The 57,035-nt window shown below is 62.9% G+C and carries 54 protein-coding genes and 1 tRNA gene (1 of these 55 running past the window's edge); 17 read left to right on the top strand and 38 right to left on the bottom strand.

Features of this window, described 5'->3' with window-relative positions; all coding sequences use genetic code 11:
* The 16 genes from ABIV12_RS00375 to tpiA all read right to left on the bottom strand — a co-directional run.
* Positions 1-1,470: the 5' portion of an NADH-quinone oxidoreductase subunit M gene (locus tag ABIV12_RS00375; RefSeq protein ID WP_348055064.1), read on the bottom strand. Its footprint begins 39 nt before the window's first position; the window shows 1,470 of its 1,509 coding nt (coding positions 1-1,470); the start codon lies at positions 1,468-1,470; the stop codon falls past the left edge of the window.
* A gap of 21 nt (positions 1,471-1,491) precedes the next feature.
* Positions 1,492-3,531: an NADH-quinone oxidoreductase subunit L gene (gene nuoL / locus ABIV12_RS00370; RefSeq protein WP_348055062.1), complete on the bottom strand. Its 2,040-nt coding sequence runs from the start codon at positions 3,529-3,531 to the stop codon at positions 1,492-1,494.
* Positions 3,532-3,535: 4 nt separating this feature from the next.
* Positions 3,536-3,841: an NADH-quinone oxidoreductase subunit NuoK gene (gene nuoK, locus ABIV12_RS00365; RefSeq protein WP_348055060.1), complete on the bottom strand. Its 306-nt coding sequence runs from the start codon at positions 3,839-3,841 to the stop codon at positions 3,536-3,538.
* Positions 3,838-4,461, bottom strand: coding sequence for an NADH-quinone oxidoreductase subunit J (locus ABIV12_RS00360; protein ID WP_348055058.1), 624 nt, complete (start codon positions 4,459-4,461; stop codon positions 3,838-3,840). The genes nuoK and ABIV12_RS00360 overlap by 4 nt, the downstream gene beginning before the upstream one ends.
* A gap of 88 nt (positions 4,462-4,549) precedes the next feature.
* The gene (gene nuoI / locus ABIV12_RS00355; RefSeq protein WP_348055054.1) at positions 4,550-5,038 is read right to left on the bottom strand and encodes an NADH-quinone oxidoreductase subunit NuoI; all 489 of its coding nucleotides are present in this window, start codon (positions 5,036-5,038) and stop codon (positions 4,550-4,552) included.
* Between the two features lie 13 nt (positions 5,039-5,051).
* Entirely contained in the window at positions 5,052-6,044 is a 993-nt protein-coding gene (gene nuoH, locus ABIV12_RS00350; RefSeq protein ID WP_348055079.1) for an NADH-quinone oxidoreductase subunit NuoH, read from the bottom strand.
* 64 nt (positions 6,045-6,108) lie between these two features.
* Positions 6,109-8,493, bottom strand: coding sequence for an NADH-quinone oxidoreductase subunit NuoG (gene nuoG / locus ABIV12_RS00345; RefSeq protein ID WP_348055052.1), 2,385 nt, complete (start codon positions 8,491-8,493; stop codon positions 6,109-6,111).
* Positions 8,490-9,800 carry an NADH-quinone oxidoreductase subunit NuoF gene (gene nuoF, locus ABIV12_RS00340; protein WP_348055050.1) on the bottom strand — a complete coding sequence of 437 codons (1,311 nt, stop codon included), beginning with the start codon at positions 9,798-9,800 and terminating at the stop codon, positions 8,490-8,492. Before nuoF ends, nuoG begins: the two co-directional genes overlap by 4 nt.
* A 102-nt stretch (positions 9,801-9,902) precedes the next feature.
* On the bottom strand, positions 9,903-10,430 hold the full coding sequence (nuoE, locus tag ABIV12_RS00335) for an NADH-quinone oxidoreductase subunit NuoE (RefSeq protein WP_348055048.1): 528 nt from the start codon (positions 10,428-10,430) through the stop codon (positions 9,903-9,905).
* Positions 10,427-11,680 (bottom strand): NADH-quinone oxidoreductase subunit D, encoded by a 1,254-nt coding sequence (locus ABIV12_RS00330; protein WP_348055046.1) that lies wholly within the window; start codon positions 11,678-11,680, stop codon positions 10,427-10,429. The genes nuoE and ABIV12_RS00330 overlap by 4 nt, the downstream gene beginning before the upstream one ends.
* Positions 11,681-11,683: 3 nt before the next feature.
* The gene (locus tag ABIV12_RS00325; protein ID WP_348055044.1) at positions 11,684-12,406 is read right to left on the bottom strand and encodes an NADH-quinone oxidoreductase subunit C; all 723 of its coding nucleotides are present in this window, start codon (positions 12,404-12,406) and stop codon (positions 11,684-11,686) included.
* A 72-nt stretch (positions 12,407-12,478) separates the two neighbouring features.
* A complete protein-coding gene (locus ABIV12_RS00320) occupies positions 12,479-13,033 on the bottom strand; it encodes an NADH-quinone oxidoreductase subunit B family protein (protein ID WP_348055042.1) in 555 nt (184 codons plus the stop codon).
* The gene (locus ABIV12_RS00315) at positions 13,024-13,380 is read right to left on the bottom strand and encodes an NADH-quinone oxidoreductase subunit A (RefSeq protein ID WP_348055040.1); all 357 of its coding nucleotides are present in this window, start codon (positions 13,378-13,380) and stop codon (positions 13,024-13,026) included. Before ABIV12_RS00315 ends, ABIV12_RS00320 begins: the two co-directional genes overlap by 10 nt.
* A 124-nt stretch (positions 13,381-13,504) precedes the next feature.
* Positions 13,505-13,589, bottom strand: a tRNA-Leu gene (locus tag ABIV12_RS00310).
* A gap of 5 nt (positions 13,590-13,594) precedes the next feature.
* Entirely contained in the window at positions 13,595-14,065 is a 471-nt protein-coding gene (gene secG, locus ABIV12_RS00305; RefSeq protein ID WP_348055038.1) for a preprotein translocase subunit SecG, read from the bottom strand.
* 12 nt (positions 14,066-14,077) lie between these two features.
* The gene (tpiA, locus tag ABIV12_RS00300) at positions 14,078-14,827 is read right to left on the bottom strand and encodes a triose-phosphate isomerase (protein ID WP_348055036.1); all 750 of its coding nucleotides are present in this window, start codon (positions 14,825-14,827) and stop codon (positions 14,078-14,080) included.
* A 165-nt stretch (positions 14,828-14,992) separates the two neighbouring features.
* Here tpiA and ABIV12_RS00295 point away from each other — a divergent pair, with 165 nt between their 5' ends.
* Positions 14,993-15,823, top strand: coding sequence for an SDR family oxidoreductase (locus ABIV12_RS00295; RefSeq protein ID WP_348055034.1), 831 nt, complete (start codon positions 14,993-14,995; stop codon positions 15,821-15,823).
* A 33-nt stretch (positions 15,824-15,856) separates the two neighbouring features.
* Here the strand turns inward: ABIV12_RS00295 and ABIV12_RS00290 are convergent, their stop codons facing one another.
* The 4 genes from ABIV12_RS00290 to dksA form a co-directional block, all read right to left on the bottom strand.
* Positions 15,857-17,539, bottom strand: a complete 1,683-nt coding sequence (locus ABIV12_RS00290) for a hypothetical protein (protein ID WP_348055032.1) — start codon at positions 17,537-17,539, stop codon at positions 15,857-15,859.
* Between the two features lie 131 nt (positions 17,540-17,670).
* Positions 17,671-18,609 (bottom strand): 2-oxoglutarate and iron-dependent oxygenase domain-containing protein, encoded by a 939-nt coding sequence (locus ABIV12_RS00285; RefSeq protein ID WP_348055030.1) that lies wholly within the window; start codon positions 18,607-18,609, stop codon positions 17,671-17,673.
* A 4-nt stretch (positions 18,610-18,613) separates the two neighbouring features.
* Positions 18,614-19,969: a phosphoglucosamine mutase gene (gene glmM / locus ABIV12_RS00280; protein WP_348055028.1), complete on the bottom strand. Its 1,356-nt coding sequence runs from the start codon at positions 19,967-19,969 to the stop codon at positions 18,614-18,616.
* Between the two features lie 144 nt (positions 19,970-20,113).
* The gene (gene dksA, locus ABIV12_RS00275) at positions 20,114-20,560 is read right to left on the bottom strand and encodes an RNA polymerase-binding protein DksA (RefSeq protein WP_348055077.1); all 447 of its coding nucleotides are present in this window, start codon (positions 20,558-20,560) and stop codon (positions 20,114-20,116) included.
* A gap of 34 nt (positions 20,561-20,594) precedes the next feature.
* On the opposite strand from dksA, the gene ABIV12_RS00270 reads away from it, so the two are divergent.
* From ABIV12_RS00270 to ABIV12_RS00260, 3 genes are all read left to right on the top strand, one after another.
* Entirely contained in the window at positions 20,595-21,044 is a 450-nt protein-coding gene (locus tag ABIV12_RS00270) for a hypothetical protein (protein WP_348055026.1), read from the top strand.
* A 97-nt stretch (positions 21,045-21,141) separates the two neighbouring features.
* Positions 21,142-21,417, top strand: coding sequence for a membrane protein insertion efficiency factor YidD (yidD, locus tag ABIV12_RS00265; protein ID WP_348055024.1), 276 nt, complete (start codon positions 21,142-21,144; stop codon positions 21,415-21,417).
* Positions 21,418-21,599: 182 nt separating this feature from the next.
* A complete protein-coding gene (locus ABIV12_RS00260) occupies positions 21,600-22,376 on the top strand; it encodes a M23 family metallopeptidase (protein ID WP_348055075.1) in 777 nt (258 codons plus the stop codon).
* A 76-nt stretch (positions 22,377-22,452) separates the two neighbouring features.
* Here ABIV12_RS00260 and folE2 read toward each other — a convergent pair whose 3' ends face one another.
* From folE2 to efp, 6 genes are all read right to left on the bottom strand, one after another.
* A complete protein-coding gene (gene folE2 / locus ABIV12_RS00255) occupies positions 22,453-23,454 on the bottom strand; it encodes a GTP cyclohydrolase FolE2 (protein WP_348055022.1) in 1,002 nt (333 codons plus the stop codon).
* A 94-nt stretch (positions 23,455-23,548) separates the two neighbouring features.
* A complete protein-coding gene (locus ABIV12_RS00250) occupies positions 23,549-24,379 on the bottom strand; it encodes a squalene/phytoene synthase family protein (RefSeq protein ID WP_348055020.1) in 831 nt (276 codons plus the stop codon).
* 1 nt (position 24,380) lies between these two features.
* Positions 24,381-25,061, bottom strand: a complete 681-nt coding sequence (locus ABIV12_RS00245; protein WP_348055018.1) for an HAD-IA family hydrolase — start codon at positions 25,059-25,061, stop codon at positions 24,381-24,383.
* Positions 25,037-25,762, bottom strand: a complete 726-nt coding sequence (ubiG, locus tag ABIV12_RS00240; protein WP_348055017.1) for a bifunctional 2-polyprenyl-6-hydroxyphenol methylase/3-demethylubiquinol 3-O-methyltransferase UbiG — start codon at positions 25,760-25,762, stop codon at positions 25,037-25,039. The genes ABIV12_RS00245 and ubiG overlap by 25 nt, the downstream gene beginning before the upstream one ends.
* Positions 25,763-25,870: 108 nt before the next feature.
* Positions 25,871-27,190, bottom strand: coding sequence for a TRZ/ATZ family hydrolase (locus tag ABIV12_RS00235; RefSeq protein WP_348055015.1), 1,320 nt, complete (start codon positions 27,188-27,190; stop codon positions 25,871-25,873).
* 111 nt (positions 27,191-27,301) lie between these two features.
* Positions 27,302-27,868: an elongation factor P gene (gene efp / locus ABIV12_RS00230; RefSeq protein WP_348055013.1), complete on the bottom strand. Its 567-nt coding sequence runs from the start codon at positions 27,866-27,868 to the stop codon at positions 27,302-27,304.
* Positions 27,869-28,015: 147 nt separating this feature from the next.
* On the opposite strand from efp, the gene epmB reads away from it, so the two are divergent.
* A complete protein-coding gene (epmB, locus tag ABIV12_RS00225; RefSeq protein ID WP_348055011.1) occupies positions 28,016-29,035 on the top strand; it encodes an EF-P beta-lysylation protein EpmB in 1,020 nt (339 codons plus the stop codon).
* Between the two features lie 194 nt (positions 29,036-29,229).
* The gene (locus tag ABIV12_RS00220; RefSeq protein WP_348055009.1) at positions 29,230-31,296 is read left to right on the top strand and encodes an EAL domain-containing protein; all 2,067 of its coding nucleotides are present in this window, start codon (positions 29,230-29,232) and stop codon (positions 31,294-31,296) included.
* A gap of 39 nt (positions 31,297-31,335) precedes the next feature.
* On the opposite strand, the gene htpX is transcribed toward ABIV12_RS00220, so the two are convergent.
* Positions 31,336-32,220 carry a protease HtpX gene (gene htpX, locus ABIV12_RS00215; RefSeq protein ID WP_348055007.1) on the bottom strand — a complete coding sequence of 295 codons (885 nt, stop codon included), beginning with the start codon at positions 32,218-32,220 and terminating at the stop codon, positions 31,336-31,338.
* 132 nt (positions 32,221-32,352) lie between these two features.
* On the opposite strand from htpX, the gene gluQRS reads away from it, so the two are divergent.
* From gluQRS to phbB (ABIV12_RS00195), 4 genes are all read left to right on the top strand, one after another.
* Positions 32,353-33,231, top strand: coding sequence for a tRNA glutamyl-Q(34) synthetase GluQRS (gluQRS, locus tag ABIV12_RS00210; RefSeq protein ID WP_348055002.1), 879 nt, complete (start codon positions 32,353-32,355; stop codon positions 33,229-33,231).
* A gap of 70 nt (positions 33,232-33,301) precedes the next feature.
* Positions 33,302-34,042 carry an acetoacetyl-CoA reductase gene (gene phbB, locus ABIV12_RS00205; protein WP_348055000.1) on the top strand — a complete coding sequence of 247 codons (741 nt, stop codon included), beginning with the start codon at positions 33,302-33,304 and terminating at the stop codon, positions 34,040-34,042.
* A gap of 615 nt (positions 34,043-34,657) precedes the next feature.
* Positions 34,658-35,158: a polyhydroxyalkanoate synthesis repressor PhaR gene (phaR, locus tag ABIV12_RS00200; RefSeq protein WP_348054998.1), complete on the top strand. Its 501-nt coding sequence runs from the start codon at positions 34,658-34,660 to the stop codon at positions 35,156-35,158.
* A 118-nt stretch (positions 35,159-35,276) separates the two neighbouring features.
* A complete protein-coding gene (gene phbB, locus ABIV12_RS00195; RefSeq protein WP_348054996.1) occupies positions 35,277-36,023 on the top strand; it encodes an acetoacetyl-CoA reductase in 747 nt (248 codons plus the stop codon).
* A gap of 21 nt (positions 36,024-36,044) precedes the next feature.
* On the opposite strand, the gene ABIV12_RS00190 is transcribed toward phbB (ABIV12_RS00195), so the two are convergent.
* The 9 genes from ABIV12_RS00190 to ABIV12_RS00150 all read right to left on the bottom strand — a co-directional run bounded on the left by ABIV12_RS00190 (position 36,045) and on the right by ABIV12_RS00150 (position 45,604).
* Entirely contained in the window at positions 36,045-37,154 is a 1,110-nt protein-coding gene (locus ABIV12_RS00190; RefSeq protein WP_348054994.1) for a hypothetical protein, read from the bottom strand.
* A 77-nt stretch (positions 37,155-37,231) separates the two neighbouring features.
* On the bottom strand, positions 37,232-37,867 hold the full coding sequence (locus ABIV12_RS00185; RefSeq protein WP_348054992.1) for a DUF2058 family protein: 636 nt from the start codon (positions 37,865-37,867) through the stop codon (positions 37,232-37,234).
* A gap of 52 nt (positions 37,868-37,919) precedes the next feature.
* The gene (locus ABIV12_RS00180; protein WP_348054990.1) at positions 37,920-38,135 is read right to left on the bottom strand and encodes a SlyX family protein; all 216 of its coding nucleotides are present in this window, start codon (positions 38,133-38,135) and stop codon (positions 37,920-37,922) included.
* A 5-nt stretch (positions 38,136-38,140) separates the two neighbouring features.
* Positions 38,141-39,271 (bottom strand): GDP-mannose 4,6-dehydratase, encoded by a 1,131-nt coding sequence (gene gmd / locus ABIV12_RS00175; RefSeq protein ID WP_348054988.1) that lies wholly within the window; start codon positions 39,269-39,271, stop codon positions 38,141-38,143.
* Between the two features lie 108 nt (positions 39,272-39,379).
* Entirely contained in the window at positions 39,380-39,811 is a 432-nt protein-coding gene (locus tag ABIV12_RS00170) for a hypothetical protein (RefSeq protein ID WP_348054986.1), read from the bottom strand.
* 65 nt (positions 39,812-39,876) lie between these two features.
* The gene (locus tag ABIV12_RS00165) at positions 39,877-41,388 is read right to left on the bottom strand and encodes a DUF1501 domain-containing protein (RefSeq protein ID WP_348054984.1); all 1,512 of its coding nucleotides are present in this window, start codon (positions 41,386-41,388) and stop codon (positions 39,877-39,879) included.
* A gap of 11 nt (positions 41,389-41,399) precedes the next feature.
* Positions 41,400-43,166, bottom strand: a complete 1,767-nt coding sequence (locus ABIV12_RS00160; RefSeq protein ID WP_348054982.1) for a DUF1800 family protein — start codon at positions 43,164-43,166, stop codon at positions 41,400-41,402.
* 126 nt (positions 43,167-43,292) lie between these two features.
* Entirely contained in the window at positions 43,293-44,642 is a 1,350-nt protein-coding gene (locus ABIV12_RS00155; RefSeq protein WP_348054980.1) for a UDP-glucose/GDP-mannose dehydrogenase family protein, read from the bottom strand.
* A gap of 143 nt (positions 44,643-44,785) precedes the next feature.
* Positions 44,786-45,604: an FKBP-type peptidyl-prolyl cis-trans isomerase gene (locus tag ABIV12_RS00150; protein WP_348054978.1), complete on the bottom strand. Its 819-nt coding sequence runs from the start codon at positions 45,602-45,604 to the stop codon at positions 44,786-44,788.
* 171 nt (positions 45,605-45,775) lie between these two features.
* Between ABIV12_RS00150 and ABIV12_RS00145 the strand changes: the two genes are divergently transcribed.
* The 5 genes from ABIV12_RS00145 (at position 45,776) to ABIV12_RS00125 (ending at position 50,815) form a co-directional block, all read left to right on the top strand.
* Positions 45,776-47,668, top strand: coding sequence for an ATP-binding cassette domain-containing protein (locus tag ABIV12_RS00145; RefSeq protein WP_348054976.1), 1,893 nt, complete (start codon positions 45,776-45,778; stop codon positions 47,666-47,668).
* Positions 47,669-48,194: 526 nt separating this feature from the next.
* The gene (locus tag ABIV12_RS00140) at positions 48,195-48,593 is read left to right on the top strand and encodes a hypothetical protein (RefSeq protein ID WP_348054974.1); all 399 of its coding nucleotides are present in this window, start codon (positions 48,195-48,197) and stop codon (positions 48,591-48,593) included.
* 7 nt (positions 48,594-48,600) lie between these two features.
* Entirely contained in the window at positions 48,601-48,969 is a 369-nt protein-coding gene (locus tag ABIV12_RS00135) for a GntR family transcriptional regulator (RefSeq protein ID WP_348054972.1), read from the top strand.
* Positions 48,966-49,838 carry an ABC transporter ATP-binding protein gene (locus ABIV12_RS00130; protein ID WP_348054970.1) on the top strand — a complete coding sequence of 291 codons (873 nt, stop codon included), beginning with the start codon at positions 48,966-48,968 and terminating at the stop codon, positions 49,836-49,838. Before ABIV12_RS00135 ends, ABIV12_RS00130 begins: the two co-directional genes overlap by 4 nt.
* Positions 49,835-50,815, top strand: a complete 981-nt coding sequence (locus tag ABIV12_RS00125) for a hypothetical protein (RefSeq protein WP_348054968.1) — start codon at positions 49,835-49,837, stop codon at positions 50,813-50,815. Before ABIV12_RS00130 ends, ABIV12_RS00125 begins: the two co-directional genes overlap by 4 nt.
* Before the next feature lie 94 nt (positions 50,816-50,909).
* Here ABIV12_RS00125 and ABIV12_RS00120 read toward each other — a convergent pair whose 3' ends face one another.
* Positions 50,910-52,049, bottom strand: a complete 1,140-nt coding sequence (locus ABIV12_RS00120; protein WP_348054966.1) for a hypothetical protein — start codon at positions 52,047-52,049, stop codon at positions 50,910-50,912.
* A 439-nt stretch (positions 52,050-52,488) separates the two neighbouring features.
* Complete coding sequence (locus ABIV12_RS00115) at positions 52,489-53,883, bottom strand: class II fumarate hydratase (RefSeq protein ID WP_348054964.1); 1,395 nt, start codon at positions 53,881-53,883, stop codon at positions 52,489-52,491.
* A gap of 108 nt (positions 53,884-53,991) precedes the next feature.
* Between ABIV12_RS00115 and ABIV12_RS00110 the strand changes: the two genes are divergently transcribed.
* Together ABIV12_RS00110 and purB are read left to right on the top strand one after the other, a co-directional pair.
* A complete protein-coding gene (locus ABIV12_RS00110; RefSeq protein WP_348054962.1) occupies positions 53,992-55,311 on the top strand; it encodes a hemolysin family protein in 1,320 nt (439 codons plus the stop codon).
* A complete protein-coding gene (gene purB, locus ABIV12_RS00105; protein ID WP_348054960.1) occupies positions 55,308-56,672 on the top strand; it encodes an adenylosuccinate lyase in 1,365 nt (454 codons plus the stop codon). Before ABIV12_RS00110 ends, purB begins: the two co-directional genes overlap by 4 nt.
* Positions 56,673-57,035: the final 363 nt, after the last annotated feature.

The following is a 57,035-nucleotide window of genomic DNA, read 5'->3' as shown; positions in this document are numbered from 1 at the left end:
CACCGCGGGTTCCATCAAATCGGTGAGCGGTTTCGGATAGACGCCGACGAGGAGTACGCCTGCGGCGAATGCGCCCAGCACGACCCACTCGCGCATGTCGAGGTCCTGCATCTTCGCGACCTTTTCATTGCCGACTGCGCCGAAGATCACCCGCTTGACCAGCCACAAGGTGTACGCCGCCCCGATGATCAACGTGAACGCGGCGACGGCCGCGATCAACGGGTTGTCCTGGAATGCGGCGAGGATCACGATGAATTCACCGACGAACCCGCTCGTTCCGGGAAGGCCGCAGTTGGCCATCGCAAAGAACACCGCGAATGCGGCGAACCACGGCATCACGTTGGCGACGCCACCGTAGTCCTTGATCATGCGCGTGTGCAGCCGATCGTAGAGCACACCGATGCACGAGAACATCGCGCCGGAGACGAAGCCGTGCGAGATCATCTGCACCATCGCGCCTTGAATTGCGAGACGAGCGCCGAGGGGATTGCCGTGACTGCGCACCAGCGCGAGTGCGATGAAGATGCCCAGCGTGACGAAGCCCATGTGCGCGATCGACGAGTACGCGATCAGCTTCTTCATGTCTTCCTGCACCAGCGCGACGTAGCCGATGTAGACGATCGCAATCAGCGACATCGCCACGACCACCCAGGCGTATTCCTGCGATGCGTCCGGCGTGATCGGCAGCGAAAACCGGATGAAACCGTAGCCACCGACCTTCAGCATGATCGCCGCCAGGATCACCGAGCCGCCGGTCGGTGCCTCGACATGCGCGTCCGGCAGCCAGGTGTGCACGGGCCACATCGGCACCTTGATTGCGAACGCGATCAGGAATGCGAAGAAGAGCCAGGCCTGCTCCTTGGTGGACAGGCCCGCATGCGAAAACGCAGCGAGTGAAAACTCGCCGGTTTTCATGTGCAGATAGATCAGCCCGACGAGCATGAAGATCGAGCCGAGAAATGTGTAGATGAAGAACTTCAGCGTTGCATACACACGCCGCGGGCCGCCCCAGATACCGATGATGATGAACATCGGAATCAGCATGCCTTCGAAAAACACATAGAAAAGCAACGCGTCGGTTGCTGCGAACACACCGATCAGCAAGCCTTCGAGGGCGAGCATCGCAGCCATGTACTGCGAGACGCGCTTGTCGATCGGCCCCCACGACCCGATGATCACCAGAACGCTGGTGAATGCGGTCAGGACGATCAGTGCGATCGAGATGCCGTCCACGCCGAGCGCGTAGTTCGCCTTCAGCGCCGCGATCCACGGAATGCTCTCGACGAACTGCATGCCGGGTACGGCCGGCAGATAGCCGGTCCACAACGGGATCGAGCAAGCAAATGTTGCGAGCGCGACAAGCAGCGACAACCAGCGCGCGACGCCGGGCTCGCGACCGAACGCGAGCACAGCGATCGCTCCGAGGATCGGCAGCCAGATCAGGAGACTCAGAAGATGTGAAGCAAGCATGATTCGTCTGTTCCCGGTCGGTCAGGGCGCGGCGTGGCCGACGACCCACCACACGCCGCCGAGCAGCGCGATCAGGCCGAGGATCATCGCGAAGGCGTAGTGATAGAGGTACCCCGATTGCAGCCAGCGAACGGTCGCTGCGGTGCGGACAACGAGCGCCGACGACCCATCGACCGCGAGGCCGTCGATGATTCCGACATCACCGCCCTTCCACAACGCGCGACCGAGTGCGAGACCGCCGCGGGCGAACACTGCCTGGTAGATCTCGTCGATCCAGTATTTGTGGGCGAGCACTGTGAAGACCGGCCGCAACGTGCTCTTCGCCCTGTCGGCGAGACCGGGGTCGAGCAGCCAGATCCAGGTTGCGACCGCGAAGCCGGCGAACGCGATCCAGAATGGCGCCTGCGTGAATCCGTGAATCACCATCGCCAATGGGCCGTGGAATTCGCCACCCAGTTCCTTCAGCACATCGTGTGCTTCGTCGACATGGATCGCGCCACCGAACCAGCCACCGAAGAGCATTGGTCCAATGGTTGTCCATCCGATCAGCACCGAAGGAATCGCAAGCAGCATCAGCGGCAACGTGATCACCCATGGCGATTCGTGCGGTGCATGCGCGAGATGGCCGGGATCGTGATGTCCCTGGTGGTCGTCGTGGCCGTGCCCGTGATGGGTGTCGACGACGAACCGTTCCTTGCCATGAAACGTCATGTACAACAGACGGAAGCTGTAGAGCGCGGTCACGAAGACGCCGGCCAATACGCAGACATACGCGTAGCCCGCTCCGACTCGATGGGATTCGCCGACCGCTTCAATGATGGCGTCCTTCGAGAAGAACCCTGCAAAACCCGGCGCACCGGCGAGGGCCAGCGAGCCCAGCCACATGGTGATCCAGGTGATCGGCATGTATTTGCGCAGACCGCCCATGTAGCGCATGTCCTGCTCGTGGTGCATCGCGACGATCACCGAGCCGGCGCCAAGGAACAACAGAGCCTTGAAGAATGCATGCGTCATCAGATGGTAAACGCCGCCGGCATACGCCGAAACCCCGAGGGCGACGGTCATGTAGCCAAGCTGGGACAACGTCGAATACGCAACGACACGCTTGATATCGTTCTGCACGATGCCGATCAGGCCAGTGAACAACGCGGTGGTCGCGCCGATCACCAGCACGAACGACAACGCCGCTTCCGAGAGCTCGAACAGCGGCGACATGCGCGCGACCATGAAGATGCCGGCGGTCACCATCGTCGCCGCATGGATCAGCGCGGAGATTGGCGTCGGGCCTTCCATCGAGTCTGGCAGCCACACATGCAGCGGCACCTGCGCCGACTTGCCCATCGCACCGATGAAGAGGCAGATGCAGACGACCGTCGACACCTGCCACGGGTGGCCGGCAAGGATCTCGACGGTTTTCGGGCCTGCACCATTGTCGAACGCGGTGGCGAAGACCTGTGCGTAGTCGAGCGAGCCGAACCAGAACAGAACACCGGCGATGCCGAGCAGGAACCCGAAGTCACCGACGCGGTTGACGAGGAATGCCTTCATGTTCGCGAAGATCGCGGTCGGCCGCGTGAACCAGAAGCCGATCAGCAGATACGAGACAAGCCCGACCGCTTCCCAACCGAAGAAGAGCTGCAGGAAATTGTTGCTCATCACCAGCATGAGCATCGAGAACGTGAACAGTGCGATGTAGCTGAAGAAGCGCTGGAAACCGTCGTCCTCGGCCATGTAGCCGATCGTGTAGATGTGCACCATCAGCGATACGAACGTGACGACCACCATCATCATCGCGGTCAGCCGGTCGACCAGGAACCCCACGTGGGCGCCGAGATCGCCGATCTGGAACCACGTGTAGAGATTTTCGTTGAACGCGGCGGCGCCACCCCAGACCAGCTGGTACAGCACGAAGAATGACAGCGCGCACGACAGTGCGACGCCTGCGATGGTGATGCTGGCCGCGCCAATGCGTCCGATCGCGTTGCGGAACAGGCCTGCAACGAGCGCGCCGAACAGCGGCGCGAGAACGATCGCGAGCAACAGGGTCTTGGAGAGCGGCATCGCGTCAGCCCTTCATCGAGTCGATTTCGGCCACGTTGATCGTGGCCCTGTTGCGAAAGAGCACCACCAGAATCGCGAGGCCGATGGCCGATTCGGCGGCGGCCACCGTCAGAATGAAAAACACGAACACCTGCCCGGATGGATCGCCGAGGTAACGCGAAAACGCGACAAAATTCGTGTTGACCGCGAGCAGCATCAATTCGATCGCCATCAACAGCGTGATGACGTTCTTGCGGTTGATGAAAATGCCGGCGACCGCGACGCAGAACAGGATCGCGCCGAGCGTGAGGAAATGCGCGAGGGTGATCATGGCGTGGGGGACTCCGGCTTGGCAGGTTTCACCGCGTCCATCTTCACGATGCGGATCCGATCGCGCGCCTGCACGCGAACCTGGCGGGATGCATCCTGCTTCTTGGTGCCGACGCGGTGGCGCAACGTCAATGGAATCGCCGCGATGATCGCCACCGTGAGGATCAGCGCCGCGACTTCGAACGGCAGAACGAATTCGCTGAACAACGCGTGTGCAAGCCAGGCAGTGTTGGACAATCCTGCGGCGATGGCGGGCTCGGCAGGAGCGGGCATCTGCATCGTGCGAATGCCGATCAGTCCCAGCATTTCGACCAGCATGATCACTGCAACCGCCAGACCCACGGGCAACGCACGCACGAAGCCCTCGCGCAACGGATCCAGATCGAGGTCGAGCATCATCACGACGAACAGGAACAACACCATCACTGCACCGACATACACCAGTACCAGGACCATCGCGAGGAACTCCGCGTCGGCGAGCAGCCAGATGCAGGCAGTCGAGAAGAACGTGAGCACGAGAAACAGCGCTGCATGCACGGGGCTGCGCACGGACACGACGGCCAGCGCGGCACCAACCGTCACCGCGGCGAATGCATAGAAGCAGATCAGCTGGAAAGTCATGGGCTCACCTTTCCAGAAAGGCAGCGCCCGCAGACGTCAGGTGCAACACCTTCATCCACCACCGCCATGCGAGTGTGATTCAGATTGCTCATCGGAAGGCTGCATCCTGCGCGCGATCGGCGGCAATCTGCGCCTCGAACCGGTCGCCGATCGCCAGCAACTGCTGCTTGTTCACGATGTTCTCTCCGCGCTTCTCGAAGTGGTATTCGTGAATCGAGGTCTCGACGATCGAATCGACCGGACAGCTTTCCTCACAGAATCCGCAGTAGATGCACTTGAAGAGGTCGATGTCATAGCGCGTCGTCCGCCGGGTGCCATCCTCGCGCGGCGCGGAATCGATCGTGATCGCCAGCGCAGGGCAAACGGCCTCGCACAGCTTGCACGCGATGCAGCGCTCCTCACCATTCGGATAACGGCGCAGCGCGTGCAGGCCGCGGAACCGATTCGATTTTGGAATGTGCTCCATGGGATAGCGCACCGTGTACTTCGGTTTCCACAGGTACTTGAACGTGAGCGTGAGGCCGGATAGCAGCTCCAGCAGCAGCAGGCTCTTCAGATAGGTTGCGACTCGATTCATCACTCGATATGCCTCAGGCGCCCGCCGTGACCCAGCCGAAATACTTCATGCATCCAGCCACGAAGACCCATGAGATCGTGATCGGAATGAAAACTTTCCATCCGAGCCGCATGATCTGGTCGTAGCGGTAACGCGGGAACGTTGCACGGAACCAGATGTACGCGGTTGCGAAAAAGAACGCCTTGGCGACCAGCCACCACCACCCGGGTGCACCGAGGAAACCCCAGCTTTGTGGAAATGGCGACAGCCATCCACCGAGAAACAGGATGGGCGCGAGGAATGACACCAGGATCATGTTCGCGTATTCGGTGAGGAAAAACACCGCGAACGGAGCACCCGAATATTCGACGTGGAATCCGGCGACGATCTCCGACTCTCCTTCCGCAACGTCGAAAGGCGCGCGGTTGGTTTCGGCGACGCCCGAAACGAAGTAGATGATGAACATCGGCAGCAGCGGCAGCCAGAACCAGTCGAACAGGCCCTTCGCGCCAGCCTGCGCCTCGACGATGTCCGAAAGATTGAGGCTGCCTGCGAGGATCAGCACGCTGACCAGCGAGAACCCCATCGCGATCTCATAGCTGACGACCTGCGCCGCAGAGCGCATGGCCCCAAGCATCGCGTAGCGCGAGTTTGAAGCCCAGCCAGCGAGAATGATGCCGTACACGCCCATCGACGTCATCGCGAGCAGAAACAGCAATCCCGCATTCGCATCCGCCCACGCCTTGTGCGGTGCGAACGGCACAACGGCCCACGCGGCGAACGACGGGATCAGCGCCCACAGCGGTGCGATCAGGAACAGGGTCTTGTTGGAGTTGGTCGGATAGATCACTTCCTTCAGCAGCAGCTTGAACACGTCGGCAAACGTCTGCAGAAGGCCAAGCGGACCAACCTTGTTCGGCCCCATGCGCACGTGCATCCAACCGATGACCTTGCGCTCCCAGTACACATACATCGCCACGCTGATGATCAGCGGCAGCAACGGGAACAACAGCAGCCCCAACGCCATCGACAACGTCGGGAAGGTGGTCGTGAACCCGTGCAAGGCGGCAATGATCCAATCCATGTCGTCTTCAGGCCTTTGTGATGTCGAGGGCACTGCCGTACGCGGGCAGCGCCGAAGTCACCGAGTGCCCGCTCTCGATCCACGCGCCGCCACGCGGGACACGCATCGAAATTGCCACCGGCAGCACGACACCCGAGACGGTCACGTTGGCACCATGGCCGACGCCGAGTGCAAGCGCATCTTCCGGATGCACAGTGACGCAGGCGCTACGCGAAAGTGGATGGGCCCTGAGCGCCGGCGAACGCCGCAGCACCGCATCGGCCGAATAGATGCCGACCGTGCTGATGCGCGTGAACGTCGACGGTGCCGACAGTGGAACTCCGTTGTCGTCCAACGCCGGTGCATCCGGCCTCAGTGACGCCGGACGGGAATCGGCGAACTCGAACGGAAGGCGGCCCATCGGGTCGACCGGAGGATCTTCGCCCGACTGCACCGCGGCGGTCTCGCCGATCGCCGCGCGCACTTCGGCAATCTCGGTGAACTCGAATCCCGACAACGACAGCGCAGAACCCAGCGCGCGAAGCACCTTCCATCCGGGCCGGGCGTCACCAGGCAACTTCGTCGCAGCGGCGAGAGTCTGCACCGTCCCTTCGAGGTTCGTGTAGCTGCCGTCGATTTCAGGCGGCAGCCCGATTGGCAGAACCGCATGAGCGGTGCGAAGGACCCCCGCACACGCATACCCGCCGATGTAGACGCAAAAATCCGCGTTGGTTCGCGCGCGATCGAATGCAGCCGGCGCCGACGTGTCCTGCGAACCTGCGTGGTAGATGATCAGGTGTTTCGGTGAAGAGGCGAGCATCGCAACGGCATCCTTGCCGCCAGCGCGCGGCTCGGCGCCGACATGTCGCAATCCCAATGCGTTGGCACCAGCCGGTATTTCGTTGTATGCACTTCCGGTCGCCTTCGCGATCGTCTTCGCGGCAGCACGAATGCGCGCAGCGTGCGGATGGAGCACTGCCGTCTCGCCGATGATGACCACGGACGCGCCGGCGTCGGCAAGTGTCCGGATCCACGACCTCGTCGCGTCGTCCACGTCTTCGCCGGTGTCGCCGGCGCGTTCTGCGAGGGAAAGGACAGCAGACACGAATGCCGAAGGGGCGACAATCTTCTTTCCGACGAGCTCGAAATTGAAATCGAAGTCGAGCGGATTGATCGCATACACCTTCGCGCCGCCTTTCACGGCGTTGCGGATCCGGTGATTCAGCAGCGGAACTTCATGTCGCGGATTGCACCCGATCAGCAGGATCGCGTTGGCCTTCTCAAGTTCGGCGACCTGCATTTCGAAAGCGAGCGCGCCCGGTGCATCGCTCGTGTCGAGCAAGCGCAGACGGTGATCGATCGAGTCGCTGCCAAGTCCACGCAGCAGCGTGCCGAGCAGATGGCCCTCCTCGCTGGACGTGAGCGGCGCGACCAGCGCACCGATGTCGCCAGCGGCGGCACGAAGGCGGTCAGCGACGAACGCGAGCGCGTCGGCCCATGTCGTTTCGACCAGTACGCCGTCCTTGCGGATCATCGGCTTCAAAGCGCGATCCGGCGCTCGCAATGCGTCATTGGAATAACGGTCGCGATCGGACAACCAGCACTCGTTGATCGCTTCGTTGTCGCGAGGAACGGCACGCAGAGCCTCACCGCGGCGGGTGTGCAGCCAGAGGTTCGAACCCAGCGCATCGTGGTAGCCGATCGACTCCCGCGCGATCAGTTCCCACGGGCGGGCCTTGAAACGGAACGGCTTGTTGGTCAATGCACCGACCGGACAGACGTCGATGACATTGCCCGACAATTCGCTCATCAACGGCTTGCCGACATGCGTGCCGATCTGCAACATCTCGCCGCGTTCCATACCGCCGAGTTCATAGGTGCCGGCCACGTCCGCCATCACGCGCACGCAGCGCGTGCACTGGATGCAGCGCGTCATCTCGGTCTCCACGAGCGGCCCCAGATCCTCGTCAGGCACCACACGCTTCTTCTCGACAAAGCGCGAAACGGAGCGCCCGTAACCCATCGAGAGATCCTGCAATTCGCATTCGCCGCCCTGGTCGCAGATCGGGCAATCGAGCGGATGATTGATCAGCAGGAACTCCATCACGTTGCGCTGCGCCGACAACGCGCGCTGTGATTGGGTCTGGATCTTCATGCCATCGGCAACCGGGGTTGCACACGCAGGTTGGGGCTTCGGCATCGGCCGCCCACCCATCTCGACCTCGACCATGCACATGCGACAGTTGGCGGCGATCGGCAGTTTTTCGTGGTAGCAGAAACGAGGAATCGCGATGCCGGCCTTGTCCGCGGCCTGGATGATCATCGAATTCTTCGGCACGACCAACGATTGGCCGTCGATCTCGATGGTGACGTGATCGGGCGGTACCGATGGCGCAACCGGCTGGGCGCTCATGCAGCAGCCCCGATTTTCGCATCGACAATGGAATGTCCGTGGTTGATGAAATACTCGAACTCGCTCCAGTAGTGCCGCAACATGCCCTGCACCGGCCAGGCCGCCGCTTCGCCGAACGCGCAGATCGTATGTCCCTCGATCTGCCCGGCAGCCTGCTTGAGCATGTCCAGATCACCGAGCTCCGCTTTGCCGTCCACAATGCGACAGAGCATGCGGTACATCCAGCCCGTGCCTTCGCGACACGGCGTGCACTGACCGCAGGACTCGGCGAAATAAAAGCGCGAGATGCGCTGGCACGCGCGCACCATGCAGGTCGTCTCGTCCATTACGATGACCGCGCCAGAACCGAGACCGGAACCCGCCTTCTGCAACGCGTCGTAATCCATCGTCAGGCCCATCATCGTTTCAGCCGGAAGCACCGGCATCGACGACCCGCCGGGAATCACCGCCTTCAACTGATGCCCATTGCGCACTCCGCCCGCCATTGCGAGCAGATCGGCAAACGACGTACCGAGCTTGATCTCATAATTTCCCGGCTTGTTGACGTGGCCAGAAACCGAAAACACTTTCGGGCCGCCGTTGTTGGGCTTGCCGACGTTGAGGAACCACTCGGCACCCTTGTTGAGAATCGTCGGCACCGATGCATAGGTCTCGGTGTTGTTGATCGTCGTCGGTTTGCCGTACAGCCCGAAGCCGGCCGGAAACGGCGGCTTGAAGCGTGGTTGACCCTTCTTGCCTTCGAGCGATTCCATCAGCGCCGTTTCTTCGCCGCAGATGTACGCACCCGCGCCGAGCGCATTGAACATGTCGACATCGATGCCGCTGCCCTGGATGTTCTTGCCAAGCAGCCCCGCCGCGTACGCGTCCTTGAGCGCCAGTTCGATGTGTTCGAACGGCTCGTGGTGGAATTCCCCGCGCAGGTAGTTATAGGCAACGGTCGAGCCGGTCGCGTAGCACGCAATTGCAAGTCCTTCGATGACCGCATGCGGATTGAAACGCAGGATGTCGCGGTCCTTGCAGGTACCCGGCTCCGATTCGTCCGAGTTGCACAGGATGTATTTCTGCATCGTGCCCTTGGGCATGAACGACCATTTCAATCCGGTCGGAAATCCCGCACCGCCACGGCCGCGCAAGGAACTCCTCTTGAGCTCGTCGATGATCGTCACCGGATCGGGCTTCTCGGCGAGGATCTTCTTCCACGCCTTGTAGCCGTCGATCTTCAGGTAATTGTCGAACGTCCACGGCTGCTCGAAATGCAGCGTGGTGTTGACGACCTGATGTTCCTGTGGAGCGGGACCGTATGCCATGGGTGATTCGCTAGATTGATGATCGTGGGAGCGGCTTCAGCCGCGATGCCTTTCGCGTTGCTCATGGAAACGCATCGCGGCTCAAGCCGCTCCTACATGTGCTTATTCGAGTTCGTCGAGAATCGCATCCACTTTCTGGAGCGTCAGGTTCTCGTGGTAGTGACCATTGACGACCATCATCGGCGCGCCACAGCACGCTGCCAGACATTCTTCCTCGCGCTTGAGATAGATGCGGCCATCGGCGGTGCTGTCACCGAGCTTGATGCCGTACTTCTCCTCGCAATGACGCACGATGTCTTCGGCGCCATTGAGCCAGCATGAGATATTCGTGCAGATCGCCACATTGTTGCGACCGACCGGCGAGGTCTCGAACATCGAATAGAAGGTCGCGACTTCGTAACCCCAGACCGGCGGCAGTCCGAGGTACTTCGTCACCGCAGTGATCAGTTCGTCGGTCAGGTGCCCACCGTTCTGTTCCTGCGCGGCCCACAGCCCCTGGATCAGCGCCGAACGCTTGCGATCCGGTGGAAACTTCGAGACCCAGTGGTCGATGTGCTCGCGAGTATGTGCACTGAGCGCGACGTGCGGATCGACGTCCTTGACGAGTTCGTACGTTCCGGTCGCCTTCATCGGTCCACCTCGCCAAACACCACGTCGTAGGTGCCGATCATCGCAACCACATCGGGCAGCATGTGTCCCCGCACGATTGCATCCATCGATGACAGATGGACGAAGCTCGGCGCCCGGCACTTCAGGCGGAACGGTTTGTTGGCTCCGTCGGACACCAGATAGATGCCGAACTCGCCTTTCGGCGCCTCGACGGTGGCGTATGTTTCACCAGCGGGGACGCAATAGCCTTCGGTGAAAAGTTTGAAGTGATGGATCAGCGCTTCCATGTCGTCCTTCATTTCGACGCGGGACGGCGGCGCGACCTTGAAATTTCTGAGCATCACGGGACCGGGATTCGCGCGCAACCAGTCGACGCATTGCTTGATGATGCGGTTGGACTGGCGCATCTCCTCGACGCGCACCAGATAGCGGTCGTAGCAGTCGCCCTTCACCCCGACTGGAATGTCGAAATCCACTTCCGCGTACTTCGCGTAAGGCTGCTTCTTGCGCAAATCCCACTCGATACCGGAGCCGCGCAGCATCGGCCCCGACATGCCCCACGCCAGAGCCTGCTCCGGAGGAATGATGCCGATGTCGACGGTCCGCTGTTTCCAGATGCGGTTGCCGGTCAGCAACTCCTCATACTCATCGACGCGACGCGGGAAATCGGCGCAGAACGCATCCAGGAAATCGAGCATCGAACCACCGCGCCAGTTGTTGAGGCGGTCGAGGTCCTTGCCCTTGTGCCACTTCGATTCGTTGTACTTCGGCATCACCTCGGGAAGGTCGCGATAGACGCCGCCCGGTCGGTAATACGTTGCGTGCATGCGCGCGCCACTGACGGCTTCGTAGCAATCCATCAGCTCTTCGCGCTCGCGGAACGCATACAGGAACACTGCCATCGCCCCGAGGTCGAGCGCGTTCGAGCCCAGCCACATCAGGTGGTTGAGGATGCGCGTGATCTCGTCGAACATCGTGCGGATCCACTGCGCACGCTGCGGCACCTCGACACCCAGCAGGTTCTCGATCGCCATCACGTAGGCGTGCTCGTTGCACATCATCGAGACGTAATCGAGCCGGTCCATGTAGCCGATCGACTGGTTGAACGGTTTGGATTCGGCCAGTTTCTCGGTCGCGCGATGCAGCAGGCCGATGTGCGGATCGGCGCGCACGATCGTCTCGCCGTCCATCTCCAGCACCAGGCGAAGCACGCCGTGCGCGGCGGGATGCTGCGGGCCGAAGTTCATCGTGTAGTTGCGGATTTCCTGCATGACCTACTTCGCTCCGCCGTTGCGTTCGGCATCCGCCTGTTGGTAGCGCGAATCGTCACGGATCGTGCGCGGCACCAGCACGCGCGGCTCCACCGACGTGACCGGTTCGTACACCACGCGCCTCTTTTCCGGGTCGTAGCGCACTTCGACGTTGCCGATCAACGGAAAATCCTTGCGGAACGGATGGCCGACGAAGCCGTAGTCTGTGAGGATCCGCCGCAGGTCCGGATGACCTTCGAACAGGATGCCGAACAGATCGAACGCCTCGCGCTCGAACCAGTCGGCGCTCGGCCAGACACCGATCAGCGACGACATCGCCGGCATGTCGTCGTCTGCGCAATGTGCACGCAACCGCAAGCGATGGTTGTGTCGGATCGAAAGAAGATGCGCAACCACGGCAAACCGATGCGGAATATCCGGATTGCGCGGCCGGTCATTCCAGTTGAAGCGCCCGGGGCCCGAATCGCCCTCGACTCCGCGCGAGAACCCCTCCGCCGACACATCGGTGGTGTCCCATTCGACGTCGCCGTACGAGAGATAGTCGACACCACACAGGTCCATCAGTTGCTCGAAATAAAACTCCGGATCGTCGCGAAGCATCGTTGCCACGGCATTCCAGTTCTCCGGCAGCACCTCGACCGTGAGCGCGCCGTGGGACTCCTGCAAACGAATGGCCAATTGACCGAGTCTGGCCTCGACCTTTCGCGCGAAATCGCTCGAATTCATGAGCGCACCGTCGACAAAATGACCGGGCTGAAGGCGCAACGGAAGATCGCACTGTGCGTCATCGGATCGTCCTCAGCGCGCAATCGTGTTGGTGCGACGGATCTTCTTCTGCAGCTGCAGGATTCCGTGAATCAGCGCCTCGGCGGTCGGCGGACATCCCGGAACATAGATGTCGACCGGCACGATCCGATCGCAGCCGCGCACGACCGCATAGGAATAGTGGTAATAACCGCCGCCGTTCGCGCACGACCCCATCGAGATCACCCATTTCGGGTCGGGCATCTGGTCGTAGACCTTGCGCAGCGCCGGCGCCATCTTGTTGACCAGCGTGCCCGCAACGATCATCACGTCGGACTGGCGCGGGCTCGGCCTGAAGATCACGCCGTAGCGATCGAGGTCAAGACGCGCTGCGCCCGCATGCATCATTTCGACAGCGCAACAGGCCAGCCCGAAGGTCATCGGCCACATCGAGCCTGTACGGGCCCAGTTGATCAGGTCGTCGAGGCGGGCCGTTGCAAAGCCGCGCTGCAGCAGCGGATTGTCGTCGCCGGGGCGCAGGATATCGTCGACGACATCGACCGGCGCCGGGTTGTGCATGGTTTCGCTGATGCGATCGACTATTCCCATTCCAGCGCTCCCTTCTTCCATACGTAGACGAAGCCGAGCACAAGAAGAAACAGGAACATGCCCATCTCGACGAGGCCCTGAAGGCCAAGCGTGCCGAACACGGTCGCCCACGGAAAGACGAACGCGATTTCCAGATCGAAGATGATGAAAAGAATGGCGATGAGGTAATAGCGCACGTCGAACCGCATGCGCGCATCCTCGAACGCCTCGAAGCCGCATTCGTAGGGCGCGGATTTTTCCGGCTGCGGGCGACTCGGACCGAGCAGGTTGCCGATCACGATCAATGCAACGCCGATGACGCCGGACACCACGAGGAACAGCAGGACCGGCAAATACTCGGTCAGCACAAACACCTCCGCACCAGCGGGCGCATCAGCAGTTACCCGGCCGCCGGCCAGGCAACGACGGTCAAGAAGAGATCCTGCGTTGACGCACCGGACCATGAGTCCGGTGCGTCAACGTCGAATCAGATGGTGCCCAGAAGAGGACTCGAACCTCCACGACTTGCGTCGCTACCACCTCAAGGTAGTGCGTCTACCAATTCCGCCATCTGGGCACAGCTTACTTTCCGTCCTTCCCGTCACCCTTCTTCGGAGAAGCCGCTGCAGGCTTCCCGGTCGGCGCCGTCGCTTCCGGAGCCGGCGCGACCACTGGCGCCGGCGTGTCCGCCGGAACCACGGGTGCTCCCGCCTGCGGAACATCGCCTATCTGCATAGGCGGCGTCCCGTTCGCCGGCTTCGCCGAAGTGGCGGCCCCAGCCATCAGGCCCGGATCATCGACGGGACGCGAATCGCCGCCCCCTCGACCCAGGTACATGCCCATGCCGAGGCTGAGCAGGAAGAACAAACCAGCGAGAACCGCCGTGCTGCGCGAAAGGAAATTCGCCGAACCGCGCGCACCGAAGACGGTCGCCGACGCGCCGCCACCAAAGCCTGAACCCGCCGCTGCGCCAGCACCGCGCTGCAGGAGGATCAGGACGATCATGGCGATCGACACCAGCACATAGAACACGTTTGCAACGATAACCAGCATGACGACACTCTTTTACGTTTGCGCGGCTGCGCAGATGGCGAGGAACTCCGCTGCCACCAGGGACGCACCACCGATCAGTCCACCATCCACGTCGGCTTGGCCAAACAGCTCGGCCGCGTTGGCGGGTTTGACACTGCCGCCATACAAAAGCCGCAGTGAGCTGGCAATTGTAGCATCGAGCCCGGAGATTTTGTCACGAACGAATGCGTGAACTGCCTGCGCCTGCTCCGGCGATGCGGTCTTTCCGGTACCAATTGCCCACACGGGCTCATATGCAACGACTGCATGAGCCAGTGATTGGACACCCGAGAGTGTGAGCACGGCATCGATCTGCCGACCGATGACCGCTTCCGTTGCATCCGCCTCGCGTTCGCCGAGCGTTTCGCCGACGCACAGGATCGGAATGAGCCCGGCAACCTGCGCGCTGACGAATTTGGCGGCGACCTGCTCGTTCGACTCTTCGTGGTAGTGGCGACGCTCGGAATGGCCAACCAGCACATAGCGGCACCCGAGATCCTTCAGCATGGATCCGGAGACATCGCCGGTGTACGCGCCCTGCACGTTCTCGCTCAGGTCCTGGCCGCCGAAGGCGATGCCACTGGACGCGTGCCGCGCAATCATCGTGTCCAGGTATGGAAACGGCGGCAGCACGACGATCTCGACCCCGCTCGATGCCACGTCGGCAATCGCGTCCACGAGTTCGCGCGCCATCGCGCGCGATCCGTGCATCTTCCAGTTTCCGGCCACCAGTTTGCGGCGCATGCGTGTCGTCCCGTCCCGCGGAGGGGCCGAAGGATAACGGCCCAATGCGGCAGGAACAACCGTGTTGACGCCGCACGGTCACAGCAGCGGATCCGGGACACGCGAGCGCACGCATTCCCTTGTATCGAGGCGCACCGTAAGCTCGACGCTCTTCGAGGAGGTGACATGGCAAAGCCCCGCTGCGCGCTGGTGACCGGTGCCTCCGCTGGTATTGGTGCAGCGTTCGCGCGCGAACTCGCGGCGCGCGGTCATTCGCTCGTACTCACCGCGCGACGCGCGGACCGCCTCGACCTCCTCGCTGGCGAGCTGCGCAACCGGCACGGAACCGATGTGCACTGCATCCCGTGCGATCTTGCCGATCCGAACGCCCCTGCTCTCCTCGATGAGGAAATTGCGAGACTCCGGTTGGCGATCGACGTGCTGATCAACAATGCCGGTTACGGCGTCACCGGCACGTTTCTCAGCAAACCGTGGCAGACCCATGCCGATTTCATCCAGGTGCTGATGACCGCACCGGCCGAGCTCTGTTACCGCTTCCTTCCAGCCATGCGCGAGCGAGGCTACGGACGCATCGTCAACGTGGCGTCACTCGCCGGCATGATTCCGGCTCCCGCAGGACACACGCTTTACGCGGCGTCAAAGGCGTATCTCATCAGATTCTCGCAGGCGCTCGCATTGGAGAACCGGCGGTTCGGCGTGAACGTGCTCGCTGTCTGCCCGGGATTCACGCGGTCTGAATTCCACGACGTCACCGGCACGCGCGACCAGATGAAAGGGATGCCGGCGTGGTTGTGGATGGCCGCCGAGCCGGTCGTGCGCGATGCGCTGGATGCGGTCGACCGCGGCGACGTCGTGCGCGTAAGCGGGCGTGTGAACCGGATGATCAAGCGACTGTTCGCGTGGCTGCCGGATCGTTTCGCGCTGCGGCTGATCGATCAGCGCGGCAAGGATTTTCGCGCCACCGACGAACCGCACGCCCCCGACGCTCGCCAATAGCAGTCCCTGCCGAACGCCAGGAAGGCGTGGCGATCACTTCCAGGACACGGAGAATCGACCGGAGTCGACTTCATCACTAACGTCGTCGAAACTGCCGTTCCGATAGAGAAGAAATTTCATTCTTCGGGTATCAACGATCGCGTTGGCGTCTGGCGGCTGCAAATACTCCGCGGTCATGTCACCGATGCGCAACCACGGAACGGGGATCCCGGCCAGTTCGATCGGTCGGTACGGAAGCGCGTCCGCGGCGTTGGCAGGGTTTGCCAGCAGATTGAAATACGTCACCACGTTCGAGTGAAAATGACAGCGCCCGACGCGATCATGATCGTTTGCCAGCGCTTTGATGATCGAATCCATCGACACGTAGCGCCCCCACTCCAACGGCGGCTCGAACCCGATGAACACCACATGGCACGGTGGTTCGGACAACGACAGGCCTTCGACCGCTCTTGCGGCGTCGCGCGCGACTGCGGAAATCGCCACGGACCGTTCGGCATAGGCGAGCGCCATTCCGCGTGATGCACTGCCGAGCGCAATCACGCACATCGCCACCCCCGCCCATGTCGCGACGCGAATACTGCGCCGCGCGTTGGTCGATCCAACCGAAAGCAGTGCCGCCAGCAGCGTCGCGATTCCGCCAATGCCGAGGTAGTGCAGCCGCGCCTGCATCGCAGTTTCGACGGCGGAAACGCCACTGCTGACCGATGCCCCATTCAGCGCCGCGACGGGTGACTGCAGCAGTGCGGGAAGTAGCAGCAAGCAGGCTCCGACGATGGCAACGTCCGCGACAGACGCGCGCTCCGGATCGTCCCGTCTGGTCGTCCATCCCGCCAACAGGGCGGCGGCTGCGACACCGAATCCCACGCCAAGCGCAACGCGCTCGATCCCGTCGAGGCGCGCCCAGAACGTCCAATAGCCCGGCGCTTGCTCGGCCCAGTCCCACACGCCCTTGACGATCAGAGAATGCAGAGGCACGGAACCGGCCAAGGCCGTCGTGGCAGTGCCGAGGACGATGGAGCGCCACGCCAGATAGAAACACCCAACGAGGATGATCGATGCGACGGCAGCACCCGCGCGGCGACGCCGGGTCGGCTCCATCCACGCCCAACGCAGCCACAGCAACGACAGCGCCGGCACCAGCATGAGTCCGGTCTCCTTGCACAGCATCGCAGCCAGCGACGCGACGAGCGTGCACACGAGCGGCGCTGCTCTGAAACGCGCGCGGTCATCAACTGCACACGCAAGGGCGAGGAAAATGAAACCTGCGGCAAGCAGGTCGAAGCGCGCCGACCACCACAACGCCGTCCCGATGGCGGCCGGATGGAGCGCGAAGATCGATGTCGCGAGGAGTGCGGTCGGCCACGCGATCCGCGCACGTCGGAGCATTCCAAGCAATGCAAGGGAGACCCCGATGTGCAGCAGCAGATCGGCGATTGCGTTCGCGGGATAGGCCGTGCCCAGCAACGCGGTCGACGCCCACATCGACGCGAATCCGAGTGGCCGAAACACCGATCCAGGCGCCGGAAAGAAGTGGTCGTGCACGAACATCGGCCACGGTGATCCGACCATGCGTGCGAACGCGAGCTGCATGTAATCGTCCCGACCCCAGAACCCGTGGACGCCGGGCCAGAAAACGAACGAAACGACTGCCGTCAGCAACAGCGAAGCGCCGACCGCGTGCCGATGCCGATCGACCAACGTGAGCGCCGATTTCATCGCGGCAAGACGCCGGCAACGATGGATCGATGTGTCACGTTGTTCCCGAATGAAGCACCGCCGCCGGCGGTCGGCCCGGCACGTCCATTCGCGCCAACGATCCCGCGGGATGGGGCGCGTCCATCCATCGATCAGATGAGCTTGATCTCGCGCAGCCGCTCCAGCAGGTAGTCGTGCGACGAGATCGGCTGCGGATAACGGCTGGGATGCGCGGCATCGATGCACGACGGCAACACGTCGATCACGAAATCGGGATTCGGATGCAGGAAAAACGGCACCGAGTAGCGCGGCTGGCGAGCGCTGTTACCCGGCGGGTTGACGACCCGGTGGGTGGTCGACGGATAGACGTGGTTGGTGAGCCGCTGGAGCATGTCGCCGATGTTGACCACGATCGTGTCGGCATCCGCAGTGAATGGCACCCATTCACCAGCGTGCGAGCGCACTTCCAGACCTTGTGCGCTTGCGCCGACCAGCAGCGTGATCAGGTTGATGTCCTCGTGCGCGCCCGCTCGCACGTTCGGAATATCCGGCGCTGTAATGGGCGGATAGTGGATCGGACGCAGGATCGAATTTCCGGCATCGGTTTTGTCGGCAAAGTACGTCCGCGGCAATCCGAGGTGCAGCGCGAGTCCTTCGAGTACGCGTGAACCGAGTGCATCGAGCGCCTCGTAAAGACCGTAGCCACATTCGCGGAAGCCGGCGACTTCGACCGGCCAGACATTCGGCGGCATCACGTCGGCATACGTCGAGTCGCGCGGAATCTCGCGTCCGACATGCCAGAATTCCTTCAGGTCCGGGTACTTCGAATCCTTCGCTGTCTCGACGCCGAACGGTGTGTAACCGCGCGCGCCGCCACTGCCTTGCAAGTGATAGCGCATCTTCACGTCTGCCGGCAGCGCGAAGAAGCGCTGGAACGCGTCGTAGGCACCGGCGATGCGATCCTGCGCAATGCCGTGTCCACGGATGCCGGCGAAACCCCATTCGCGATAGGCGGCACCGAGGTCGGCGACGAACGCATCGCGGTCCGAGTCATAGCGCCGAATATCGAGCGTCGGAATGCGCGCGGACATGAGGTCAGGCCGTGTTGGTGGCAGCTGCCGATCGTACGGCGTCGGCCAGCTCCGCAGCCAGACGCTCGACGAGAACCGGATCGAGCGCTTCCACCGTCACCCGCACCAGCGGTTCGGTGCCGGACGGACGCAGCACCACCCGCCCCTGCCCTTCGAGCTCGGCGCGAACGCGCTCGAAGACCTTTTGCACGCCGGCATCCGCGACCAGCGCGGCGCCGCCCGGAACGCGGATGTTGACGGTCGTCTGCGCCACCTTGCGCATGCCCGCGACCGCTTCATCCAGGCGCATACCCGTGCGGACCAGCACCTCGAGAACCTGCAGCGCACTGACGATCGCATCGCCGCTGCTTGCCCGATCCAGTGTCAGGATGTGCCCGGACGTTTCGCCGCCAAGGACGCCGCCATGCTGTTTGAGCTGCGCAAGCACGTAGCGGTCGCCGACGTTCGCGCGGATGAACGGCACACCGAGCTCGCGCATCGCGCGTTCAAGCCCGTAATTGCTCATCAGCGTGCCGACCAGAGGCCCGTGCAAACGGCCACTTGCATGCCAGTCGCACGCGAGCACGTAGAGAATCTGGTCGCCATCGATGATTGCGCCGTTGCGGTCGACCATCTGCAAGCGGTCACCATCGCCGTCAAACGCGATGCCGAAATCGGCCCCTTCCGCAACAACGGCGTTCGCGAGACCTTGCGGACGCGTCGAGCCGCAGTCGCGATTGATGTTGAGTCCATCGGGCTGGTTGCCGATCGCGGTGACGCTCGCGCCGAGTTCGGCAAAGACGGTCGGAGCAATCTGGTAGGTCGCGCCATGCGCGCAATCAAGCACAACCTTCAGCCCGCGAAGATCGAGCGAGGCGGGAATCGTCGACTTGCAGAATTCAGCGTATCGAACGACCGCGTCGCGCACGCGAACGACCTTGCCGATTGCTTCGGAGCTGACCGTGGTGAACGGCGCTTCCAGTTCCGCCTCGATCGCCGCTTCGACAGCATCGTCGAGCTTCTCGCCATCGGCGGAGAAGAACTTGATGCCGTTGTCCTGGTGCGGATTGTGCGACGCGCTGATCACGATGCCGGCGCTGGCGCGCAGCGATCTGGTCAGGTAGGCGACGGCAGGCGTCGGGGTGGGACCCAGCAGTCCGACACTTGCGCCGGCCGCGACCAGTCCCGCTTCGAGCGCCGATTCGAACATGTAGCCCGAGACGCGCGTGTCCTTGCCGATCAATACATTGACCGCGCCACCGCGTGAAGCCAGCACGCTGCCAACCGCCCGACCCAGCTTGAGCATGAATTCCGCGGTGATCGGCCATTCGCCGACGCGTCCGCGAATACCGTCAGTGCCGAAATATCTGCGTGCGGTCACGGGAATCGGCGATGTGCAAGGGCGGAGTGCGAACGATACGTCTGAATGCGCAGGAGAGCGATCGGCATGTTGCAGTGAACGCGAAAACGACGGCGTTCTCCCTCAGTTGCTGATGCCCCGCTCCCTACCATCGAATCCCGACCTTCAATCGCCCATCTGTTTCTGGCGATGTTCCCAGCGTTCCTGCGCATCGAGACTCAACGTAGCGATCGGACGCGCATCGAGACGATCGAGGCCGATTTCCTCGTCGGTTTCCTCGCAGAAGCCGTAGCGACCTTCTTCAATGCGCTTCAACGCCTTGTCGATCTTCGCGATCAGCTTGCGGTAACGGTCACGCGTGCGCAGCTCGAGCGAGTTCTCGGTTTCGCGCGTCGCGCGCTCCGCTTCGTCGCCAACATCCCGTACTTCGTCGCGCAGACTCTCGATGGTCTGGCGGCTTTCCTCGACCAGCTCCGCACGCCACTTCGACAGCTTGTTGCGGAAGAACTGCAGGTGCCGCGGACTCATGTACTCGTCTTTCGGATCCGGCTTGTAGTTGGCCGGAATATCGATGGTCACCGTCGCCGGCAGCACATAACGACCGTCCTGCATCGTCACGCCGCTCTCCATTGGCGGCAACTTGCGCTTGGCGCTCTTTGCAACTGAAGGTGTTTCGGGCTTGCTTGTAGTCACGAATTTCCTGGAATTGTCGGATGTGCTGCTCGCCTCCGCCTTGGCGGCGCCAACCGCGGCCACAGGCGCCTTCGGCGATTGGACCGGCGAACCATTCGAAACAGCGACCGGCTTGTTCGCTCTCGTCGCCGGAGCCACGGGCGCCGCTTTCTTCGGGGGAGTCTGTTTGGCGGCGGCTTTGGCCGGCACCGGTTTTGCTGGCGCTTTCGCAACGGCTTTCTTGACGGGCACGCTCTTCACCGGCGTTTTCGCAGAAGCCAATGACGCTTTCACGACGGGCTTGGCTGCTGCCTTGGCCGACGCACCGCGTGCTGCCGGCTTCGCACGTGCCGGGGCTTTCGCCGCCTGTGCGTTTTTGCCTGCTTTTTGTTTGCTGTTCACCATTCCTCGGCCTATCTTGTGACGCGGCGGTCGCGTGTTATAGCCTAAGTACCACCCTCCGGCAACCGACCGAAACCCTATGCGGACGGCGATTGCGCGCTTCCATCACACCCCTGTTCATGTCGCGTCCGATCATTTTCCTGTTGCGGTGTTACAAACGGTGGCTGAGCCCGCTCCTGGGCGCTCGCTGTCGTTTCGATCCAAGCTGTTCGGACTACACACGCGTCGCGGTCGCCCGCTTCGGCGCCTTGCGTGGCGGCTGGCTCGGTGTGCGTCGCATCGCCCGATGCCAGCCCCTTTGTGCGGGCGGCATCGATCCGGTGCCAGACCGGTTCCACGTCTGCATCGCCCACCAGCGCCGTTCCCGCGCCACCCACCGAGACCAACGTCCATGAACGACCCGCTGATCACCGACGCCAAACCCGTCAATGACGGCCGTTTCTTCCACGCGGGTCTGCGCGGGTGCATCAACGCGCAGATTGCCGCGCAGCAGGATTCTGGAAATGGAGCCCGGCAATCAGGATGCGCCGTGCCCCGTGTTGCGTCGGCCATCGCGCTCGCGGCGTCGCTGATCTTCATGTCGGCGAGCGCCAGGGCCGCAAGCAGGGACGGATTTCCATCGACCGTTTCGCAAGGGGCCATGGTCATCGGCAAGGTCGCACCCGGCAGTCAGGTGCGCTACGCAAATCGCGATCTCCTGCTCACGCCGGAGGGCGAAGTCGTGTTCGGCATTGGCCGCGACGAGACCGGGCCTGTCACGGTGGATGTACGCCCGCCGCACGCAAAGCCCGAACGTATCGAGATTGCGGTCGAACCTCGCGACTGGCCGGTGGAACGGGTCGATGGCGTGCCGCCGAAAACGGTCGAGCCACCGCCCGATATCGCTGCGCGGATCAAGCGCGAACAGGCGCGCGTGGTTGCCGCACGCAGTCGCGACGATGCGCGGTCGGATTTCGGCGAAACATTCGCATGGCCGGTCGAAGGCCGCATCAGCGGTCGGTTTGGCAGTCAGCGCATCTACAACGGAATTCCGAAATCACCACACCCCGGCATGGATATCGCGGTCCCACAGGGGACACCGGTCAAGGCACCGGCGAGCGGCATCGTCACCTTCGCCGAACCGGATCTCTACCTCACCGGCGGAACGGTGCTGCTCGACCACGGACACGGCGTGAGTTCGAATTTTCTCCATATGTCACGCATCGACGTGCAGGTTGGCGACTCGATCCGGCAAGGCCAGGTGATCGGCGCGGTCGGCATGACGGGACGCGCAACAGGTCCGCATCTGCATTGGGGCATGAACTGGTTCGCTGTACGGCTGGATCCTCTATTGCTGCTGCCGCGTCCGAAGTGAATCAGGTCGAGCGCGGACTCGGCGGGCGCGATGCAGCTGTCAGGTCAGCAACGAAACGTTGCGGTTCGCGCGCGGATCACGGCAGGGCGTCGCGGTCATCGAGCAACCGGTAACCGCCGGCATTCTTCGACGCGATCGCGACCGCATCATGCGGATGCAGGCTTTCGTGGTGAGCGGCGCGAACCCAGTAGTCGACGATGCGCCGGTCGCCGGCAAGCACCGCTTCGATGCGCCGCGCCGCATCCTCGCAGAACATCAGATTCTGGCCATTGGCGAGAGCGAACGCTTGCTCGTCTTCGCGCTTCACCGCTGTCTGTACGGGTGTCTGCAGTGCACGTTCGACAAGGTCGATGATGTCGGTGATCGGAAAATCGCCGTCGGATGGCGCGAGCTTCACTCGCACCTTCGCAGTGCTGCGCTGACTGTGGGGCGTCGCGACGATGCCCTGGGTGCTTCCGAGCCACGCAACAACCGCGGCATGGTCGAGCGGCGCCGATGCCGTGAAGTCCGCAACGAAACGTTCCTGGATCAACTGGCGAGCGAGCGCCGCCGATGCCGGGCACGTGCTCGAATACTGCACGTCCACGGCGAGCTCCACGTCAAATTCTGCGTCGTGCATCCGTGCAGTGATCTCGACCGGATACGACCGCCATCCACTGTGATCGCTCGCCAGTGCCGCGCGCCTGACGAGGTGATTGAAACGCACGCGCAGCAGCGCACGGCTTGATAGCTCGGCGTGGGTAGCGAGAAAATCGTGCAGCACGCGACCAAGCGTTGCGCACGTCAGCGGTTCGGATGTCAGATGACGGTCGAGCGCCAGATAGAGACGTGACATGTGGATGCCGCGGCGGTCGTCGCGATCGAGGTTGACGAACGCCGCGATCTTCGAACTGACGCGGTGCACCGCAGACGAATCCCCGGCGAACATGACCGGCATCTCGATTTCTTCCATGCCGACCCACGCAAGCGCACCCGCGCGGATCGCCTGCGCCTCGCTGGCGACATCAGGCATTGCTCGCCCGACGGCTGGCTCGGGGGATATCACGATGGGGCTGGAAAGACTGGAAAGAGAGGACATCGAAGCGGATCCGGACGTTGCAGGCACCGGTTTCAATGGGGTCGCGCGCATCCGGCTGCAATAGCGTAACAGCCTCGTCTGCGCGACAGCGCGTTCACGGGCGGGAACGCCGGGCCGCACGCCATGCGGCCCAAGAAGTCTGCAAGGGCAATCGGGTCAATGATTGGTTGACGGACTTCAGCGGATCAGCTGCACGCGCGGCACGACGCGCGCGCCACATGTCGGCCCGCGCACTGGCAGCGCCGAGGGGGCCACTGACCGCACGCGATGTTCCGGAGTATTCGCGACCAAGTGTGGCGAACCAGTCCCGCAGCGCCGCCGCCTGCACTGGCGACTCCCGCGAAAGATCTCCGCGCGCGAGCCGGTGGCGCGCAAGGAGGTCCAGCGGAATCGGCAATCGTCCATCGCGCAGCGTATCGCCGAGCGCTGCGGTTTCGCGTATCGAACGCGCGAGGGAGCGAACACGGGTCATTGCCGACGCGTCGACCGACGGAAACAAGATGGATTCGGTCGCGCACAGCGGCCGGTAAAGCGCACCGTACGCGTCGAGGAGTGCGGCGGGATCGGCTGCCGGTTCGGCATCGCGCTGACCCAGTGCACCGACAATGACTTCATGCCAGCGAGCGAGTGGAATGTCGGAAAATCGGGGATGCACGGCCAGCGTCTGGGTCAGTGGATGCCGTGCCTCGCGGTTCGCCGCGCGCGCGAATTCCTCGGCCCACCATTGCAATTTAATGGCAGCCGGTTCGGCTTCGCGGATGCCGAACGCGGTGTATTCGAGTTCGAACGCAAGGCAGGCGAATGCGCCGTGTGCACGGCGTTCGACAGCAGCAAGAAAGGTCAGGCCAAGACGGAATTCCGGCGTCGAGTCCGACCATTTGGCCTCGAAGCTCGCCAGCGGCGTGGTTTCGCCGACGACGTTCACGTCAGGCAATTCCGAACAGCGCGATGAGGTCGGATGGAGTGTCGACCGCGGCATCCGCGTGCCAGGCGTGCGGATCGCCTCCGTCGAGATAGCCCCAGCCGGCGGCAATCGAGTAGAGGCCGGCGGCTCGCCCAGCCTGCACGTCGCGTACATCGTCGCCGATCATCACCGCGAACGCCGGTTCCACGCCGGCTGTCTCGCAAGCAAGCAGCACCGGTGCCGGATCGGGTTTGCGCACCGGCAGGCAATCGCCGGTGACGAGCACCGCATTGCCACGAAGCAACGGCATCTGCTCGACCATCGGTCGCGCCAGCCAGCCGGGCTTGTTCGTGACGATGCCCCAGGGGATTGCGCGGGCTTCGAGTCGCGACAGAAGCTCCGCGATGCCGTCGTACGGGCGCGTATGCACCGTCATGCTGACCGAATACAGGTCGAGGAAGCGCGGCAGCCACTGGTCGATCATCGCGTCATCCGCGCCGGCGAGCCCTTCACGCAGCATCGCGCGACCACCGGCAGACACCACCTTGCGCACCGCATCGGCATTCGGCGGCGGCGCACCGAGCTCCGCGCACAGTGCCTGCACCGCGGCGATCAAGTCGGGGGCCGAATCGACCAGCGTGCCATCGAGATCGAAGAAGACCGCACGCGGCGGCACCTTCATCGTGTCGGCCGTGTCGCGCACGCGAGATAGTTGACCGCGACGCTGCGGGTCAGCGATGCGTGGCGCGTAAACGGGTTGTACGCAATGCCGGAGAGATCATCGAGAGCGAGACCTGCGGCGCGCAGATCGGTCGCGATCTCGCTGGGCTTGAGGAACTGTGCGTAGTGATGCGTGCCGCGCGGCAGCAGGCGAAGCACATGCTCGGCGCCGAGAATCGCCGCACCGAACGCAAGCGGCGTGCGATTGAGGGTGGACAGGAAGAGTTTGCCGCCCGGTTTCAGCAAGACGGCGCACGCGCGAATCACGCTCGCCGGATCGGGGACGTGCTCGAGCATTTCCATGCAGGTCACCACATCGAATGCGGCGGGCATTTCATCGGCCAGCGCTTCCACGCTCGTTTCGCGATAGTCGACTTCAAGCTTGCTCTCGAACAAATGAAGGCGCGCGACTTCGAGCACCGCGGGTGCAAGGTCGATCGCGGTGACCTGAGCCCCGACGCGCGCAATGGCTTCGCTCAGCAGGCCGCCGCCACATCCGACATCGAGCGCTTTTGCGCCCTGCAACGTGCAACGCGCGGCGATGTAGCCGAGGCGCACCGGATTGAGATCGTGCAATGGGCGCGACTCGCCGTCCGCATCCCACCAGCGCGACGCCAGGCGATCGAATTTGGCGGTTTCCGCCACACTGACATTGGCCGTATCGGCAATCATTTCACTCACCATCCAGGTCGGTTGGGGACGCCCACACATTCCTACCCTGATTCGGCTCGTACACCCCGACGCAACGAGACAGGAGTGGCAGGGCGGCGCAGTTCTGCATCTCCCACGACGCTATGCGGAGCCTGAAATCCGCTCACGCCAACGCCGCGCCTTGGCGCGGATCTCGCTGATGTCCAGATCGACGAGAACGCGTTCCCGCAGCTTGCGCTGCCCGGCGATCCACACGTCGCTGACCTGGTGTCGACCGACCGCGTAAACGAGCTGCGAGATGACGTTGTAGATCGGCTGCGTCTCGATGTCGTCGAGGCGCACCGCGACAACGTCGGCCTGCTTGCCCACCTCGATCGACCCGATGCGCTCGCTCCAGCCCATCGCGCGCGCGCCACCGAGCGTGGCGGCGTCGAGCGCACTGGCCGCATCGAGCGCGCGGGCGTCCTCTGCAACCGCCTTGGCAAGCAGCGCAGCAGTGCGCATCTCGCCAAACATGTCGAGATCATTGTTGCTGGCGCAGCCGTCGGTGCCGATTGCAAGGGTGACTCCCGCTCGGCGCAGCTTTTCCGCGGGACAGAATCCGGACGCGAGTTTCAGGTTCGACTCCGGACAATGCACGACCGCAACGCCCGCCTCCGCGCACGCCGCGATCTCGGCATCGGTGAGCTGGGTCATGTGGATCGCGATCAGATGATCATTGACGATCCCGAGTGCCTGCATGCGCGCGAACGGACGCGCGCCATATGTCCCACGTGCCTCTTCGATCTCGTGCGCGGTTTCGTGCAGATGCAGGTGGACCGGCAGGTCGAGCTGGTCGGACAGCATGCGGATCCGTTCGAAACTCTCGTCCGACACGGTGTACGGCGCATGCGGCGCGAAACTCGTACCCAGGAGTGGTTCGTCACGGAATTCGTCGTGGACCGCAAGGCCCTTGTCGAAATATTCGTCGCGGCCCGACGCCCAGGCGCTCGGAAATTCGATCACCGGCAGTCCGATCATCGCGCGGAAGCCAAGCCGCCGATAGGTCGCGGCCTGCACGTCCGGAAAGAAGTAGTTCTCGTTGCAACAGGTGGTGCCACCGCGCAGCATTTCCGCCACCGCGAGTTCGATGCCGTCGCGGACGAATTCCGGCCCGATCGCCTTGGCTTCGGCAGGCCAGATGTGCTCCTTCAACCAGCTCATCAATGGAAGATCATCCGCCAGCCCGCGCATCAACGTCATCGGATTGTGGGTGTGCGCGTTGACGAGTCCGGGAATCAGCGCGTGCTCGGAAAGCACCACATGGTCACGCGGCGCGAATCGGGCACGCGCATCGGCTGCCGGCAAAATATCTACGATCCTGTCAGCATCGATCGCGATCGCGTGATGTTCGAGCACGACCCCGTGCGGCTGGACCGGGACGAGCCAGCGGGGTTCGATCAGGAGGTCGATGGACTGCATGGGAGGAAGAAGGGAGGTCGAAGGCTGGGAGAAGACTGGCAGCTTGCACCTGTATGCATGGAAAGCGAATCAATCGACGGATGGCGAAAAGCCTTCACCACCCACCGAGGTTCACTTCACCCGCGACATGTATTCGCCCGAGCGCGTGTCCACCTTGATCTTTTCGTTCTGGCCGACAAACAGCGGCACCCGCACCACCGCACCGGTTTCGAGTTTGGCCGGCTTGCCGCCGCCGCCCGAGGTGTCGCCACGGACGCCCGGGTCGGTCTCGACAATTTCCAGTTCCACGAAGATCGGCGCGGTGACGATCAGCGGAGCACCGTTCCACAAGGTCATGATGCACACCTCGTTGCCTTTGAGCCACGGCGCGGCGTCGGTCATTGCGCCCTTGTCGGCTGCGACCTGGTCATGCGTGACCGGGTCCATGAAATGCCAGAACTCGCCGTCGGAATAGAGGAACTCCATGTCCGTGTCGATCACGTCGGCCGCCTCGAGGATGTCGGTCGATTTCATCGTGACTTCCTGCGTGCGTCCGTTCTTGAGGTTGCGGAACTTCACCCGCGTGAACGACTGGCCCTTGCCGGGCTTGACGTATTCGGTGTCGGTGATCGTGCACGGATGGCCATCGACGATGATCTTCTGGCCGTTCTTGACGTCGTTCATGCCATAGCTGGCCATCTGAAGCTCCCGTTTTCCTTGAGTGCGCAATGCGGCCACGCATGGCCGCCGATGTGAGGGGACCGTCACCAATTGTCAAAAAGCCGCTCGATGAAAGCGGCTAGAATGGCGGGTTCCTGCGGTCGAACGAGTCCAACCTGGTCCGCAATGATACCCGCTAACCGCATTCCGGCGCAGCCCGTTCGCTGGCAGCAGCTGTGGCGCGACGCAGTCACCGACCCGCACGAACTGCTGCGTCTGCTCGACCTGTCGTCCCACGCAAATGCCCTGCTTCCGCAGACGGACACGGGCTTCCCGCTTCGCGTTCCGCGCGGATTCGTCGCCCGCATGCGCCCCGGCGACCCGAACGACCCGCTGCTGCGACAGGTCCTTCCACTGGCTTCCGAACTCGATCCCGTCGACGGCTTTGCGCTCGACGCGGTGGGTGACATGGAGGCGCGCGCGGCAAACGGCGTGCTGCACAAGTACAGCGGTCGCGCGCTGCTCATTGCGACCGGCTCGTGTGCGATCCATTGCCGCTATTGTTTCCGCCGACATTTCCCGTATGCCGCCGATACCGCCGCGGCTGACCGTTGGCGCGAAGCGATCGACCATGTGCGCGGCGACGGCTCGATCAGCGAGGTGATTCTCTCGGGTGGAGATCCCCTGTCGTTGTCGACTCCGAAGCTGGCCGAGCTCACTCAGGCGCTGGCGACGATCCCTCACGTCCGTCGGATCCGCATCCACACGCGCCTGCCAGTCGTATTGTCGGAGCGCATCGACCAGGAATTCCTCGACTGGCTCGACGCACTCCCCTTCCAGCGCGTGGTGGTGCTGCATGCCAATCATCCGAACGAGATCGACGGCTCCGTCGTGGCGGCAGGGCGCGCGTTGGGCGATGCGGGCGCCACCGTGCTGAACCAGAGCGTGCTGCTGGCGGGCGTGAACGACGATGCGTCCACGCTGACAGACCTGTCCGAGCGCCTGTTCGATGCCGGCGTGCTCCCCTATTACTTGCATCAGCTCGATCGGGTCGCAGGCGCCGCTCATTTCGCGGTTGAAGACAGCGTTGCGCTCGCGCTCGTCGATGCGCTGCGCGCGCTCCTGCCCGGATATCTTGTCCCGCGCCTTGTTCGTGAGGTCGCCGGCGCTCCATCCAAGCGTCCAGTGCAGGCAACCGCCTCGTGAACGATGGAAATGCAGGGGCGAATCCGGTACATATCCATTGCCTTCCAAGCCTCGAACGACGCTCGCAACGCGTTCGTGGCCGCCTGATGGCTGATTACGATCCAGCATCGAACGTCGAACGGACGCTCCCGCGATGGAACGCGCAACGATATGCCGGCCGTTCCAACCGCATCCAACCCTGACCCCTGACCCCGATGACCCGAGCCGACAACATCATCAAGCTTCTCCTGATCGACGATTCAGCTGAGGACGCCGAACAGACGATCAGCATTCTCCGCAATGGCGGAATCGCCGTGCGCCCCTCACGTGCGACCAATGAAGCGGAGCTGGAGACGGCGCTGGAGCAGCAGACGCCGGATGTCATCCTCGCGCACATTGCGAGCAAGGAGCTGAAGCTGCCGCAGATCCGCGACGCGGCCGCGCGCGGTGGACGCGATATCGCGCTGATCGCCAGCGGGCGCGGCATGACCGACGACGCCATCGTGACCGCCTTTCGCGACGGTGCACGCGCACTCGCGCTGCGCGGCTCGCACGAACATCTGCAAATGGTTGTGCGGCGGGAATTCGACGCGTTGACGATGCGTCGCAGCGTGCGTCGACTCGAGGCGAATCTGCGTGAATCCGAACGCCGCTGCGACGCGCTGCTCGATTCATCGCGCGACCCGATCGCCTTCGTGCACGAGGGTATGCATGTTCGCGCGAACAAGGCGTACCTGGACATGTTTGGCTACGACGATTTCGAAGACGTCGAAGGCGTCTCGATTCTCGACATGATCGCGCCGAACGATGCAGACGACTTCAAGGCGTTGCTGAAGCGTCTTTCAAAGGGCGACAAACCGCCACAACGGCTGAACCTGAAGGCCAAGCGAAGCGACGAGACCACATTCGACGCCACGATGGAATTCAGTGAAGCGAGCTATGAGGGCGAACCGTGCCAGCAGATCACGTTCCGACTCCAGGCAGTCGACGCAAACATGGCGCAGGAGCTGGACGCGCTGAGGTCGAAGGATCTCGTCACGGACCTGTTCAACCGCCAGCACATGATGACCCTGATCCAGCAAGGCGTCGATGCGGTTGCCAACGGCAAGGGCGACCAGGCTCTGCTGCTGATCGAACCGGACGATTTCCGCAAGGTCCTCGACGCCGTCGGCCTTGGCAACACGGACGTCATCCTCGGCGATCTGGCCAACGTGCTGCGCAAACATCTTCGTGACACCGATGTCGCCGGACGGATCGGCGAACACACCTTTGCAGCGCTGATCGGCGAGCGGGGCGCCGACGAAACGAAGCAGTTGGCGGAAAAACTGCGCAACGCGTTCAGCGAACGCATCTTCGAGATCGGCAAGCAATCGATCAGCCTGACGGTGAGCATGGGCGGCGTGCTGATCGGCGAGAAGAATGCGAACGCGGCGACGGTGCTGAATCTCGCGACCAGCGCATTGCGCGGCGCCCAGGGCGAAGGCGGCAATCGTGTGCGGATCGTCGATCCGGCCGAAGAGGACAAGGCTGCCGCGGAAGCGAATCGCCACTGGATCTCGCTGATCGACAAGGCGTTGGCGAACAACGGGTTCGTCCTCTACTACCAGCCGATCATCAGCCTGCACGGCGCCGAAGGCGATTTCTACGAGATCCTTCTGCGCATGAGCGGTCCGAAGGGCGAGATTCCACCGGGCCAGTTTCTCGGCATCGCCGAACGCGAAGGCCGCTTGCCTGCGATTGACCGCTGGGTCATCGCCAATGCGGTCCGCGCGATTGCGGAGCGCGAACGCGCCGGCCACCGCACCACGTTCTTCATCAAGTTGACCGCGCAGTCGCTGGAAGACCAGACGCTCCTGCCGTGGATCGCCCAGCAGCTGAAGACGTCGCGTCAGCGCGGTGATTCGCTGGTATTCGAGATGCCCGAAAGCAAGGTCGTGACGAGCCTCAAACAGGCTCGCGCCTTCGCGAAAGGCCTCGAACAGATCCACTGTGGCTTCGCGCTGGAACAGTTCGGCTCCGGCCTCAATTCATTCCAGCTGCTCAAGCACATTCCAGCGCACTATCTGAAGATCGACCGCAATTTCATGGCAGACCTTCCGAAGCAGAAGGAAAACCAGGACAGGATCAAGGACATCTGCGAGCAGGCGCACCATGCCGGCAAGCTCACCGTTGCCGAGTTCGTCGAGGACGCGGCGAGCATGTCGATCCTGTTCAGTTGCGGTGTCAACTTCGTGCAGGGCAATTTTCTGCAGGAGCCCGAGAAAATCCTCATTCAAGGCTGACGCTGACGCCGGGCGCAATCTGCGCCTGGCGTCTGACGATCACGCAGCGCCAGCACGCAGCGCTGCAATGCGTTCTTCGAGTGGCGGGTGGCTGGCCGTCAACCGGCCGAGTCCGCCGCCGTCGGAGATGCCGAACGCCTGGATTGCCTTTGGCAGATCTGCCTGAGCACCCTGATTCCCGGCGAGGCGCTGCAACGCAGAGATCATGTTGTCGCGACCTGCGAGACGTGCGCCACCGGCATCCGCACGAAATTCACGGCGCCGGGAGAACCACATCACGATCAGCGACGCAAGGAATCCCAGCGCAACCTGCAGCACCATCACGATAATGAAATAGAAGAATCCGCCGCTATTGCTTTCGCTGTTGCGGTTGCCGCTAAGCGCATTGTCGACCAGCGTGCCGATGATGCGTGCAAAGAAAATGACGAAGGTGTTGAGCACGCCCTGTATCAGGCCCATCGTGACCATGTCGCCGTTTGCAACGTGCGAGATCTCGTGGCCGAGCACCGCCTGGACCTGGTTGCGATCCATGCTTTGCAGCAGCCCGGTGCTGACCGCGACCAGCGCATTGTTCCGGCTCATGCCTGTCGCGAACGCGTTCATGTCGGCCGCCTCGTAGACCGCGACCTCCGGCATGCCGATACCGGCCTTCTGCGCTTCCGCACGCACGGTATCGAGCAACCAGCGTTCCGATTCGTTGCGCGGTTCCGTGATCACCTGCGCGCCGGTGGTGCGCTTGGCAACCCACTTCGAGATTGCGAGCGAAATGAATGAACCGCCCATGCCGAAGACCGCAGCCATGAGCAACAGGCTGGAGTAGTTGCCGAGCCGTACGTGGAAGACACCCTGCACGATGAACAGGATGACATTGACAAGCAGCAGCACCGCGATATTGGTGCCGACGAACAGCATGACGCGCATCATGGCGTTTGACTCCGTCGAGCGTGCGAGATGCACATCCGATGATAATGTGGCGCGCCTCCACTGAACTCAAGCACTCGCGCGGCAAGCCGACGGCGTCGCGCGACCATTCGAACAGGCATTCATTCCCTTGCCATGCATCGCGGACGCTTCGCCCCCTCGCCGACTGGTCCGCTGCATTTCGGCTCGCTCGTCGCAGCGGTGGGAAGCTGGCTTTTCGCCCGGTCTGGCGGCGGTGAGTGGCTCGTCCGGATGGAAGATCTCGATCGCAAACGCGAAGTGCCCGGAGCGGCGGCAGACATCCTTTCGACGCTGACTGCGTTCGGACTCGAGTCCGACCGTGAAGTGGTGGTGCAGAGCGCGCGGACCACTCATTACGCACGTGCCTTGCGAACGCTGGACCTGGCGGGACATGTCTATCGCTGTTGGTGCAGCCGTAGCGATCTCGACCCGTTCAAAGGCATCCATCCCGCGCAATGTCCTTCGTCCCCGGGCGCGAGGACGCCGGCGTGGCGCGTGCGTGTCGGCACAGAAATTGAGCAGTTCAATGATGCCATCCAGGCGCGATTGACGCAGGATCTGGCGCGCGAGGTCGGCGACTTCGTCGTCTGGCGCGCGGACGGCGTCTGCGCGTACCAGCTTGCGGTGGTCGTCGACGACGACGCCCAAGGCATCACGCAGGTTGTGCGCGGCGCGGACCTTCTCGACTCGACGCCGCGGCAGCGGCTGCTACTGCGCATGCTCGGCATGGCATCGCCCACCTATGTGCACCTCCCGGTCGTGCTCGGAGACGATGGCCGCAAACTGAGCAAGGTGGACCGCGCCACGCCTGTCGATGCCTCGAACCCCCTCCCCGCGCTCCGCGCGGCGCTGCGGTTCCTCGGACAGGAACCTCCGGCGGGTGGTGATGCGCGCACGCTGTTGTCGGCGGCCGTCGCGGCTTTCGACCCTGCGCTCATTCCGCGCAGTGCGACGATTCCTCTGCGCTATGCGGCGACGCAGAAGGATCTTTGACCGGGCGGCGGGCACAATCGCCAGACGCCCGATCTTTCCCGCAAACGAATCGACAACGAGGAGCACACCCATGACGGCACGCATCGCCCTGATCACCGGCGGCACCGGCGGCATTGGCACGGCCATTTGCCGGCATCTTGCAACGATCGGCCACAAGGTCGCGACGAATTACCGCGACGAGGCGAAGGCCACCGCGTGGCAGGAAGCCCAGCGCAAGGACGGATTCGACTTCGCATTGGCCTCCGGCGATGTCGCCGACGCCGATAGCGCCGAAGCCATGGTGCGCGAGGTCGAGCGCCAACTCGGACCCATCGATATCCTGATCAACAATGCCGGAATCACGCGCGACACCACGTTCCACAAGATGTCCGCCATCCAGTGGCAGGAAGTCATTGCGACGAATCTTGGTTCGTGTTTCAACGTGACGCGCCCGGTGATCGACGGCATGCGCGCCCGCAAGTGGGGACGGATCGTGCAGATCAGTTCGATCAATGGACAGAAAGGCCAGTACGGCCAGGCGAATTACGCCGCAGCGAAGGCCGGCATGCACGGCTTCACCATTTCACTCGCGCAGGAAAACGCCAAGTTCGGCATCACCGTCAACACGGTCTCGCCGGGATATGTTGGCACCGACATGGTGATGGCGGTGCCGGAGGACGTGCGCGCGAAGATCGTCGCGCAGATTCCAGTCGGTCGCCTCGGCGAACCCGACGAGATCGCGTATGCCGTCGCCTTCTTCGCCGCCGAACAGGCGCGCTGGATCACCGGCGCCAACCTTGCGATCAACGGCGGCCAGTACATGGGTTGGTGAATACCGCGCTTGTCCGATGCGCTCAGGCATCGGATGCGGCATTCACCAGGTGAGGCATGGATGCCGAACGGGCGGGTCCGCCAGGGACGGCCAGCCATGGATGGCGTGAGGAGCGCGCCATGGACGGCTGCTTGAATCAACGACGCGCGCGCTGATCCGATGCCCTCAGGCATCGGATGCGGCATTCACCAGGTGAGGCATGGATGCCGAACGGGTCGAGCGACCCGTCGGGGTCGATCGGAGGAGCCATGGATGGCGACTGGTGGCCGCTCCAAGGATGGCTTCCGGGTTCGACATGATGCGCGCGAGCGTCCGAACCTCGCGTCTCTCGGACGAAACTTCGCGCGGACGTCGGCCGCCGAACGTCGCGGGACGAGAAGCATCGCGGCTGAAGCCGCTTCTACGAGAACAATGGATTGCTGACAGAGCCGGGCAGTCGTTGGAGTCCTTTCCGCAGAAAAGGGTTACATCAGAGACGGCACTCATATTCACGCCTAGGCCGGAGTGCCAGTGGGCGCGTGAGGACTGGGCAGCGCGACCGAGCACCCACAAAAGCAGGGTGCCCCGCACCATCCCAAACTGGTGCGGCGCGTCACATTCTGCTAGCTTTGAGAGATGACTGAACTGCGAATCATCAAGAAATATCCCAACCGTCGGCTCTACGACACCGAGATTTCGAGCTACATCACGCTGGAGGAAGTCCGCCAGCTGGTGCTCGACAACGAGGAGTTCGAGGTGCGCGACGCGAAGAGCGGCGAGAACCTGACGCGCTCGGTCCTGCTCCAGATCATTTCGGAGTACGAGGATCGCGGCGAGCCGATGTTCACCACCAAGCTCCTCTCGCAGGTGATCCGCTTTTACGGGGATTCCCTGCAGGGTTTCATGGGTGGTTATCTGGAGCGCAGCCTGCAGATTTTCATGGATCAGCAGCAGCAGTTCCGCAGCTCCCTCAACACCGTGCTTGGACAGACTCCCTGGTCGATGTTGAACGGACTGACCGAGCGCAACATGGATCTGTGGAAGTCGCTGCAGCAGGGTTACCTGGCCGCGGCAGCCAACACGGTGCGCGACGGCACGGTCGATCCTGCCAAGCCGAAGAAAGAAACGAAGTCCTGACGCACTTCGGGTTGCCCCGATCCGAATGAAGGTGGATCAACCCGCCGCATCGCAACAAACTCGAACGAATCGCGATGCCGCAGCGCAGTAGTGCGCGGTCGCGTTGGGAGGGGCATCCATGAACAAGCGCATTGCAGTGGTCACGGGCGGAATCGGCGGACTTGGCACCGAAATCTGCCGATCGCTTGCCCGCTCAGGACGCAAGGTGATTGCCGCCGACCTCGGTACGCGAGTCGATCGCGTCGAATCGTTTCTCGCGGACATGCGCGAATCCGGTGACGACGTGGATTTCGAAGCACTCGACGTCTCGGACTTTCGCAATTGTGCCGACTTCTTTGGTCGCATCGAGAAGACCGGCGGCACGGTGTCGATTCTCGTCAACGCCGCAGGAATCACGCGCGACACGTCGCTGCGCAAGATGAGCCCGGAGCAGTGGGGCGATGTGCTGCGCGTGAATCTCGAAGGCGTGTTCAACGTGTGCCGCCATGTGGTCGATGGCATGACGAACCAGGGCTTTGGCCGGATCGTCAATATCTCGTCGGTCAATGGTCAGACCGGTCAGTTCGGCCAGACCAACTACTCCGCCGCCAAGGCAGGGATGCACGGGTTCACCATGGCGCTGGCGCGCGAAGTCGCGAAAAAAGGCGTCACCGTCAACAGCGTGTCGCCTGGCTATTGCGCCACCGCGCTGGTGATGGCCGTGCCGGAAGACATCCGCAACCAGATCATCGCGAACATTCCGGTCGGCCGCCTCGGTGAACCGCGCGAAATCGCACGGACGGTCGAGTTTCTCGCCGCCGACGACGCAGGCTTCATCACAGGTGCGAACATCCCGGTGAATGGCGGGTACTTCATGGATTTCTGATCGTCTCCCGCAGCGGAGTCGTCAGAAATCATAGCCGTCGATGTAGATGAAGTCTTCGGGTGTCCGCACGCAATCGTTGTACTCGTCGTTTGCGTCGGTCACCGACAGTAGCGCGCCCGATTCGATCACGTCGAAATCGGTGGGGCGGATGCCGAACAGCGAATGCGTGTCGAGGTCGATGTCGGAGTCAGCCCACTTGTGGGTGGTGAACGCGTCGGACTCGCCCGTCAGCGGGATGCCACCGCCGTCCGAGAGGAACATGCCGTATTTCTGCAGCGTTCGCAGAAGCACTCGAACCGATGGGTTGGTGCTGAAGGCGTTGACGTCGAACGTCGATTTGAGACGCAAGCGCGAGCCGTAGGGCACGGCGTTCGCATCGGTGTCGGACGTCGCCTTGGTCCCGTGCGACGATGGATGCACGTACTTGCGATAGGTCATCCGGTTGTTGCCGAGGATGAAGCGGATCGCGTGACCGAGGTCACCGTTCACCTGCGCAGCTGTCCAGACCTCATCGGCATTGAACAGCAGCGGCGCAATCGGAAAGCCCGCACCGTCAGCGCTGGTGCAGTGCTCGCCCCGACCATAACGCGGATAGGTCTTCGTGAGGTCCCAGCGCAGCGCGCAGATCGAATGCACGCCGGACGCACCCGCGGAATTGGTCAGGTACGCCTCGTGGAGGACATGCGTCGCATCGTTGACGACCAGCAAATGACAGTCGCTGTCATTCGTATCGCAGGTAAATGAGGGCGGATCGGTCCCTTCGATTCCTCCCGTCGCCGGCAGTGGAAACAGGGATCCCGGGGCGTCGCAATCGGGTGCGTAGTAATCGTCAGACCCCGGGAACGCGACGATCGGATGGGTTGGTGTCGACGCATTTGCGTGCAATACGAAAAACGACAGGTCGATCTGGAAGTCGAAGTCGCGCGTGTCACCCCAACCGTTGCTGGAGAACGCCGCGAGATGCGTCAGCATCTGCGCCGAGTTGGGGCGTGTCGCCAGTGTGCGCGCGTCGGTATTCCAGATCGCCGTCGGCTGCGTGAAGCGAGGCAGCGGCGCCGAGCCTGCAGCTGAAACAACGAGTATGCCGGCGGTGACGATCAAACTCGCCAGAGATGACCTGACTCGACTCATGGCGTAACTCCCCACGCTGCGACGCACCTGCCGATGCGTGAGGAGTGTGGGCTACCTGCGCGCCGTCCAACCGTGAACTACCACACGAGATCGGGCGGAATGTCATCCTCGGCATCCGCCTGAGGGTCGCACAGCAGCACCAGCGCATCAGCATCGATGGCCTGCGCCGACAGTGCAGTTTCGCGGGTGACCAACAGGTAGCGGCCTGCCAACTGCACCACCGCCAGCTCGCCTCCGTTGAGGCGGGGCAGCTGCTCCGGTGTCACGTAGATGCGGCGGATCTTGTTGGTGTGTGGGAAATGGCGGGGTAATTCGGCGGCCACATCGTTGAGCGCCTTTCCACCGAGCGCCGTTGCGAGCTTTTGCCTGCGTTCCTTGCGTTCACGCGAGCGCCGCTCGGCCTCGCGCTGTTCGCGTTCGCGTGCCTCGCGCTCGGTCTTGTCGCGCAACGCATACGCCTTTGCCAGATCGATGTCGGACCTGTCGCGTGCCACCGGCTGCGCGTCTGTCGCACCGCGCGATGGCGCCGACGGCGTCGACGGCCGGTTGTGTTGCGGACGCTGCTGCGGACGCGGCGGTCGCTGTGGCCCCGACGGGCGTTGCGGCGACGAGCGCTGTCGCTGCTGTTCCTGCGGTCGCCTTGGCGCCGGCTCGGGTTTGGACGGGGCGGCGAAGCCCGCTTTCATCAACTGGTCGCGCAGGGAATCGGACATGGCGGCACTGCAACGTGGGTCGGATCGATTCGGCCGCAAATCGCGGCCGGCCTCAGTAGTGCGGCGGCGGTGGCTCGTCGCCCGCGTCGTTGCCGAGTGTGCCACGCACCGCGACCAGCTCCGTACGCAACCGCTCCATCGCGTTGCGCAGGTCGTGCAGGTGGCGATCGTGTGAAGCAACCGCATCGCTCAGCGTGGTCATCGTATCGTCGACGAAGGCGATGCGCATCTCCAGTTCGGTCAGGCGCTCTTCGAGCGACATGGACATCGCGATCAGCCCGGAAGCTTCTCGATCAGGTGGCGACCGTGTCGCGCGCCGATCGCTCCCGCCGCTTCGCGCTGCGCCAGCGCGAGATCCGCGGCCGCCATCTCGCTGACGAGTTCGGCGAAGCTGGTCTTCGGCGTCCAGCCGAGACGTTCGCGCGCGAGGGTCGGGTCGCCGAGCAGCGTCTCGACTTCGGCCGGCCGGTAATACTGCGGATGGATGCGCACGACGACATCGCCGACATTCGCTTTCGCAGACGCGTTGTCGATGCTTGCGATGACCGCATGCTCGTCGGCTCCGGTACCGCGGAATTCGAGCTCGACGCCCATCTGCCGGGCGGAGAGGACGACGAATTCGCGAACCGAATGCTGGACCCCGGTGGCGATCACATAGTCCGCCGGCTCATCCTGCTGCAGCATCAGCCACTGCGCCTCGACGAAATCCCGTGCGTGACCCCAGTCGCGCTTCGCATCGAGGTTGCCGAGGTACAGGCAGTGCTGCAGCCCGCAGAACACGCGTGCGAGTCCGCGGGTGATCTTTCGGGTCACGAAGGTTTCGCCACGAATCGGTGATTCGTGGTTGAAGAGAATTCCGTTGCAGGCAAACATGCCGTACGCCTCACGGTAATTCACGCTGATCCAGTACGCGTAGAGCTTCGCAACGCCATAGGGCGAGCGAGGATGAAATGGCGTGGTCTCACTCTGCGGCGTTTCGCGCACGAGTCCGTACAGCTCGGACGTGGAGGCCTGGTAGAAACGACAGCGATCTCCCATCCCCAGGCTCCGCATCGCTTCAAGCACGCGCAACGTGCCGATTCCGTCTGCGTTGGCAGTGTATTCCGGCTCCTCGAACGACACCGCGACATGGCTTTGCGCGGCGAGGTTGTAGATCTCGTCCGGCTTGACCTGCTGAATCACCCGCAAGAGGCTCAGCGAATCGGTGAGATCGCCGTAATGCAGGCGAACTCCGACGCGACCTTCATCGAGTTCATGATAGAGATGATCGATACGCTCGCTGTTGAACGACGATGCCCGCCGCTTCAGTCCGTGGACTTCGTAGCCCTTCGCCAGCAGCAACTCTGCCAGATACGCACCATCCTGGCCGGTGATGCCGGTTATCAATGCTCGTTTGGTGCTCATGCGGCTCGTGAAGCTCCGGAAATTCGCGGGTTGACCGCCCCGTACAGCGTCAAAAGGGGCCGCGAATAATAACCGCGCGGGCACGCACGGTACAGCGTAGTGCCGTTTTCAGCCGCGGATCTCGAATTCGCCCCTGAAAATCGTATCGGTGGTCGCCGACGGCGCGCCCTGACGGATCCAGTCGAGCATCAGCGCCTGCTCTTCTTCCAGCAGCGGGTCCCGGTTGAGCGGCATGCGATGACCGACGCCCGGAATATCGCAATTGACCTTGAGAAACAGAAGACTCGCGAGCGGCTGATCCGGCATCACCCGGATGAAGGCAGCGTCCTGTGAACTGGGGATCCCGATCAAGTGCGACCACGATCCCCCGGCACTCAGGTCGAGTCCGGCCGGCGGGTCCTTTCCTTCATGGCATTCGATGCAATGGTTGTCGAAGACGCCCTGAATGGCCGACTGGAAATCGATCGTGAACTGGATCGGGATCGCATCGAGATTGGTGCATCCGTCCGCCAGCGGCCCTGCGCCAACGCTGACGGGCATTGCCGCGCGTGCGACGAGACACACGGCAGCCGAAGCAAGTTGTCTGGACAACCGGCGAATCCGCATCACCCCATGAAGCCGAGATTCCGGAACGATGCGTTGAAGTTCGCGAGGTTCGGGAAGATCGCAGCGAGATCGGTGGCCGACGTGACACCCAGCCAGCGCGCAAGCGTTGCCGCGTACTGATCGACGCCGATGCCGGGAATGAACTGGCCGCGCGAGAAATTGCCGGCATTGTTGAGGCTCTGGTTCGGGAATCCGGTGATGGTTCCACCGCCGTCGAAATAGAGTCGGCCACCCTGCACCGCTCCACCGGTGACCATCTGGATACCGCCCCAACCGTGATCGGACCCGTTGCCGTTGGACGACAGCGTGCGACCAAATTCACTCATTGTGAAGGTCGAGACCTCGTTGAATGCACCAATCTCGCTCATCGCGTCCGAGAACGACTTGATCGCCTGGGAGACCTTGGTCAGCATTGCCGCATGCGCACTGGTGCCTGCGCCCATCAAGTCGGAATGCATGTCGAAGCTGCCGAGGCGGACATAGTAGATCTGCCGCGCGGCATAGTTGTTGGCCCGCGAAAGCTTGATCATCCGCGCGACGGTCAGAAGCTGGCTGGCAAGGGAGTTGTTGGCCGGAAACGTCGTCGACACCTGGCCGCCCGCACTGCCGAGCCCGCTGTAGAGCAGCGAGAACAATTCGCGCCCGCGCGAGAAGGTCTTCGCGTATTCGCTGGCGAACATCCCCTGATACGTATCCTGCAGCAACAGGTTCAACGCGACGTCGCGTTGGCCCGATGAACCCGTGCACCCGGTCGGGTTGCACACGCCCGACAACTGGGACAGCGGATTGGATGTGCCGCTCGACGACGACGACATCTTGTACGGAAACAACTGGGTCCCGACTTCGAACTTGTTGCTTCCGGAAATCGAGATGCAGGGCGAAAGGACCTGGTTCCCGCCGGCGGGGAACTGCGGTACCAGCCTTGCCATCGACGAGCCGCCCCAACCGTAGCGGTTTTCCGCGGAAGTGCCGATATGCCAGAGGTTTTCCTGATCGCTGTGCGAATAGAGCTGCGGAGGACGGTTGGCCGAGCTGGCGTTGTATTCGTCCTTGGTGATCGGTCTCTTCAGCGTGCCCATGTTGCCGACGAAGGTCGCGTGGCCCGCGGTATAGAGATTCTTGATGTCCACCATGCCCGGATGCACAAAGTACTGCTGCGAGCTTTCCGAGTCGGTGATCACCTGGTTGCCGATCTGCGCCGCCGTGGTCGGGCGTGCGAGGCCGAGGCCATTCGGATTGGCGTTGCCGTCGTAGACGCCGCCGCGTGACGCAGCATAGGTATCGAAACGCGACTGATCGTACGGAACCAGCATGTTCCACGAATCATTTCCGCCGGCGAGGTAGATGCAGACGAGCGCCTTGTATCCACTGACCGCCTCGGGCGATGTTCCAGCGGCGAGCGCGCTGCCCATCATGCGCAGCTGCGGAACCATCGCGGCGACTCCGCCGCTGGCCGCCGCGCATGCGAGGTGTCGGAGAAAGTCGCGACGACTGTGACGATCGATCGACATGGACATGTTCCTCAGCGCTGCGCTGCGAATTCGGGTGAAAGGGAAATCAGGTAGATGAGCGACCACGCCTTTTCCTGCGGCGACGCGCCACTCATGAACTGCACCATGTTGATCAGGGTCGACCGCATGGTCGGACTCATCGTGCCGTACATCATTCGCGCGTTTGCCAGATCGACCATCGCCGAGGGCGTTGCGACCAGCGCGACCAGAGGAGCCAGATCCAGCAGCGGCCGATCGGTCGGCAGTGTCTGATTGTCCGGCGGCAGGTTCATGCCGACATAGGCCTTGCGCGTGTAGCTGTAGAACACGTTGCCGGTTGTATAGGCCGTGGTTTCGTTGTGGATCTGGAGCTCCGGTGAATAGAGATCCTGGTCGGCAAACGGACCGGGCTGCTGATAGTCGGGCTCGTAGAAATTGAAGACCGTCGGTGCGCCGAGCGGCTTCTGCCCGGTACTGGAAAGAAACGAGATGCCCGCGGACATGATCACTTCACCATACGCATTCGCGGCAGGTGCCCGGGCGCCCCATGCACGCCACAATGCGGTAATGCGCAGCAGCGGCTCCCGCAGTTTTCCGGCGGACGCATCGACGGGCGCGGCGCGCGCTTCCGGATCGAGCAGGATCGCCTTGAGGACACTTCCGAGATCGCCGCGCTCGTGCGCCGGCGTTCCATTATCTTCGAAGACAGTCGCAACCCGCTCGATGTACTCGGGCGACGGATTGCTGGTGACGAATCTCTGAATCAGCTGACGCGAAACGAACGGCGCGACATTGACATGCCCGGCAATGATGTCGAGTTCGTCGGAGACATCGTCGGCGCACGACTGACCCGCGGGAATCGTGAGTCCGCCCAGCACGGTCTTCGCCGTCGCTGTCGTGCCGTCGTCACCGGTGAGGTCATGGCGCATGTTGCTGCTGGTCGATGCGAACAACTCGGTACCCCAACACGCCATCGGGTTGTAGGTCCCCGCGTTGGTCACCGCGCCGCCATAGAAATTGGCAGGGTTGGTCGGCGCATCGCTGTAGGTTAAACCGGTGAACACCTTTGCGGTGTGCGTGATGGTGGTCTGGTCATAGGTCGCGACCGGATTGCCCGCCTGCAGGACCGGCGATGCATCCATGTTGAGCTGGACCAGCCCGACCGAGAACAGCTGCATGATTTCGCGCGCGTAGTTTTCGTCAGGCTGCGTCGTCGTGCCCGGTTTCTGGTTGCGAAAGTGGCTGAGGAACTTGCCCATGCTCGGGTTGTAGGTGACGTCGGTGAGCAGCGTGCGATACGGTTTGAACGCATCGTGGCCCAGCACGTCGGCGTACTCCGCCATGGGAATGTAGTTGTTCGAGATCGCGCTGCCCTGATCGGAAATCACGAAGATCTCGCTGAGTGCGAATGCCATCCGCTGACGCAGCTGGTCGTCCGCGTAAGCCGCGATCCAGAACCATCGATCGACGCGGTGGTTCTGGCTGACGTTCTGCCCAGCCGCTGTACGTGCGGCGACCACCGACTCTACAAACGGACGCACCAGCGTGGTTCGTGCGGCGAGCTGCTGGTCGATCCACTCGTTGTATCCGATGCCGCGCAAGCGCGCGATCTCCGACGGGGTCGGCCCGAAACTGGCCTGGGTCAGGAACCGGGCTGCCTCCGCGTCCGAGCCTGGGGCATCGACCGGAATGTCGAATCCGCTGGCGAAGAGATGCTCGTAGAGTCGTGCGCTGGCGCTGCCGACGAAGGACAGGCTTCCCAGTGAAACGAAGCAAAGCAATGCATGCCGTGCGCGCATGTTTCAGTCCCCGACAATCGATACGCGAGTGTAGGGACGCACTCTGACATGGATTGTGACGCCCGGCTCACCTGCAGTACACAAATCCAGACCGCTGCATCGACTCTGCCGGTCAGAGATTGAATTTCAGGATCTGGCGGGTGTCACGACGCTGCGCCCGCGACCAATGCCGTAGTAGGCGAGACCCGCTTCTTCCACCGCCTGCGGATCGAAGATGTTGCGCCCGTCGAACAGCACGGGGGTTTTGAGCAGCGTGCGGATCTTCTCGAAATCGGGGCTACGAAAAGCTTTCCACTCGGTCACGATGACCAGCGCATCGGCACCTTCGAGCGCACTGTATTGCTGATCGCACAACACCAGATCCTGACGCTCGCCGTAAAGATGCGCCGTTTCCGCGCGCGCCTCCGGATCGTAAGCGCGCACCGCAGCACCGGCCGCCCACAATTGTTCCAGCAGGGTCCGGCTCGGCGCTTCACGCATGTCATCCGTGTTCGGCTTGAAGGCGAGACCCCAGACCGCGATCGTTCGACCGCGCAGCGACCCTGCGAAATGGCGTTCGAGCAGCTGGAACAAACGCTTCTTCTGCGCCGCGTTCACCGCTTCCACCGCACTCAGCAGCCGCGGCTCGTAGTCATGTGCCCGGGCCGTATGCTCAAGAGCTTTGACATCCTTGGGGAAACACGAGCCACCATACCCAGCGCCTGGGTAGATGAAGTGGTAGCCGATGCGCGGGTCGGAACCGATTCCGCGCCGGACCTGTTCGACATCGGCCCCCACCTGTTCGGCGATGTTCGCGATCTCGTTCATGAAGCTGATCTTCGTGGCAAGCATCGCGTTCGCGGCGTATTTCGTGAGCTCGGCCGACCGGACATCCATCAGCACGATCCGCTCGTGGTTGCGATTGAATGGCGCATACAGTGCCTTCAATACCTCGATGGCGCGTGCACTGTCGGCGCCGACCACGATCCGATCCGGACGCAGGCAGTCCTGCACCGCATCACCCTCTTTCAGGAATTCGGGATTGGACACCACGTCGAACGAAACTTCGCTGCCGCGCAATGCGAGTTCACCCGCGATCGCCTGCTTCACCGCATCGGCCGTGCCCACGGGAACGGTGGACTTGTTGACCACCACCGCGTAGCGCGTGAGCAGCTGCCCAACGGTGCGAGCGACGGTGAGCACGTGCGACAGATCGGCGCTGCCGTCTTCGTCGGGCGGCGTGCCGACGGCGATGAAGACGATCTGCGCGTGGGCGACGGCGACCGCAGCGTCTGTGGTGAACTTGAGGTAGCCGCTGCTGTGATTGGCTCGGACAAGGGGCTCGAGTCCGGGCTCGAAGATCGGGATCTCGCCGCGTTCAAGGCGGGCGATCTTGGCGGCGTCGACGTCGACGCACATCACATCGTTACCGACCTCGGCCAGGCACGCACCGGTTACAAGGCCGACATAACCGGTTCCGAAAATGGTCACGCGCATGCCGAAGTTCCTCGTGGACCGTCGCGATTTCCCGCGACACCCCTGAAAATGACTGCTGCGGGTTCCGCACATCGGCCACCCACGGCAAAAACAAGAAAGGCGCGCCGGTTCACGGCGCGCCTTTCAGGCAATGATCAGACCGCTTACTTCTTGTCCGCTGCCTTCATGGCCGGCTTGGCAACGGGCTTCGCACCCGGCTTCGCCTCCATCGCAGCCGGCTTGTCACCCGGCTTCTCGATGTCGAGCAATTCGACTTCGAAGATCAGCGTTGCATTCGGGCCAATCGGGCCGGGACCGTTCTCACCGTAAGCGAGATCCGCCGGGATGAAGAACTTGTACTTCGAGCCGACAGACATCAGCTGCATACCCTCGGTCCAGCCCTTGATCACTCCGTTGAGCGGGAACGTAGCGGGCTGGTTGCGATCGTACGAGCTGTCGAACTTGGTGCCGTCGATCTTGGTGCCGAGGTAGTTCACCTTGACGGTGTCGGTCGCCTTCGGCTTCGCGCCGGTGCCTTCCTTCTCCACCATGTACTGCAAGCCCGAGGCAGTCGTCTTCACGCCCGGCTTCGACTTGTTCGCGGCGATGAAGTCCGCGCCTTCCTTCTTGTTCTTGTCCGCGGCGACTTTCTGCTCGGCAACTTTCTTGCCCTGCATCTGCTGCATGAACGATTGGCGGACGGCCAGGGCTTCCTCGGCGGTCAACGCGGTCTTTTCGCCCTTGAGGGTTGCTTCAAGCGCCTGCTCGACGACCTTGATGTCGATGTCGTCCTTGATCTGTGTGAGACCGCGGCCGATGTCCATGCCAACCATGGTGCTGACCTTGTTCTTGTCGATCGGCACATTGGCAACCGCGGGCTTCTCTGCACCGGCAGCTGCGGGCGGCGCATCGGCGGCCATTGCGCCGACTGCGAAACTGGCCGCGAACGCGGCAACAAGGCTCTTCTGCACGAAACGCGTCATGTCTACTCCTGGAGGATTTTTCGAATGAGTTGCCTTCTGGACGCCATCGGCGTGACCAGACGGCCGCTGGGGCCGACCCTGCCAACTCGCGGGCGGTCGAGCGGGGCCGCGTATTGTGGACGGGGCGCAAAGCGTTGGCAAACGCCAGTTGGCACGCCCTACACTTGCCACATGCTCCGCTTTGACAACATTCTCCTGCGTCGTGGTTCCCGACTTTTGCTGAACGGCGCGAGTTTTCTCGTTCATCCGGGTTGGCGAGTCGGGCTCACCGGCCGTAACGGCAGCGGCAAAAGCAGCTTGCTCGCACTGATCGGCGGGGAGTTGGGCGCCGATGCCGGCGATTTCAGCCGTCCACGCGACTGGACGCTTGCGCATGTCCGTCAGCAAGCCGAGGCCTACTCCCACTCGGCGCTCGACCATGCACTCGATGGAGACCGCGAATTTCGAGGCGTCGAACGCGAATTGGCAGAGGCGGAAGCCTCCCACGATGTTGCGCGCCTTGCAGCGCTCCACGAGCGGATGCACGCGATCGGCGGCTACTCCGCCCGCGCTCGCGCGGGTGAATTGCTGCACGGACTCGGATTCGGATCCGCCGACGAAACGCGCGCGGTGTGCGAGTTCTCCGGCGGCTGGCGCATGCGTCTGAACCTCGCGCAAGCGCTGATGTGCCGATCGGATCTGTTGTTGCTGGACGAGCCGACCAACCACCTCGATCTCGATGCGGTGCTGTGGCTGGAGGAATGGCTCAGGCGCTACGCCGGCACGCTGATCGTCGTTTCGCACGACCGCGAGTTTCTCGATCATGTCGTTTCACACGTGCTCCATATTGCCGACGGAACGGCGGAACTGTTTGCAGGAAATGTCAGCACGTTCGAACGCAAGCGTGCCGAACGCATGTCGCAGCAACAGGTTGCACATGAGCGCCAGCAGATCGAACGCGCGCGCTTGCAGAGGTTCGTCGACCGCTTCAAGGCGCAAGCGACCAAGGCGAGTCAGGCGCAAAGCAGAGTCAAGGCGCTTGAGCGCATGACAGAGATTGCCGCGGTGCGCGTCGAATCCGGCATCGAATTCGACTTCGCGCCGCCGCTGGCACTGCCCGATCCGCTGTTGACGCTCGACGATGCGGCGATCGGATACGGCGAACGACGCGTGCTCGACAAGGTCCGGTTGTCATTGCGACCGGGCGATCGCATCGGGCTCCTCGGTGCAAACGGCGCCGGCAAATCCACGCTGATCAAGACGGTGGCCGGCACCCTCACGCCTCTGGCCGGCAAGCGACAGGAAAACCGCGGACTGGTGGTTGGCTATTTTGCCCAGCATCAGGTCGAACAGCTCGACAGCGACGCCACGCCGATTCAGCACCTGCTGCGTATGCAGCCGGATCTGGGCGAACAGAACGCCCGCGATTTCCTCGGCACATTCGGATTCGCCGGTGAGCGCGCGCTCTCGGAGGTGCGCGGATTTTCCGGCGGCGAAAAGGCACGGCTAGCCCTCGCGCTGATCGTGTTCGAACGACCCAACCTGCTGCTGCTCGACGAGCCGACCAACCACCTCGACATCGACACGCGCGAGGCGCTCGCCGAAGCACTACAGGAATTCACGGGTGCGGTCGTTCTGGTGGCGCACGATCGCGGTCTGCTTCGTGCGGTCTGCGATGACTATCTGCTGGTCCGCGACGGAGCGCTGAAACCGTTCGACGGCGATCTCGATGATTACGCGCGCCTGGTCTTGAAGAAGACACCGGTCACGTCTGCGAATGGAGCCCCCGCGACCGACGGCCGGCGCGACGCCAGACGCGATCGCGCCGATCAGCGCGCTCGGCTCGCGCCACTGAAGAACCAGGTGACCCGGCTGGAAAAGCAGATCGCCGTGCTCGAGAACGAGCGCAACCGTCTTCGCGACGAGCTCGCGGATCCCGCGTTGTACGAGAGTGCACGGAGTGCGAGCGTCGCCGCACTCGTACGCCGTCAGGGCGAGATCTCGCAGGAGATCGCGACGCTCGAAGACGCCTGGCTCGAAGCGCACACCGCGCTCGACGCGGCCGAAGCAGTCGAAGCGGAGTAACGTCTCGAAGACGCTTCGACGCGTCGATTCGAGAGCATTGCGCAGATTTTCAGTTTGAAGTCGCCCCGTGCGTCGATACGGGCTTCGCGCAGCTCGCGTCGATGTTGACCGCGCCGCTCGCGTTGCGGGGTCCGCAAAATCCACATCCTTGCGAGCGTTGTACGACGCCTTCGGACGCCTAGGCATCTGGATTCAGCGCTGCTGACGGTGTCGGTTGTTGCATGCATCTCGCCTGTTTCCAGGGTCCCTCTTCGCACGCAAACCATCATCGAGTCAGCACGGAAACTCGGATCTCGCGTGGCTCGGCTTTGCGGCGGGCACCGGGTGAAATGGCTGCGAATGTCCTGGTTGATCCGCTCGCGTCACCCACCCCTCTTCTCGATTGGCATCGTGCGGCGCGTTATCAGGCGCGATTGGGGCAATCCGCATCCCGGACGAATGTCACGTAAGGCTGCTTGACACGCGAAAATTCACTGTTATAGTTGACTACAACACTAGTTCATCAATCGCTCCGCTGGAGGTTGCTGTGCCCACTCGCCTGATCCGCCTTGTCTTTCTGGCTGCCACACTGTCATTCACCGGCGCCGCCGTCGTTGCCTTCTCCGGCAGCGGCCTGATCGACGTCCCTGCCGGAGCCGCCGTTGCTGCAGGGCGTGACACTCTGTTGAGCGACCCGCTGCACACGACGCTGATGCCGTCCGTGCGCGTCCATCCCGAGGTCGAGATACCCACGCTGGCCACCGTCACGGTGCGCCCGATGTATTCAGAGGTTTCCGCCGTATCGGCATCGTCGCCGAACGCATTGACGTCGGTTTCGGTGCCGATGCTGGCGCGCCGATCCACGGGCGGACTGATGGCCAGCGCCGGTTTCGACATGCCCTACTACTCCTTCGGCAAGACCCTGCGCCACGTGAGCAAGGAATGATCCCGACATGAGCACTGTGTGGAACGACTCGACGCCGATCTACCGCCAGCTGCGCGATCGCGTGGTGGCGATGATCCTCGATGGCGTGCTGAAACAGGGTGATCCGCTCCCCTCGGTGCGCCAGGTGGCCGGTGATTTCCAGATCAATCCGATCACCGTATCGAAGGCGTACCAGGAGCTGGTTGACGACAATCTGGTCGAAAAACGAAGGGGACTTGGCATGTACGTGAGTGACGGTGCGCGTGACGCACTCCTGAAATCCGAACGCGAACGCTTCCTGACCGAAGAGTGGCCGGCATTGCATGCGCGACTGGCACGGCTCGGCTTGAGCCTCGAGCAATTGTCCGACGCCGCCCGCGCAGGAGAAAAGTCATGAGCGAAGCCTCTGTGCAAAGCGTCGTCCGTGCGCGCAACGTGTCGCGCACCTATGGCACCCGCAAGGCGCTGGACGATGTCAGCTTCGACATCGAAGCTGGCCGCATCGTCGGCCTCATCGGTCCGAATGGCGCTGGCAAGACCACGGCTCTCAAGGCAATCCTCGGCCTGACCGGTTTCGACGGCGATCTGTCGGTGCTCGGGCTCGATCCGCGCACGCAGCGTACACAGCTGATGGAGCAGGTGTGCTTCATCGCCGATGTCGCGGTGCTTCCTCGCTGGCTGCGCGTGAAGGAAGCGGTCGAGTTCGTCGCCGGCGTGCATCCGCGCTTCTCGCGCGAGAAATGCGCGGCATTTCTTGCACGCACCAAACTCACACCCGGAATGCGCGTGCGGGAAATGTCAAAGGGAATGGTCGCCCAGCTCCACCTCGCGCTGGTGATGGCGATCGATGCGCGGTTGCTCGTCCTCGACGAGCCGACGCTCGGCCTCGACATCCTGTATCGCAAGTCGTTTTACGAAAGTCTTCTGTCCGACTACTTCGACGAGAACAAGACGATCATCGTGACGACACACCAGGTGGAGGAAGTGGAGCACATCCTCACCGACCTGGTGTTCATTCGCGAAGGACGCATCGCGCTCGCGGCAACGATGGATGAAATCGGGGAGCGCTACGCGGAAGTCATGGTGAATCCCGACAAGGCCCCGTCCGCGCGCGCGCTCAATCCCCTCAACGAGCGGCAGATCTTCGGCAAGTCGATCTTCCTGTTCGACGGCGCGGATCGAACGCGATTGGCCGAGCTTGGCGAGCTGCACAAGCCGAGCATTGCGGACCTCTTCGTCGCGACCATGAAAGGAACCTACGCATGAACACGTTGCCGCTCCTGATCAAGCGCGAATACTGGGAACACCGCGGCGGGTTCCTGTGGGCACCCGTGTGGGTCACCGGCGTGATCCTTGTTCTCACGGTGCTCGGAATGATCACTGCCGAGGTCTTCAGGGCCAACCTGCACAGCCGTGTGCAGATCGGCATCTCGCTCGACAGCCTGCGCAACAGCATCAGCGCACAGGACTTCGTCGCTGCAGGCAATGCTCTCGACACGGTGCAGCTGGTGTTCGGCGCGATCCCGTGCATCGGTCTGTTTTTCGTGTTGTTCTTCTACCTTCTCGGTGCGCTGTACGACGACCGGCGCGATCGCAGCGTGCTCTTCTGGAAATCGCTGCCCGTCTCCGACATCGCCACGGTGGCGTCCAAGGCGATCGCGGCCATGCTGCTCGCGCCATTGATCGCATTCGCGGTGTCGACGCTCGCATACCTTGCGTTCCTGATCCTTGTGGGCATCTGGACAGCGGTGCACGGCCTCAACATCCTGCCGGCCATTTTCGCGTCGCATCCGTTCGGAATGTTCTGGCGTCTGCTACTGACGATTCCGATCGACGCGCTGTGGGCACTGCCGACCGTCGGCTGGTTGCTGTTCTGGTCGGCATTCGCACGCAGCAAGCCGTTTCTGTGGGCGGTGATGATTCCCCTGCTCGCGGTCTTCGCGAACTGGTGGGTAGGTCTTCTCGGCGGACCGACCTTCGGCGGCAACCTGCATCTGGCAGCCGTGCTTGGGCGCCTGTTGCTGAGCGTGATGCCGGGCAGCTGGATCAAAGGCAATCTCGACGTCGATGGCCCACAAATGTGGTTCAGCATGCAGGACGGTCGCGTGCTCGACAGTCTCGCGCCTGCTCACCTCTTCGGCACGCTGGCCTCTGCGAATGTGTGGCTCGGGGTCGTGGCCGGCGTGGCTCTGCTTGCAGCGGCAGTGTGGTTCCGTCGCCGAAGGATCGAGACGAACGCCTGAGTGTTGCGCAAGCCGCCTCGATGCGTGCAAAAGGCAGAAACGAAAAGGGCCACTCACGTGGCCCTTTTCATTGATGCGCGGAACAGATCGCGGATCAGTGAACGGTATCGCTCAGAATCTTGTATTTGTTCGCGCCGTCCGCAACGATTCCGTTCTGCGTGAGATCGAGCGATCCGGTGAGCCAGTACCGAAGCAGGTCGCCGCCCTCGCGGCGAACGACCGCTACCGCGCTGCCATTGACGTAGATCACATCGCCATTGCGCAGATTCGATGGCACCACTGTCTGGGTGATCGTGCGGCTTTCGTTGAGGCTCTGTTCGAGTGCGAGTCGCGTCGGCGACCGATCCGCAGGTTCGGCCGCGTCGAGTGTCGATGCCGTCGTGACGGCGTCGCGACGGAGAACACCGTCGCCACGAATCAGCCCGAGGACCTGATACTGGGTGGGCGACACCATCTTGATTTCGGAACGACGCAGATCGAGATCGCCGTCGAGCCAATAGAGCAGTCGACGATTGCCTTCGCGGCGGGAAATCGCGCGCTCGGAACCGTCCACGTAGATCATGTCGCCCTGCTTCAGACTCGGCACCCCGATCGAGCCCGTGGCAGGACGCCCTTCGTTGAGCGACGCCTCCATTCGGGCACGGGTGGCGGCGGAATCGTTTGCCGGCGCGGCGACGGCAGTCGCCGGTTTCATCGCCGGTGCAGCCGGTGGCGGAGGCGCCGCCGCGGCGCGAGCCGCCGCTGCCTGTCTCGTCGCAGCTTCCGCGCGTGCTGCCTCGGCGTCCGCTCTCGCCTTTGAAGCGTTCGCTTCATTGCGCGCAGTCTCCGCTTCCGCCTTGGCTTTCTCCGCTTCGGCACGGCTCTTCTCGGCGTCGGCTTTTGCCTTTGCCGCTTCTGCCTTCATCTTCTCGACATCCGACTTTGCAGCACGCTCGGGCTCGGCGTCCGCTGCTGCCTGGTCTTCGACGCGCACCAGCACGTTCTCGTAGAAACCCTCGCGCAGTAACAGATTGGCGTTGCCACCGGCCCGCACCTTCGACGCAATTCTGGCGTGCCATTCCGCAGGCGCCGTGATCACCAGTCTCTTTCCCGATGCAGCGGCCTGCCGACCGAGCGAGGCAAGAGGCGCATCCGCCTTTCCACTCTGGAAATTCGCACCGCTGATATCGGTATTCTGTTGTGCAATGGCACTCGTCGCGATCAGCGCACTGGCCAACATCAGTTTTCTCAGCATTTCAAAAGCTCCGTTCCCTTGCCATTCGAGTCTGTACCACCCGTGCGCGAACTGCCGCTCGCCAATCGCCAATGCGCTCCAGGCCGCCCTGCACGCGGGTTGCACGACGATCGCGAGTTCCTCAACGGCATACGCGCGTGTATTTGAACAAACGAGTATGGCATTCGTCGCCGAGGGTGCCATGTGCCGTTCGGCACTTTGCGCACGTCGCAACCGGCCGGTCGCGCGACGGATTGATGCCACAAGCAACGTCGCTCCCCCTTCGTCCTCCGCGAGCCGCGCCGGAGCACGCCGCGCAGCGAAGTGGCCGCCCAACGTGCTCCCCACACTCACGCATTCACTCGACCCATGGTGAATGCGGTACGGCCGTGCCTTCACTGACCGACGAACAGCGGTTCGACTTCGTCGCACCCGCACTGCGGTTCCTGGCGTCGACCGATCAGCCGCCGGCACTGCCACCGTGGATGCCGCCCTTGGTCAGAGCGGTCGGATCCAGCAGTTGCTGGAGCTTCGCCCGAGGCAGTCCGGTTGTCTCGAGCGCCACGTCGAGGATCGGACGGCCTTCCTTGTAGGCCTGCTTGGCCATCGCCGCGCCCTTGTCGTAGCCGATGACCGAGTTCAACGCGGTCACCAGAATCGGGTTGCGCTCCAGTGCATTGCGGATGTTGTCTTCACGCACCTTGAACCCGGCGATCGCTTTGTCGGCGAGCAGGCGCGACGCGTTGGCCAACAGCTCCAGGGACTGAAGCAGGTTCAACGCAATCACCGGCAGCATCACGTTGAGCTGGAAGTTGCCACTCTGCCCGGCGATCGTGATCGTCGTATCGTTGCCGATCACCTGTGCGCACACCATCGCCATCGCTTCCGGAATGACCGGATTGACCTTGCCGGGCATGATCGAGGAGCCGGGCTGCAGCGCCGGCAATTCGATCTCCCCAAGTCCGGCGAGCGGGCCGGAATTCATCCAGCGCAGGTCATTGGAAATCTTCATCAGCGAACAGGCGAGCGTCTTCAGCTGGCCCGACAATTCGACGGCGGCATCCTGCGAACTGATCCCTTCGAAATAGTTGTCCGCAGCCTCGAATTTCACGCGCGTCATTCTGCTGAGCTCGGCGCAGATGGCAGGTCCGAGTCGCGCGTCGGCATTGATGCCCGTGCCGACGGCTGTTCCGCCCTGCGGCAACCGGCGCAGGCGTTTCAGCGCATCGGTGACGCGCTCGATGTTCGAGCGGATCTGCGCCGACCATCCGCCGAGCTCCTGCCCGAACGTCACCGGCATCGCGTCCATCAAATGGGTGCGGCCGGTCTTGGCAACCTTGCGCAATTCCTTCGCTCGGGCATCGAGCGTTTTCTTCAGATGCGCGAGCGCCGGCAGAAGTCGCTCGCTCGCCACAAGCACCGCGCTCACCTGGATCGCCGTCGGAATCACGTCGTTCGACGACTGGCCGTTGTTGACGTCATCGTTCGGATGGACCTTCGTCCCCGCGGCCGAACAGAGGTGCGCAATCACCTCGTTGGCGTTCATGTTCGACGAGGTGCCGGAACCGGTCTGGAACACGTCGATCGGAAACTGTGCGTCGAACTCGCCGTCGGCAACCCGAGCAGACGCGTTGCGGATCGCCTTTGCCGACACCTTCTTCAAATGTCCAAGATCCGCATTCGCCTGTGCGGCAGCCGATTTGATCAGGCCGAGCGCACGAATGAATTCCCGCGGCATTGTCAGGCCGGAAATCGGGAAATTGTCGACCGCGCGCTGGGTCTGGGCACCATACAGCGCGCGGCCCGGCACCTTCAGCTCACCCATGCTGTCACGCTCGATCCGATATTGGGCCATGAGACGCCTGCTCCGAAAATAAATGGCGATTATAGCTGGACGCCGCGCGCCGGCCTGGCGCAGCTGGACCCGATGCTAGAATGCGCGGCCGCCCCACGTTGCTCAACGATGCTGCAGAACCTGCTCTATGTCGGTGCGGCGATCCTGCTCGTGCTGCTCAATGGTTTTTTCGTCGCGGCCGAATTCGCCCTGGTCAAACTGCGGCACACGCAGGCCACCACGCTCGCTGCGAGCCATGGCTGGCGCGGCCGCGTGCTCGGCGACGTGCATGGCCGTCTGGACGCCTATCTGTCGGCCTGCCAGCTCGGCATCACGCTCGCCTCGCTCGCGCTTGGCTGGATCGGCGAGCCCGCGTTCGCCCGACTTCTCGGTCCGTTACTCGTGCGGCTGGGCATCGGTGAGGAAACCACCGCGGTGGTTGCCCTCGTCTTCGCATTCACGCTGATCTCGTACCTGCACATCGTTCTTGGCGAACTCGCGCCAAAATCGCTCGCGCTTCGTCGTCCCGAGCGGGTCTCGCTGTGGACCGCGGCGCCGCTCTACGCGTTCTACTGGGCGATGTATCCGGCGATCTGGCTGCTCAATGCCAGCGCGAACCGCATGCTGCGCGCGTTCGGGCTCGGGGCGCACTCGCACGGCGACGAGCAGCAGTACTCGCGCGAGGAGCTCAAGCTCATCGTGCACGCCAAACGCGCGAGTCGCGGTGGCGAGGAGTACGCGATGATGAAACACGCACTCGACCTTCCCGAACTCGTCGTCGGCGACGTCCTGCGCACGCGTGACCAGCTCGCGAAGCTGCGCGACGGCATGACCCCGGACGACGTGCTCGCCGAATTCCACCGCACGCGTTACAGCCGTTACCCGTGGTTCGACGCCGATGGCGACCATGTGCGCGGCATCCTGCGCGTCAAGGATCTGCTTCACGCGATCGCCGAGCACGGCGGGATCGGCGATGTGGTCGCACTGTTGCGGCCACCGATCCTGTTGCCGCTGTCGACTCCCATTCTCGATGTGCTGAAGCGGTTCCGCGCCGGCGATACCCATCTCGCGATGGGAGTCGAGGATTCCGGGCGCGTGGCCGGATTCTTCACGCTCGAAGACATCCTCGAGGTGCTGGTGGGCGACATCGAGGACGAACATGCGCGCACGTCCGCCACCTTGTCGGGGGAAAAGTCGGATACCGACATCCATATATCCGGCGGCACTCCAATCTATCGGCTGGAGCGCCTGCTTGATCGCGACATTGACGCGCCCGCGGACGTCAATTCCGTCGGCGGGCTGATCATCCACCGGCTGGAACGGCTGCCAGTCGAGGGTGAAACGCTCGCGTTCGATGGCTTCGACCTGACCGTGCGGACCATGCAGGGCGCACGTGCCGAGACGATCATCGTGCGACTGACCAACGAGACTGCCGAGGTAACACCATGAGTTCGACGCTCACCGCCCTGTCGCCACTGGACGGCCGCTACGCTGCGAAAACCGCCGGCCTGAGCCCGATTTTCAGCGAGTTCGGGCTGATGCACCGGCGCGTCAAGGTCGAGCTGGAGTGGCTGCTCGCGCTCTCCGCAGAGCCGGGCATCGTCGAAGTGCCGCCGCTGTCGGAGAACGCGCGCATGGCGCTCCTGGAGATCGGCGAAAATTTCTCCGAAAGCGATGCGGCGCGCATCAAGGAAATCGAGCGCACGACGAACCATGATGTCAAGGCGGTCGAATATTTCATAAAGCAACGCATCGCCAATCATCCCGAGCTCGCCGCGATCAGCGAGTTCATCCACTTCGCCTGCACCAGCGAAGACATCAACAATCTTGCGTATGGACTGATGTTGCGCGACGCCCGTGCCGACGTCCTGCTGCCTGCCATCGACGCAGTCATCGCCCGGTTGCGTGAGCTCGCGCATGCTCACGCGTCGCAGCCCATGCTGTCGCGCACGCACGGTCAAACTGCGTCGCCGACGACGCTCGGCAAGGAAGTGGCGAACGTGCTGGCGCGGCTGGCGCGTCAGCGCGCGCAGATCGCGTCGGTTGAACTGAGCGGCAAGATCAACGGTGCGGTGGGCAATTACAACGCGCACGTCGTCGCGTATCCCGAGGTCGCGTGGCCGGCGTTCGCGCAGACGTTCGTCGAACACCTCGGCCTCGTGTTCAATCCGTACACCACGCAGATCGAACCGCATGACTGCATCGCCGAGATCGGCGATGCGATCCGGCGTGCGAACACGATCCTCATCGACTGGTCGCGCGACGTATGGGGCTACATTTCCCTCGGATATTTCCGCCAGACGCTCAAGGCCGGTGAAGTCGGCTCGTCGACGATGCCTCACAAGGTCAATCCGATCGACTTCGAAAACGCCGAAGGCAATTTCGGACTTGCCAACGCATTGTTCGAGCACTTCAGTGCAAAGCTGCCGATCAGCCGGTGGCAGCGTGACCTCACCGACTCGACGGTGTTGCGCGCGCTCGGTACCGCGTTCGGGCACACGCAGATCGCTCTGGATGCACTGCTGCGCGGATTGAACAAGCTGACGGTCAATCCCGAACGGCTGGATCGCGATCTCGACGCAAGCTGGGAAGTCCTGGCAGAAGCGGTGCAGACGGTGATGCGTCGTTACGGACTGCCCGAACCCTATGAGCAGCTCAAGGCGCTCACGCGTGGCCATGGCATCACACGGGCGGCATTGAACGATTTTGTCGACGCACTCGATTTGCCGCACGATGCGAAGCGGCGGCTGCGCGACTTGACCCCTGCGACCTACGTCGGGCTGGCATCGACGCTTGCGCGCGCGATCTGAACCTGGAGGGGTAAACTCGACGAGGGCTCGTCCGACCTTTGACCGCGCCGCGCGTTGGGGACACCAATGTCAGCGTTCGCAGTGTGACGAGTCGGGAAGCCTGCACTCCGCTGACGACTGAATAGCTGGAATGCCTTGAGGACACCGGACATCATGGAACGACTGGTTGAAAGCGCTGTCATCCTCCGCTCCCCTTGCAGCACTCGCGGCCGCAGCGTCGCCCTGCTTTGCGCGATGGCATTGCCAGCATTGGCGACGGTCGCGCTCGCGCAGACGCCAGCGCCGCTCGCGCAGCCAAACGTGCCGCTCTATCTCAACGGGACGATCGATGCGATCGTCATGCAAGCGGACGGAGGCGTTGTA

It is taken from the genome of Dokdonella sp. (assembly GCF_039926425.1).
GTDB lineage: Bacteria > Pseudomonadota > Gammaproteobacteria > Xanthomonadales > Rhodanobacteraceae > Dokdonella_A.
This window is presented reverse-complemented; position numbering and strand designations above follow the sequence as displayed.

Bases quoted from the DNA above. Each gene is read 5' to 3' on its own strand.
- nuoF (WP_348055050.1), bottom strand. From the start codon at position 9,800: ATGGCATACGGTCCCGCTCCACAGGAACATCAGGTCGTCAACACCACG.
- ABIV12_RS00150 (WP_348054978.1), bottom strand. From the start codon at position 45,604: ATGACGCGTTTCGTGCAGAAGAGCCTTGTTGCCGCGTTCGCGGCCAGT.
- ABIV12_RS00295 (WP_348055034.1), top strand. From the start codon at position 14,993: ATGGCAAAGCCCCGCTGCGCGCTGGTGACCGGTGCCTCCGCTGGTATT.
- ABIV12_RS00320 (WP_348055042.1), bottom strand. From the start codon at position 13,033: ATGGGAATAGTCGATCGCATCAGCGAAACCATGCACAACCCGGCGCCG.
- nuoG (WP_348055052.1), bottom strand. From the start codon at position 8,493: ATGAGCGCCCAGCCGGTTGCGCCATCGGTACCGCCCGATCACGTCACC.
- ABIV12_RS00190 (WP_348054994.1), bottom strand. From the start codon at position 37,154: ATGAGTCGAGTCAGGTCATCTCTGGCGAGTTTGATCGTCACCGCCGGC.
- ubiG (WP_348055017.1), bottom strand. From the start codon at position 25,762: ATGGTGAGTGAAATGATTGCCGATACGGCCAATGTCAGTGTGGCGGAA.
- nuoI (WP_348055054.1), bottom strand. From the start codon at position 5,038: ATGAATCGAGTCGCAACCTATCTGAAGAGCCTGCTGCTGCTGGAGCTG.
- nuoK (WP_348055060.1), bottom strand. From the start codon at position 3,841: ATGATCACCCTCGCGCATTTCCTCACGCTCGGCGCGATCCTGTTCTGC.
- ABIV12_RS00170 (WP_348054986.1), bottom strand. From the start codon at position 39,811: ATGCCCGTCAGCGTTGGCGCAGGGCCGCTGGCGGACGGATGCACCAAT.
- ABIV12_RS00115 (WP_348054964.1), bottom strand. From the start codon at position 53,883: ATGGCCCAATATCGGATCGAGCGTGACAGCATGGGTGAGCTGAAGGTG.
- nuoL (WP_348055062.1), bottom strand. From the start codon at position 3,531: ATGCCGCTCTCCAAGACCCTGTTGCTCGCGATCGTTCTCGCGCCGCTG.
- htpX (WP_348055007.1), bottom strand. From the start codon at position 32,220: ATGATGCGCGTCATGCTGTTCGTCGGCACCAATATCGCGGTGCTGCTG.
- ABIV12_RS00120 (WP_348054966.1), bottom strand. From the start codon at position 52,049: ATGCTGAGAAAACTGATGTTGGCCAGTGCGCTGATCGCGACGAGTGCC.
- ABIV12_RS00110 (WP_348054962.1), top strand. From the start codon at position 53,992: ATGCTGCAGAACCTGCTCTATGTCGGTGCGGCGATCCTGCTCGTGCTG.
- epmB (WP_348055011.1), top strand. From the start codon at position 28,016: ATGATACCCGCTAACCGCATTCCGGCGCAGCCCGTTCGCTGGCAGCAG.
- ABIV12_RS00155 (WP_348054980.1), bottom strand. From the start codon at position 44,642: ATGCGCGTGACCATTTTCGGAACCGGTTATGTCGGCCTTGTAACCGGT.
- phbB (WP_348054996.1), top strand. From the start codon at position 35,277: ATGAACAAGCGCATTGCAGTGGTCACGGGCGGAATCGGCGGACTTGGC.
- ABIV12_RS00290 (WP_348055032.1), bottom strand. From the start codon at position 17,539: ATGAAATCGGCGCTCACGTTGGTCGATCGGCATCGGCACGCGGTCGGC.
- ABIV12_RS00165 (WP_348054984.1), bottom strand. From the start codon at position 41,388: ATGTCGATCGATCGTCACAGTCGTCGCGACTTTCTCCGACACCTCGCA.
- ABIV12_RS00260 (WP_348055075.1), top strand. From the start codon at position 21,600: ATGTCGGCGAGCGCCAGGGCCGCAAGCAGGGACGGATTTCCATCGACC.
- ABIV12_RS00180 (WP_348054990.1), bottom strand. From the start codon at position 38,135: ATGTCCATGTCGCTCGAAGAGCGCCTGACCGAACTGGAGATGCGCATC.
- gmd (WP_348054988.1), bottom strand. From the start codon at position 39,271: ATGAGCACCAAACGAGCATTGATAACCGGCATCACCGGCCAGGATGGT.
- ABIV12_RS00145 (WP_348054976.1), top strand. From the start codon at position 45,776: ATGCTCCGCTTTGACAACATTCTCCTGCGTCGTGGTTCCCGACTTTTG.
- efp (WP_348055013.1), bottom strand. From the start codon at position 27,868: ATGGCCAGCTATGGCATGAACGACGTCAAGAACGGCCAGAAGATCATC.
- purB (WP_348054960.1), top strand. From the start codon at position 55,308: ATGAGTTCGACGCTCACCGCCCTGTCGCCACTGGACGGCCGCTACGCT.
- dksA (WP_348055077.1), bottom strand. From the start codon at position 20,560: ATGCAGGACGGTCGTTATGTGCTGCCGGCGACGGTGACCATCGATATT.
- secG (WP_348055038.1), bottom strand. From the start codon at position 14,065: ATGCTGGTTATCGTTGCAAACGTGTTCTATGTGCTGGTGTCGATCGCC.
- tpiA (WP_348055036.1), bottom strand. From the start codon at position 14,827: ATGCGCCGCAAACTGGTGGCCGGAAACTGGAAGATGCACGGATCGCGC.
- ABIV12_RS00185 (WP_348054992.1), bottom strand. From the start codon at position 37,867: ATGTCCGATTCCCTGCGCGACCAGTTGATGAAAGCGGGCTTCGCCGCC.
- ABIV12_RS00130 (WP_348054970.1), top strand. From the start codon at position 48,966: ATGAGCGAAGCCTCTGTGCAAAGCGTCGTCCGTGCGCGCAACGTGTCG.
- ABIV12_RS00360 (WP_348055058.1), bottom strand. From the start codon at position 4,461: ATGACTTTCCAGCTGATCTGCTTCTATGCATTCGCCGCGGTGACGGTT.
- gluQRS (WP_348055002.1), top strand. From the start codon at position 32,353: ATGCATCGCGGACGCTTCGCCCCCTCGCCGACTGGTCCGCTGCATTTC.
- phbB (WP_348055000.1), top strand. From the start codon at position 33,302: ATGACGGCACGCATCGCCCTGATCACCGGCGGCACCGGCGGCATTGGC.
- yidD (WP_348055024.1), top strand. From the start codon at position 21,142: ATGTCGCGTCCGATCATTTTCCTGTTGCGGTGTTACAAACGGTGGCTG.
- phaR (WP_348054998.1), top strand. From the start codon at position 34,658: ATGACTGAACTGCGAATCATCAAGAAATATCCCAACCGTCGGCTCTAC.
- folE2 (WP_348055022.1), bottom strand. From the start codon at position 23,454: ATGTCCTCTCTTTCCAGTCTTTCCAGCCCCATCGTGATATCCCCCGAG.
- ABIV12_RS00285 (WP_348055030.1), bottom strand. From the start codon at position 18,609: ATGTCCGCGCGCATTCCGACGCTCGATATTCGGCGCTATGACTCGGAC.
- nuoE (WP_348055048.1), bottom strand. From the start codon at position 10,430: ATGAAGGCGACCGGAACGTACGAACTCGTCAAGGACGTCGATCCGCAC.
- nuoH (WP_348055079.1), bottom strand. From the start codon at position 6,044: ATGGCGTTGGGGCTGCTGTTGTTCCCGTTGCTGCCGCTGATCATCAGC.
- ABIV12_RS00235 (WP_348055015.1), bottom strand. From the start codon at position 27,190: ATGCAGTCCATCGACCTCCTGATCGAACCCCGCTGGCTCGTCCCGGTC.
- ABIV12_RS00220 (WP_348055009.1), top strand. From the start codon at position 29,230: ATGACCCGAGCCGACAACATCATCAAGCTTCTCCTGATCGACGATTCA.
- ABIV12_RS00330 (WP_348055046.1), bottom strand. From the start codon at position 11,680: ATGCAGGAAATCCGCAACTACACGATGAACTTCGGCCCGCAGCATCCC.
- ABIV12_RS00160 (WP_348054982.1), bottom strand. From the start codon at position 43,166: ATGCGCGCACGGCATGCATTGCTTTGCTTCGTTTCACTGGGAAGCCTG.
- ABIV12_RS00125 (WP_348054968.1), top strand. From the start codon at position 49,835: ATGAACACGTTGCCGCTCCTGATCAAGCGCGAATACTGGGAACACCGC.
- ABIV12_RS00135 (WP_348054972.1), top strand. From the start codon at position 48,601: ATGAGCACTGTGTGGAACGACTCGACGCCGATCTACCGCCAGCTGCGC.
- ABIV12_RS00325 (WP_348055044.1), bottom strand. From the start codon at position 12,406: ATGAATTCGAGCGATTTCGCGCGAAAGGTCGAGGCCAGACTCGGTCAA.